This is a genomic window from Acholeplasma equifetale ATCC 29724 (assembly GCF_000687735.1).
GTDB lineage: Bacteria > Bacillota_I > Bacilli_A > Acholeplasmatales > Acholeplasmataceae > Acholeplasma > Acholeplasma equifetale.
The window spans coordinates 1-57,671 of sequence record NZ_JHXL01000002.1 but is presented as its reverse complement, the minus strand read 5'-3'; the positions used below and the strand labels follow the sequence as shown (position 1 = coordinate 57,671).

The 57,671-nt window shown below is 31.5% G+C and carries 52 protein-coding genes, 1 riboswitch and 1 other annotated feature (1 of these 54 running past the window's edge); of the genes, 6 read left to right on the top strand and 46 right to left on the bottom strand.

Annotation, left to right across the window (positions count from 1 at the left end):
• Window positions 1-236, bottom strand: partial view of a 3-deoxy-7-phosphoheptulonate synthase gene (gene aroF / locus T434_RS0101925; RefSeq protein ID WP_162150617.1) — the 5' end (the start) only. 787 nt of this gene lie to the left of the window's left edge; 236 of the gene's 1,023 nt are visible here — the first part of the coding sequence; it begins with the start codon at window positions 234-236; its stop codon lies off the left edge, out of view.
• Window positions 237-582: 346 nt separating this feature from the next.
• Between aroF and T434_RS0101920 the strand changes: the two genes are divergently transcribed.
• A complete protein-coding gene (locus tag T434_RS0101920) occupies window positions 583-1,239 on the top strand; it encodes a hypothetical protein (RefSeq protein WP_026399667.1) in 657 nt (218 codons plus the stop codon).
• 22 nt (window positions 1,240-1,261) lie between these two features.
• Here T434_RS0101920 and mscL read toward each other — a convergent pair whose 3' ends face one another.
• From mscL to T434_RS06520, 4 genes are read right to left on the bottom strand one after another with little or no spacing between them, the layout of a single operon-like run.
• Complete coding sequence (gene mscL / locus T434_RS0101915) at window positions 1,262-1,804, bottom strand: large conductance mechanosensitive channel protein MscL (RefSeq protein ID WP_245588314.1); 543 nt, start codon at window positions 1,802-1,804, stop codon at window positions 1,262-1,264.
• A complete protein-coding gene (locus T434_RS06530; RefSeq protein ID WP_051614315.1) occupies window positions 1,789-2,430 on the bottom strand; it encodes an HAD family hydrolase in 642 nt (213 codons plus the stop codon). Before T434_RS06530 ends, mscL begins: the two co-directional genes overlap by 16 nt.
• Window positions 2,431-2,438: 8 nt before the next feature.
• Window positions 2,439-2,882, bottom strand: a complete 444-nt coding sequence (locus T434_RS06525) for a 23S rRNA (pseudouridine(1915)-N(3))-methyltransferase RlmH (protein ID WP_035358093.1) — start codon at window positions 2,880-2,882, stop codon at window positions 2,439-2,441.
• Window positions 2,879-3,646: an MBL fold metallo-hydrolase gene (locus T434_RS06520; RefSeq protein ID WP_162150616.1), complete on the bottom strand. Its 768-nt coding sequence runs from the start codon at window positions 3,644-3,646 to the stop codon at window positions 2,879-2,881. The genes T434_RS06525 and T434_RS06520 overlap by 4 nt, the downstream gene beginning before the upstream one ends.
• Before the next feature lie 174 nt (window positions 3,647-3,820).
• On the opposite strand from T434_RS06520, the gene T434_RS0101895 reads away from it, so the two are divergent.
• Window positions 3,821-7,096, top strand: a complete 3,276-nt coding sequence (locus T434_RS0101895; RefSeq protein WP_026399665.1) for a hypothetical protein — start codon at window positions 3,821-3,823, stop codon at window positions 7,094-7,096.
• 98 nt (window positions 7,097-7,194) lie between these two features.
• Here T434_RS0101895 and T434_RS0101890 read toward each other — a convergent pair whose 3' ends face one another.
• Genes T434_RS0101890 through T434_RS0101880 form a run of 3 tightly spaced genes read right to left on the bottom strand, consistent with a single transcriptional unit; the run spans window position 7,195 to window position 10,113 of the window.
• On the bottom strand, window positions 7,195-8,094 hold the full coding sequence (locus T434_RS0101890) for an HD domain-containing protein (RefSeq protein ID WP_051614312.1): 900 nt from the start codon (window positions 8,092-8,094) through the stop codon (window positions 7,195-7,197).
• 2 nt (window positions 8,095-8,096) lie between these two features.
• Entirely contained in the window at window positions 8,097-9,251 is a 1,155-nt protein-coding gene (locus T434_RS0101885) for a CCA tRNA nucleotidyltransferase (protein ID WP_026399663.1), read from the bottom strand.
• Window positions 9,252-9,261: 10 nt separating this feature from the next.
• Window positions 9,262-10,113, bottom strand: coding sequence for a DegV family protein (locus T434_RS0101880; RefSeq protein ID WP_026399662.1), 852 nt, complete (start codon window positions 10,111-10,113; stop codon window positions 9,262-9,264).
• Window positions 10,114-10,226: 113 nt separating this feature from the next.
• On the opposite strand from T434_RS0101880, the gene T434_RS07390 reads away from it, so the two are divergent.
• Window positions 10,227-10,835, top strand: a complete 609-nt coding sequence (locus T434_RS07390; RefSeq protein ID WP_051614311.1) for an IMPACT family protein — start codon at window positions 10,227-10,229, stop codon at window positions 10,833-10,835.
• Here T434_RS07390 and T434_RS07635 read toward each other — a convergent pair.
• The 34 genes from T434_RS07635 to rplK all read right to left on the bottom strand — a co-directional run bounded on the left by T434_RS07635 (window position 10,800) and on the right by rplK (window position 49,018).
• A complete protein-coding gene (locus T434_RS07635; RefSeq protein ID WP_026399661.1) occupies window positions 10,800-11,015 on the bottom strand; it encodes a DUF1146 family protein in 216 nt (71 codons plus the stop codon). The two genes, T434_RS07390 and T434_RS07635, sit on opposite strands and share 36 nt — an antisense overlap.
• On the bottom strand, window positions 11,015-11,641 hold the full coding sequence (gene upp / locus T434_RS0101865) for a uracil phosphoribosyltransferase (protein WP_026399660.1): 627 nt from the start codon (window positions 11,639-11,641) through the stop codon (window positions 11,015-11,017). The genes T434_RS07635 and upp overlap by 1 nt, the downstream gene beginning before the upstream one ends.
• Window positions 11,641-12,084 (bottom strand): ribose 5-phosphate isomerase B, encoded by a 444-nt coding sequence (gene rpiB, locus T434_RS0101860; RefSeq protein WP_026399659.1) that lies wholly within the window; start codon window positions 12,082-12,084, stop codon window positions 11,641-11,643. Before rpiB ends, upp begins: the two co-directional genes overlap by 1 nt.
• A 49-nt stretch (window positions 12,085-12,133) precedes the next feature.
• Window positions 12,134-13,942, bottom strand: a complete 1,809-nt coding sequence (gene typA, locus T434_RS0101855) for a translational GTPase TypA (RefSeq protein ID WP_026399658.1) — start codon at window positions 13,940-13,942, stop codon at window positions 12,134-12,136.
• A gap of 68 nt (window positions 13,943-14,010) precedes the next feature.
• On the bottom strand, window positions 14,011-14,565 hold the full coding sequence (locus T434_RS06510; protein WP_162150615.1) for an L-threonylcarbamoyladenylate synthase: 555 nt from the start codon (window positions 14,563-14,565) through the stop codon (window positions 14,011-14,013).
• Entirely contained in the window at window positions 14,552-15,406 is an 855-nt protein-coding gene (prmC, locus tag T434_RS0101845) for a peptide chain release factor N(5)-glutamine methyltransferase (RefSeq protein WP_051614309.1), read from the bottom strand. The genes T434_RS06510 and prmC overlap by 14 nt, the downstream gene beginning before the upstream one ends.
• On the bottom strand, window positions 15,403-16,467 hold the full coding sequence (gene prfA, locus T434_RS0101840; protein ID WP_162150614.1) for a peptide chain release factor 1: 1,065 nt from the start codon (window positions 16,465-16,467) through the stop codon (window positions 15,403-15,405). Before prfA ends, prmC begins: the two co-directional genes overlap by 4 nt.
• Before the next feature lie 11 nt (window positions 16,468-16,478).
• Window positions 16,479-18,194: an ABC transporter ATP-binding protein gene (locus T434_RS0101835; protein ID WP_026399655.1), complete on the bottom strand. Its 1,716-nt coding sequence runs from the start codon at window positions 18,192-18,194 to the stop codon at window positions 16,479-16,481.
• Window positions 18,187-19,890, bottom strand: coding sequence for an ABC transporter ATP-binding protein (locus T434_RS0101830; RefSeq protein WP_026399654.1), 1,704 nt, complete (start codon window positions 19,888-19,890; stop codon window positions 18,187-18,189). Before T434_RS0101830 ends, T434_RS0101835 begins: the two co-directional genes overlap by 8 nt.
• A 131-nt stretch (window positions 19,891-20,021) precedes the next feature.
• Window positions 20,022-21,353, bottom strand: a complete 1,332-nt coding sequence (dnaB, locus tag T434_RS0101825; protein ID WP_026399653.1) for a replicative DNA helicase — start codon at window positions 21,351-21,353, stop codon at window positions 20,022-20,024.
• Window positions 21,354-21,355: 2 nt separating this feature from the next.
• A complete protein-coding gene (gene rplI / locus T434_RS06505; RefSeq protein WP_051614308.1) occupies window positions 21,356-23,812 on the bottom strand; it encodes a 50S ribosomal protein L9 in 2,457 nt (818 codons plus the stop codon).
• Window positions 23,813-23,895: 83 nt separating this feature from the next.
• On the bottom strand, window positions 23,896-24,135 hold the full coding sequence (rpsR, locus tag T434_RS0101815) for a 30S ribosomal protein S18 (protein ID WP_026399652.1): 240 nt from the start codon (window positions 24,133-24,135) through the stop codon (window positions 23,896-23,898).
• Between the two features lie 15 nt (window positions 24,136-24,150).
• Window positions 24,151-24,573 (bottom strand): single-stranded DNA-binding protein, encoded by a 423-nt coding sequence (gene ssb, locus T434_RS0101810; protein WP_026399651.1) that lies wholly within the window; start codon window positions 24,571-24,573, stop codon window positions 24,151-24,153.
• Window position 24,574: 1 nt separating this feature from the next.
• Entirely contained in the window at window positions 24,575-24,862 is a 288-nt protein-coding gene (gene rpsF / locus T434_RS0101805) for a 30S ribosomal protein S6 (RefSeq protein WP_026399650.1), read from the bottom strand.
• Window positions 24,863-24,959: 97 nt separating this feature from the next.
• Window positions 24,960-25,406, bottom strand: a complete 447-nt coding sequence (locus tag T434_RS06500; RefSeq protein ID WP_051614307.1) for a CinA family protein — start codon at window positions 25,404-25,406, stop codon at window positions 24,960-24,962.
• Complete coding sequence (locus T434_RS0101795; RefSeq protein WP_162150613.1) at window positions 25,403-26,485, bottom strand: S1C family serine protease; 1,083 nt, start codon at window positions 26,483-26,485, stop codon at window positions 25,403-25,405. The genes T434_RS06500 and T434_RS0101795 overlap by 4 nt, the downstream gene beginning before the upstream one ends.
• 1 nt (window position 26,486) lies before the next feature.
• The gene (locus tag T434_RS0101790; protein ID WP_026399648.1) at window positions 26,487-27,245 is read right to left on the bottom strand and encodes a S1 family peptidase; all 759 of its coding nucleotides are present in this window, start codon (window positions 27,243-27,245) and stop codon (window positions 26,487-26,489) included.
• 2 nt (window positions 27,246-27,247) lie between these two features.
• A complete protein-coding gene (locus T434_RS0101785) occupies window positions 27,248-28,006 on the bottom strand; it encodes a TatD family hydrolase (protein WP_026399647.1) in 759 nt (252 codons plus the stop codon).
• Window positions 28,007-28,080: 74 nt separating this feature from the next.
• Window positions 28,081-29,040: an ABC transporter permease gene (locus tag T434_RS0101780; RefSeq protein WP_026399646.1), complete on the bottom strand. Its 960-nt coding sequence runs from the start codon at window positions 29,038-29,040 to the stop codon at window positions 28,081-28,083.
• On the bottom strand, window positions 29,037-30,161 hold the full coding sequence (locus tag T434_RS06495; RefSeq protein WP_162150612.1) for an ABC transporter permease: 1,125 nt from the start codon (window positions 30,159-30,161) through the stop codon (window positions 29,037-29,039). The genes T434_RS0101780 and T434_RS06495 overlap by 4 nt, the downstream gene beginning before the upstream one ends.
• Window positions 30,162-30,163: 2 nt before the next feature.
• The gene (locus T434_RS0101770) at window positions 30,164-31,687 is read right to left on the bottom strand and encodes an ABC transporter ATP-binding protein (protein WP_026399645.1); all 1,524 of its coding nucleotides are present in this window, start codon (window positions 31,685-31,687) and stop codon (window positions 30,164-30,166) included.
• Window positions 31,688-31,754: 67 nt separating this feature from the next.
• On the bottom strand, window positions 31,755-32,861 hold the full coding sequence (locus T434_RS06490; protein WP_035358062.1) for a BMP family lipoprotein: 1,107 nt from the start codon (window positions 32,859-32,861) through the stop codon (window positions 31,755-31,757).
• 193 nt (window positions 32,862-33,054) lie between these two features.
• Window positions 33,055-34,239: an elongation factor Tu gene (tuf, locus tag T434_RS0101760; protein WP_026399644.1), complete on the bottom strand. Its 1,185-nt coding sequence runs from the start codon at window positions 34,237-34,239 to the stop codon at window positions 33,055-33,057.
• 90 nt (window positions 34,240-34,329) lie between these two features.
• The gene (fusA, locus tag T434_RS0101755) at window positions 34,330-36,402 is read right to left on the bottom strand and encodes an elongation factor G (RefSeq protein ID WP_026399643.1); all 2,073 of its coding nucleotides are present in this window, start codon (window positions 36,400-36,402) and stop codon (window positions 34,330-34,332) included.
• Window positions 36,403-36,420: 18 nt separating this feature from the next.
• Window positions 36,421-36,891, bottom strand: a complete 471-nt coding sequence (gene rpsG / locus T434_RS0101750; protein ID WP_026399642.1) for a 30S ribosomal protein S7 — start codon at window positions 36,889-36,891, stop codon at window positions 36,421-36,423.
• Between the two features lie 63 nt (window positions 36,892-36,954).
• A complete protein-coding gene (gene rpsL, locus T434_RS0101745) occupies window positions 36,955-37,386 on the bottom strand; it encodes a 30S ribosomal protein S12 (protein WP_026399641.1) in 432 nt (143 codons plus the stop codon).
• Between the two features lie 232 nt (window positions 37,387-37,618).
• Entirely contained in the window at window positions 37,619-37,888 is a 270-nt protein-coding gene (locus tag T434_RS0101740) for a GNAT family N-acetyltransferase (protein ID WP_026399640.1), read from the bottom strand.
• A 90-nt stretch (window positions 37,889-37,978) separates the two neighbouring features.
• A complete protein-coding gene (gene rpoC, locus T434_RS0101735) occupies window positions 37,979-42,082 on the bottom strand; it encodes a DNA-directed RNA polymerase subunit beta' (RefSeq protein ID WP_026399639.1) in 4,104 nt (1,367 codons plus the stop codon).
• Window positions 42,082-45,954, bottom strand: a complete 3,873-nt coding sequence (gene rpoB / locus T434_RS0101730; RefSeq protein WP_026399638.1) for a DNA-directed RNA polymerase subunit beta — start codon at window positions 45,952-45,954, stop codon at window positions 42,082-42,084. The genes rpoC and rpoB overlap by 1 nt, the downstream gene beginning before the upstream one ends.
• Before the next feature lie 142 nt (window positions 45,955-46,096).
• Window positions 46,097-46,684: a class I SAM-dependent methyltransferase gene (locus tag T434_RS0101725; protein WP_026399637.1), complete on the bottom strand. Its 588-nt coding sequence runs from the start codon at window positions 46,682-46,684 to the stop codon at window positions 46,097-46,099.
• A gap of 71 nt (window positions 46,685-46,755) precedes the next feature.
• Window positions 46,756-47,130, bottom strand: coding sequence for a 50S ribosomal protein L7/L12 (gene rplL / locus T434_RS0101720; protein ID WP_026399636.1), 375 nt, complete (start codon window positions 47,128-47,130; stop codon window positions 46,756-46,758).
• A 20-nt stretch (window positions 47,131-47,150) separates the two neighbouring features.
• Window positions 47,151-47,645, bottom strand: a complete 495-nt coding sequence (gene rplJ, locus T434_RS0101715; RefSeq protein WP_026399635.1) for a 50S ribosomal protein L10 — start codon at window positions 47,643-47,645, stop codon at window positions 47,151-47,153.
• Window positions 47,646-47,684: 39 nt separating this feature from the next.
• Window positions 47,685-47,817, bottom strand: a sequence feature (ribosomal protein L10 leader region).
• 15 nt (window positions 47,818-47,832) lie between these two features.
• Window positions 47,833-48,528 (bottom strand): 50S ribosomal protein L1, encoded by a 696-nt coding sequence (gene rplA / locus T434_RS0101710; protein ID WP_026399634.1) that lies wholly within the window; start codon window positions 48,526-48,528, stop codon window positions 47,833-47,835.
• 64 nt (window positions 48,529-48,592) lie between these two features.
• Window positions 48,593-49,018: a 50S ribosomal protein L11 gene (gene rplK / locus T434_RS0101705; protein WP_026399633.1), complete on the bottom strand. Its 426-nt coding sequence runs from the start codon at window positions 49,016-49,018 to the stop codon at window positions 48,593-48,595.
• Window positions 49,019-49,254: 236 nt separating this feature from the next.
• On the opposite strand from rplK, the gene T434_RS06485 reads away from it, so the two are divergent.
• From T434_RS06485 to T434_RS07385, 3 genes are all read left to right on the top strand, one after another.
• Window positions 49,255-50,097: a VOC family protein gene (locus T434_RS06485; protein ID WP_084301024.1), complete on the top strand. Its 843-nt coding sequence runs from the start codon at window positions 49,255-49,257 to the stop codon at window positions 50,095-50,097.
• A 34-nt stretch (window positions 50,098-50,131) separates the two neighbouring features.
• Window positions 50,132-50,265, top strand: a riboswitch (cyclic di-AMP (ydaO/yuaA leader).
• Between the two features lie 59 nt (window positions 50,266-50,324).
• Complete coding sequence (locus tag T434_RS0101695) at window positions 50,325-51,650, top strand: cation:proton antiporter (RefSeq protein ID WP_026399632.1); 1,326 nt, start codon at window positions 50,325-50,327, stop codon at window positions 51,648-51,650.
• Window positions 51,651-51,670: 20 nt separating this feature from the next.
• Window positions 51,671-52,021, top strand: a complete 351-nt coding sequence (locus tag T434_RS07385) for a hypothetical protein (protein WP_051614304.1) — start codon at window positions 51,671-51,673, stop codon at window positions 52,019-52,021.
• A 25-nt stretch (window positions 52,022-52,046) separates the two neighbouring features.
• Here T434_RS07385 and T434_RS0101685 read toward each other — a convergent pair whose 3' ends face one another.
• The 4 genes from T434_RS0101685 to T434_RS06470 all read right to left on the bottom strand — a co-directional run.
• Window positions 52,047-53,150 (bottom strand): hypothetical protein, encoded by a 1,104-nt coding sequence (locus T434_RS0101685; RefSeq protein ID WP_162150611.1) that lies wholly within the window; start codon window positions 53,148-53,150, stop codon window positions 52,047-52,049.
• A gap of 124 nt (window positions 53,151-53,274) precedes the next feature.
• Window positions 53,275-54,369, bottom strand: a complete 1,095-nt coding sequence (locus tag T434_RS0101680) for a hypothetical protein (RefSeq protein WP_026399630.1) — start codon at window positions 54,367-54,369, stop codon at window positions 53,275-53,277.
• 65 nt (window positions 54,370-54,434) lie between these two features.
• Window positions 54,435-55,304, bottom strand: a complete 870-nt coding sequence (locus T434_RS07380; protein WP_162150610.1) for an endonuclease I family protein — start codon at window positions 55,302-55,304, stop codon at window positions 54,435-54,437.
• 155 nt (window positions 55,305-55,459) lie between these two features.
• On the bottom strand, window positions 55,460-57,671 hold a 2,212-nt coding region (locus tag T434_RS06470; protein ID WP_035358059.1), incomplete at its 5' end, for an InlB B-repeat-containing protein.

Here is a 57,671-nt window from a genome sequence, read left to right as displayed (position 1 = left end):
TTTTGTTTGAAAGCTTTACTTGCAAGTTTGTATGGACTTGAGATTCTTGCGACATTTGCTACCCCTGGAAATACGGATAATTGATCTTGATCTAAAGTTTTAACATCACCCAATACACCAAATACAGTAACTTCATCGCTTGAAGCATCTTTAATTCCAAAGCCTTTTTCTTTTAAAAACTCTTGTAGTTTTACAACATCCTCTTTTGTTGCATCTTTTTTCATTTGTATTATCATAGTTTTTCTCTCCTTTGTATAAAATAAAACTCCTTAAGGTAATGTGCCCTTAAGGAGTCGTTTTAATTGACTATGTTTGGGTAACATTCCTTATTACTTTTTTAACGCTAAAAAGGAATGCATCAACTGCAAATCCTTTATCTTGTATAAAAGTAATAATAAGATACAAAAAAATTTTTCATAGCAAGCTACCCACTTTCCTATGTTGTAGATATATTATCATAGAAAAAAATAAAAAACAATTAAATTTTATCAATTTCGTAAGTTTTTAGTGTCATTCAAACAAATAATTATAAGATGGTATAATAGGTTTAAACATAAATCAACCCTCAATAGGAGAATAATAATGCCCTATAAAAGATTACTCATGATTTTCTTTTCTCTTGTTTCATATATTTTAATTTCTATTGGAATTCATTTTGGGTATCATTTACCGGAAACGTATTTGGGATTTTTATTTGGTATTATTTTATTTGTAATTGCTATACCTTTACATATATTCGGTAATAAAAATACACTTTTTTATGCGTTTTCTATTCTACTAACAAGTTTCGGTGTTGGTTTAATTCTAACTTCTTATTACAGTACTGTTGAGAATCAACTTAAATTGGTTGATTATGTTGTAGCAATTACTATATCAATTACGACACTTACTATATTTTCTTTTATTACTTCTTTTACAGTTATTAAGAAATATTCTAAAATCATTCTAATTTTTACAATTCCTATATTATTTATAATTACTTTAATCGTTTGGTTAAACAGTGATATTTTTACTGGTTTAACATTTTACTTTTTTAACATCATATATTTTCATATGATTTGTGTTGTTACAGCAAGTGAAGATATTAAAGATTTATTACGCGAAATGTCTTTATCTATGTTTGGTTCGTTTATATTAATTAGTATTATTGTTATCATTATTCTCTCAGAAGGTGAAGCTTTAGAAGGTATTGGTAATTCAATTGATATTCCAATTTCTAGAAAGAAAAAGAGAAAATAAAAATCTCCGCATGGAGATTTTTTTATTCGTCTTTTTTATTTTTTAAAAGATCTCTAATTTCAGTTAATAATTGGATATCTTCTGGAATAATCGGTGTTTCAACCACTACTTCGTTTAGTTCTTCTTGAGCTTTTTGCTTAGCTAGTTCTTCTTCAATTAATTGTTCTTCCATTTGTCTTCTGCGAATAATAAAGAACAATGCAGCATAAATAACTAATGCAATGATTAAAAACTCTAAAACGATTTGAATGAATTGGCCATAACGAATGTATACATCACTAAATTGTTGAACGCCATCTACTACTAACGGTTCACCAGCATCCGTTAATAGAGGAGTTCTATGAATTAACACTTTAAGATCATTAAAATGTACACCACCTAAAAGTACACCAATAGGTGGTAAGATAATATCGTTAACTAAACTTGTAACGATTTTACCAAAAGCACCACCAATGATAACACCAATAGCCATATCAACAACATTACCTTTAGTTATGAATGATTTAAATCCTTCAATAAAGCCCATAAGTTTTCTTCTTTTAGAAACTTTTACCTTTTTTCCCATATATTTAATATCTCCTTTTTTAAGTTTTTAAATGAATGAATTATATAGGGGTGATCCCAACGATTATGATTTTGATGCCCTTTACTATAAAGAATAGCCTCAGCACCAATAGATTTTGCTACTTCTAAATCATGATCGGTATCACCTATCATTATAATATGATTTATATCTAAATTGTTTAATTTAACGTAGTTTTTTGCAATATCGACTTTGCTTTTAGCATGAACATCTGAAGTACCTAATATATCATCAAATAAATGTTCAATTTTGTAGTTTTTAAGTTGCTCTTTTAAGTTATTGATTTCAGATGCTGAAAGACATACAATTTTAAAACCACTTTGTCTTAAATCCATAATTGACTCAACCAAATAGTCATGTAATTTCAAATGCATGCTTCTTGGTTGATATTCTTCAATAAATCGCTTTGCTAAAACATCAAAAGGCTTTTTATTAAAGTCAAAACCTGCTTTAATATAATAATCTTTTATTGGGAAACCAAAAATATCTAAATATCTTTCTTTTGTTACAGTTGGTAATCCTTCTTCTTGTAACATCTTATTTAAAATTTCAAATGTTAAATCTAAATCATCTAATATTGTTCCATTAAAATCAAAAAATATTGTCATTGTTTTACTCACTTATGATATGGATGTTTTTTTAATATTTGTTGTGCTCTATAAATTTGCTCAATTAAGATTAATCTCATTAATTGATGAGGGAAAGTCATTTTTGAAAAACTTAAAAGTAATTGTGATCTTTTTTTAACTTCATCACTTAAACCGTATGATCCTCCAATAATAAATGTGATTCTAGATGTTTGATGTGTATTTACTTTATCTAAATATTGACTAAATTCAATACTATCCATCGTCTTACCTTCAATAGCAAGCGATACAACGTGTTCATCCTTTTGAATTTTAGATAATATTTGTTTACCTTCTTTTTCTATACCGTTTGAATCATCAATATCTGGAATTTCAATAATTTCAACTTGACCCATTTGTTTTGTATAATTTTCAATCAAATTAACAAGAGATTTTTCTTTAATTTTGCCAACTGTAATTACTTTTATTCTCATATTTTTATACCTGGTAAAGCTTCTTGTGAAGCGTAATAAACATCTAATAATAACGGATTATAAAATTTATCAACTATCATTTTTTCAACTTCTAAAATGGTATTACAATCCTCACTCATATGAGCAACTACCCATACTGTTTTCTTTGTTACGATTTTATTTAAAACTTTAATTGCATCTTCATTTGATAAATGTCCTTTTTCACCTAAAATACGATGTTTTAAAGAAAAAGGTCGTTTGGAAGTTAACAACATGTGAGGATCGTGATTTGATTCAAGAATATATAAATCCGCCCCCTTAAGTACTTCAATATATGATTCGTCAACATATCCAGTATCGGTTAACAAAACTATTTTTTTATGATTTTCTTCAAATATGAAACCGGTTGGTTCATTTGCATCATGACTTAATAAAATTGGTGTAACTTTTAATCCGAAAAATAAAAATGGTTGATCTGGTTCAATAATCGTCTTTTCAATGATGAGTTCTTTAATCTCGTCATTTAATGCATCGTAAGTACCTTTAGAAAGAATAACTTGTCTGATAATACCTAATTTTAACAGCGATTTAAGTCCAGATATATGGTCTAAATGTTCATGTGTAAGAAACAATGTATCTACTTCTCTAACATTTTCTCCATAAGCATTCATTTTAGAAATCATGTTTTTTATACTTATTCCAGCATCTATAAAAAATCGCTTATTTTGAGTTTTAATATAAGTCATGTTTCCTTTTGATCCAGATGCCAGTACAAATGTCTCCATAAAATCACCTATAGTTATTGTAACACAATATATTTTACTTGTAACTTTTTTTCAACCTATGATATTTATATCATTATATATTCATAAAGTGGTGAAAGTTATTGCATTAAATAGTAAAAAATGCTATATTATATATGCTGTATTTTAAACACATTTAAGGAGTGAACGCAGACTATGAATATATTAAAAACATTTTTATCCGCTAAAAAAATCGCTATTTTTTTATTAGCATTTATTTTTGCGGTAACACTTGTTGCATGTGGTGAACAATCTGGTACACCTTACGGCTCAATAAGTGCAGAAAAAACATACTTAAAAATTGGTGATTATGAAGTTTCCCAAAAAAGATTATACGACCAATTGAGAACATCTTCTGTAGCAAGATTAAACAGCTACATTGAAGAGTTAGTTTTCAGTGACGTTGATATTAATGCCGCTGGAGAAGACTTCAAGATTGAAGCATATGAACAAGAATTAAGTACAGCATTATTCAGTTCATCAATCACCCCATCTACTATTGGCAGTATGTCATCACGTACAATTGCCCAAAGCATATTATCTTATGCTGATTCATTTGCAATTACAAATCCTGGAGTCAACCAAACATTACTTGTTGAATTTCTAGAAAAAGTTATTGATGACGTTATTGCTAGAGTCAATGCTGTTGATTTTGATGAAAAAGATGATTTCAGATATGGATTCTTTGATAAAGAAGCATATCCAGCTTATACATCAATCATTGAAGCATTAGAAAAACAATATAAACTTGCTGTATTAAAGAAAGTTTATGCTGTTACTGAAAGAGGAGATTATGTTAATGGAGAATTCACAGGCGATTTAGCTAACGAGGATTCATCAATCTACGTAAAAGAATCTGATATCGTAACATATTATCAAAATAATGTTGCTGGACGTTATGATGTTACAGCGTTAATCATCCCATTCACTTCTGTTAGAGAACATGAATTAGCAAGATATAAATACGCTATTAAATCTAACTCACGTGGCGAATGGTTTGAAATTCCTAACATTTCAAAACAATCTGTTATTGATGAAATTAAAGCAGGTAACTATTTAGATACTGATCCATTAGGAAAAGCTAAGAAAATCTTAACTTCACCTGTTGGAACAAGTGCTGATAGTGGTTTAGGTTATACATTAGACAACTTAAAACCAATTGATTATAGATCTGAAGAATTTGCTACTTACTATTCTAAATATACAATCAACTCAACAGTTGATAAATCATTAGATGATTCAGCAGAAAACAACCTTGTATTATTCTACTTCTTAAGTATCTATGATGATTTAAATGGTACAAATTATGCACCAGAATCTCTAGATAACATTAATGAATTAGCAGTTGGTGAATCAAGAAGAACATTAATCGAAGAAGCTTTCAAGTTATCTTATGATTCAAACATCTTCAAAAACAACGCTGAATTACGTAGTTATGTATATGGATTAGATAAAGAATCATTATACTACTCAACAAAAAATGAACCAAATGAAGATGGTGTTACATTTGGTAAACCATATTCAAGACAAGTTCAAACATTTAATTCTGTTCAATATTTAGTTTACTTATTAGATGATAATCGCGAAGCTGATGACGATGTTTTAGATGAATCAGATCCATTAGAAATCGTATTCGCTGAAAACGATCATGCTCAAGAAGTTCGTTTAGAAACTATTAAAAAATTAGTTGATTCTAAATTAACTGCTTCTTACATTTCTTCTAAAGCAAGCGATAAAAAAGATAATACAGAAATTAACATCTATGACCCAATCATTCGTGACATTTATGCTAACTCATATACTTATAAAGGTTCATATGGTTTCTTAAATAATGATGTTCTTGCTAAAGTTGGCGACAAAGAAATTACAGTTGATGAATTCTTTGAAAGAATTGAACCAACATTAGGATTATCTTCTGCTCTTGATCTAATCTTCATGGATAAATTACGTGAAATGTACAAAGATGAAATCAATGATGCTAAGATGGCTGAATTCAGAGAACAATTTGAAAACCAATATGTTAACCCATTCTTAGCAAATGGTTATGAAACTGCTGGATTCCCAGCAAGTATGGGATTAGAAAAGTTCTTATTATTAGGCTTTGGAGCTTGGGCTCGAGATGGTAAGAGTTCAACTTACGATGCTATTGATAAGATTTATGTTCAAACTGAATTAAGAACATTATTTGAAGAAGATTTAACTAAACACTTCCCAAATAATACTGCTGACAACAACATTTACAAGAAGTTAGCTGAATTAGCTAATAAACAAACTGTAAATGAAATTGGTGTTACAGCTTCTCACTTATTAATCTATGTTGACTTTAATAATGATGGTTCACCTGATAAACCAACTGATGCATTAATTGCTGAACAAAACTTCGAGGGTATTTCAACACTTGAAGATTTTGAAAAAGAAGTTCAAAAATTAGTTAATATCATTGTTAACCGTGTGAAGAGTTCACAAAACAAGATTGATTCAACATTATCAACTCTTGCCAATAACTACACAAGTTCATCACGTTACACAGAAACACCTAACGATTTCCCTCAATTTGCTGATGAACAAGAAATCTTAGACTACATTGCTACATTAACACCTGAACAAGTATTAGAATTCATTCGTGTTTATAATAAGAATGACGAGTTTGTTCCATTCAAACGCTTAGGTATTAAAGTAATGTATGAATCATTAGGTGAAATCACAAATCAAAGAAACTTCCCATCTAATACAACTTCTTCTTCATTAGATGAAAAGTTCTTAGATTATGCATTAAAACTTGGTTCATACTTAAAAGATATGATCGAAGAAAATAATATCGACAATAAGAATGAAGTTCTTCCTGTATTCGCTCCATTATTAACAATTGCTGATGGTGAAGATGTTGCATTCTCATTAGAAAAATCTCGTACAGCATTTGGATGGCATTTAATCTTAGTAACTGATGTTACATTAAATGTATCTGCTGAAGTATTAGATAATGCCGAAGAAGGTAAATATGATTCTAAAATTGAAAACCCATATGCTGAAGGTCAATTCTTAACAGCATTAAATGATTCTAAATACTTATCATGGGAACAAATCTTAATTCATATTGAAGAATCTAAGACTGAAGAAGGCGTTGTAACATTACCTACTGATGTTAAAACAGCTATCAGCAAGTACTTCACTCCAGTTCAAACTGCTTATAACAGTTCATACTCACAATTAGAAATTGCTTTCAGACTTGTATTTGGTGACAACGTTCAAATTACAAATGATGCAACTCTAAATGAAAGATTACAAATCTTAAGAAATGCAAACTTCAATCAATTCTTTGGATATTCATACTTCGATGGATATACAGGAAATGGATCAACCATTTATGACAGAGCATTTAATCATGAATATGCTGCTGTATATGGTGATTGGTTTGATATCTTAAACGGTTAATTATCAACAAATAAACCCTATATCTTACGGTATAGGGTTTTTATTTTTGTAAAAATCTAATAAATAAAAAATCAGAACCTTGGGTTCTGATTATATTTTTATAATTTCGGCTTATAAAACTTCATTTTATCTAGAACTGCTATAGCTTGTGTGAATTCGCCTGGTTCTATTTTTTCTAATTCATCTCCAAGTTCTCGGAATTTAGAATCCATTGTGTCAACGAACCACAATAATAGTGCTTCAGCAGTTTGAGGTTTTTTAGGAGATCCAAATGTTAATTGCCCATGGTGAGAAAGAATTAAATGTTTTAATAATAAAACTTCTTCTGTATCTTGATATCCTAATTTTAAAGCTGACATTTCGACCTCAATTGATCCCATAACTAAATGACCGATGAGTACACCTTCTTTTGTATATTCACCATCAACACCTGTCATTTCATCAATTTTGCTGATATCATGAAGAATTGTTGCTGCATAAAGTAAATCTTTATTTAAATATGTATACACATTTAACATTGGTTCAATAAGTTTTAACATCGTTAAAGTATGATAACTTAATCCACCAACATATGCATGATGAAATTTTGTCGCAGCTGGGTGTAAATAATATTTATCTTCAAACTTTTGATAAATGTCTTTTGTAATGTCTTTTAAAACTTTGTTATCAATGCGATTTAAATATGATTCAATACCTTTTTTTATTTCACTAATTGGAATTGGTGCATAATCATAAAAACTATTCCAAAACTCCGTTAATTTTTCTTTGGAAAAGCCTGCATCTTCAACTGTCATATATTTAAGTGCACGATAGTTTAACACATCTTCTCTATAAAACTCTTCCACATCAAATACATATACTTTACCAATTTGAAGATCTTTTTCATCTACCAAATCAAGTTTAATATTTGCACGTGTTTTATCTTCTAAAATGATTGTTGTATTTGAAAAGTGTGCACCTTTATTAATAGATTCAATTTTACCAATTATTTTCATCATAATTATACTTCCATACTTTCCAAATGTTTAAGCAATGCTGCTTTTTCATTTTTAACTTTTTTAGAAAGAACATCATTAACTAATGCTTTTTTAAGTTTCCCCAACCAAAGTCCTGGCTTTTTATTGTAATAAGTCATAATTTCTTGACTAGTTAATGCCAAATCAAGTTCTGATTTGATTGGTAATTTTTGATAAGCATTTTCAATATCATTTTCTGTATATCTACTTTTACCTAAGAACGTATTCGCTTTATTGGCTAAGATAGATATTTCTAAACCATATTCATATAAATCATGTGGCGTGATGAAATCTTTAGTCTTCATTGAAAGAATAACGGCCTTCTGATACATATTTTTATGATAATTAGAAAAAGGCCAATATTCAGGAACAATACCTTGATTAAGAATAAATGATACAACAAAAAACGGGTCAACAAACGGTAGTTTATCTAATTTTGATATGTAGTTAATACCATTTTTTAATCCTGGTAATACTTCATCAATTTGAGTTTCAATCATTGTTTCTAATGCTAATTTTAAATATGGTCCTTTTAATGTTTTAATAAGTTCATTAAATACACGTTCTCTTGATATTTCTTTAATTAAAAATCTAGAGTCTTTCATTGCTTGTTTTGTTTCTTCATCAATTCTAAATCCTAATTTAGATTGAAAGTATAACGCTCTTAATATTCGTAATGCGTCTTCATTAAAACGATCATATGGATTTCCAATCGTGCGTATCACTTCATGTTTGATATCTTCTAATCCACCAACATGATCATAGATTCGTTCGTTTTCATCCATTAATAATCCGTTGATTGTAAAATCACGACGTAATACATCATCTTTAACATTATCCGAATATATGACTGAATCTGGATGTCTAAAATCTTTTGTTGGTCCATCTAGTCTAAATGTTGTAATTTCAAATTGACTATCTTCAAACTCAACTGTAACTGTACCATATTTTAATCCAGTTGGTACGCTATTAAAATGTCTCATAACATCTGTTGGTTTTGCTTTTGTGGTGATATCAATATCGATTGGTTCTTTTTTCATTATAAAATCTCGAACCGCTCCACCAACAATGTATGATTCATATCCTTTTTTCTTTAATGCTTTAATTAAATTTTTAGCTTTTTGAAAGCTCAAAGCCATCAACTCATTTCTATTCTTGTAAAAATACACCAATACCTACAACATCAGGTCCAATGTGAGCACCAATGACTGGTGTTGATGGTGCTTTATATAAATTTTTTAATCCTAATTCAAATTCTAATATGTTTTCAAAATATCCTAATAACTCAGGATTTCCAGCATATACGATATGTGCATAGAACTTTTTATCTTTAGTAAAATGTTTGATATAATCCGCAATGCTTTTTAATGCTACTTTAATGTTTCTTGTCTTATCTATAGATACAATCTTACCTTCTTCATTAACCTGTAAAATTGGTTTAACTTTTAAGAGTTTTCCAAAAAAAGCTTTAGCACCTGTTAAACGACCGTTATTAACTAATTGAGTTAAGTCATCAACAGCAAAGAAAATTGTATTATGATCTCTTAAAAAATTTAATCGTTCTAAAACTTCTTCTAAGGATTTACCTTCTTTAAACATCTTATCAGCTTCTAATGCAAAATACCCCTCAGAAAAACATACCGTTTTTGTATCAAAAACAGTAACCTTTAGTTTATCTTCAATGAGTTGTGCAGCTTGAAGCGCTGAATTATATGTTCCAGATAATTCTTTTGATAATGTTGTAATAAATGCTTGTTCATAACCTTGTTCAACAAGTGATTCAAAATAAGTTAATATTTCACCTACCGAAGGTTGACTTGTTTTTGGAACCCAAGATGGATTTTCTCTTAATTTTTGATAGAACACATCAGCAGTAATATCTTTACCATCCAAGAGTTCTTTATCTCCATCAAGTAACTTGATGCGGATGATATCAATATCATGATTTTCCTGATAATAATCAAGACATGATGTTGATGTAGAAGCAACCTTTACTTTCATGTTTTCTCTTTCTCCTTATTGATATATATGACATCACTATAATATTATATCAAATTTCATGTTATTTTATATCTCATAATGTAATTATGATATACTAATTTTAGGTGAATTTTATGATATATTTAAATGAGACTGTTGAAAATGAGATTGTTATAGAGCGTTCAGAATTTATTACCATATTAACACCTATCAATTCTCTTGATGAAATGTCTGAAATCTTAAAACAAATAAAAAAGCGATATCCAAAAGCAACCCATTATTGTACTGCATATGTATTTAAAGATACTCAAGGTTCAAATGATGATGGTGAACCTTCTGGTACTGCAGGTGTCCCAATTTTAGAAATGTTAAATCAATTTCAAGTGAAAAATGTATTTGCAGTTGTTGTTAGATATTTTGGTGGCATTAAACTTGGTGCTGGTGGTTTAATACGTGCATATGCAAAATCTGCCAAAGAAGCTTTAAAACTTGGAAAATATTCTATTTTAAAAAAAGCTCATTTATATCAAGTTAAATTTACTTATGACAAAATACATGATATTGATACATTCTTTAATGACTACATTATTCAAAAAGAATTCTTAGAAGATGTTATCTATGATTTAAGATTTTTCGATGATGAGTCTATGCTTGATAAATATCGATATTTATTCAAAGACATAAAAGAAAATGGAACTAAAGAAATATTAGTTCCATGGGAAAATATGAATCACATCGATTAAGAATTTAGCGAGTAAATACCCAACTAAAATACTTATGATTAGATATGCCGCCTTAATTTCAAATAGGCGGTATTTTTTAAATATACGTTCAATTTCGATTGATTGTAAGATTCTAAATGTTACAACAAAACCTGCTGCAAATACTGTCCAAAATACTACGTAAATAAATATATCAAACATTATTTAGTACCAAATAATCGATCGCCACAGTCGCCCAATCCAGGAACAATGTAGCCATCCTCATTAAGTTTTTCATCCATTGCAGCAAGATATATTGGTACATCAGGATGTTCATGTTGAAGACGATTAACACCTTCAGGACATCCAACTAAACCTACGAAACGAACGTCTGTTGCACCTTTTTCTTTTAATACTTTAATAGCGTAACTTGCAGAACCTCCTGTAGCTAACATCGGGTCAACAACAATAACAACGCCACTTTTTATTTCGTTAGGAAACTTTGCATAGTATGCAATAGGTTCTAACGTATTCTCGTCTCGATAAACACCAATATGACCTATTTTAGCTGATGGTATAATATTATGAATACTTTCTACCATCCCTAATCCAGCTCTAAGAATTGGAATAATAACCACATCTTTTTTTAATTGATAAGCTGTCATTTTTGTTAGAGGTGTTTCTATTTCTTTTGGAACCAACTCTAAATCTTTTGTCATTTCATAAGTGATTAATGCACCAACTTCACCAACACTTTCTCTAAATGTTTTTGTTGGTGTATTTTTATCACGAATAATTGACATTTTGTGATCAATTAAAGGATGTTTCAAGACTACAAGTTTTTTCATTAGTTTTTTACCTTTTCAATCTCAGCAATTTTTTCTATACGCGTTTCATGACGAGACTCACGATGTGCTTTAATGAATGTATCAACAATTAATTTAGCTTCTTCTAATGGTGTTGTACGTTCACCAATACAAATAATATTTGCATGGTTATGCTCTTTAGCAAGTCTTGCAGTTAATTCATCATAAACTAAAGCAGCACGAATACCTCTTACCTTATTTGCTGCAATACTCATACCAATACCTGTACCACAAATTAAAATACCAAATTCAACATCTTGTTTCACGACATGTTTTGATACGATTAATGCATAATCAGGATAATCAACTCGATCAACTGAAAAAGTACCATAATCAACAACTTCATGTCCTTTTTCAGTTAAAAATCCTATTAGAGATTTCTTTAAATTGAAACCTGCGTGATCAGATCCTATACCTATTTTCATCTTTTATCCGCCTTTCTTTTATTTATTATATCATAAATAAAGTTAATTCTTATTCAGCCATTGAATCTATTTTATTTTGTCTTTTTCGATCAATTGCTTTTAAATAAATTTTACGAAGACGTATGCTTTTTGGCGTTACTTCAACATACTCATCATCATCAATAAAATCTAAGCAGGCTTCTAAACTCATTTCAATAGGACGCTTTAAAACAACTGTTTGGTCTTTAGTTGCAGAACGCATATTCGTTAACTTTTTCTCTTGAACAACATTAACAACCATATCAGTTTCTTTATTGTTAATACCAACAATCATACCTTCATAAACGTGTTCTCTAGGTTCAACAAAGAAATCTCCACGATCTTCTAAATGAAATAATGCATATGCTGTTGTATAACCTTCAGACATTGAAATCATTGCACCACGTTTACGACTTAAACTTAAATCTTGAATATAAGGTTCATAACCTAAAAAGATATGAGATAATACACCAAATCCTTTAGTGACTGTTAAAAAGTCAGTCATAAAACCTATTAATCCACGGCTTGGCATATGATAGACTAATCTTGTTTCATTCATGCCATTTTCGATTTTAATTAATCTACCCTTTTTGCTACCTAATAGTTCCATCGCACTTCCTACATGCTCATTTGGAACATCTGCTGTAACTTCTTCATATGGCTCTGATAAAACACCATCATTTTCTTTTAAAATAACTTTAGGACGTGAAACTAAAAACTCAAATCCTTCACGGCGCATTGTTTCGATTAAAATACTTAAGTGTAATTCACCACGACCTGAAACTAACCATGCTTCTTCACCTTGTTTACGAACAACTTTTAAAGAAACGTCTTTTAATGTTTCTTTCATTAAGCGTTCTTCAAGTTTCGTAGGTGTGACAAACTTACCTTCTTTACCAGCAAATGGTGAATTATTCGTTAAAAACATCATTTGAACGGTAGGTTCATCAACATGAATTAACGGTAACGTTTCAGTTGAATTAATTTCAGTAATTGTATCACCAACATGAATATCTGATAATCCCGCTAAGGCAACAATATCGCCTGAATGTGCTTCGCTAATTTCTTCTTTAGAAAATCCATTATATCTATATAATTTTTGAATTCTAAAGTTTTCAGTAGATCCATCTGAACGAATAACTTTCGCCATATCATTCACATGAATTGTTCCACGAAATACTTTACCGATACCCATACGACCAACAAAGTCGTTATAATCAATAAGTGATGGTTGGAATAATAAGATACCATCTTCTATTTTAGGACCTGGTATATAGTTTACGATTGTATCCAATAAAGCTTTCATATCTGAAACTTCACTAATGTCTTCTGTAAGTGATGCTAATCCTGATAAACCTGATGCATAAATAATTGGGAATTCTAATTGTTCTTCACTAGCGCCTAAATCAATAAATAAATCAAAGACTTGGTTTACAACACGTCTTGGATCAGCAAACGGTCTATCCATTTTATTAATAACAACAATTGGTTTTAGATCTGCTTCTAAAGCTTTTCTTAAAACAAATTTTGTTTGAGGCATAACACCATCTTTAGCATCAACTAATAAAATGACACCATCCACTAAACGCATAATACGCTCTACTTCGCCACCAAAGTCAGCATGACCTGGAGTATCTAAAATATTAATTCGATAATCACCATATGTGACAGATGTAGCTTTTGCAAGAATCGTGATACCACGTTCTTGTTCAATTTCATTTGAGTCCATAGAACTAATTTTCACATTATCTTTAATTTTTGATTGACGAATAATTTGGTCAACCAATGTAGTCTTTCCATGGTCTACGTGTGCAATAATTGCAACATTTCTTATTTTCATTTTTTTACCTTCTTTTTTTAAAGCCTTAATTATTTTATCATATCCATGATAATATGCATAAAAAAAACTCATTTGGATAGAGTTTTTTTTATGTCTTCAACGGAAATGTTGCCAATTCTTATAATTTCATACGGATTTTTGGCAAGATTTATCACGGTTGATGATACTTCGCTCATCGGTTCTTCATTAGTATAGATTTCATCAACTAAATGATGATACTTATCATAAATAGCTTGATAATCATTCATTGGTGGTTCACCACTTTGATTGACAGAAGTTGTCTTCATTGGGCCATATTGATTAAGTATTTGGATTGCTTTTGGGTGATTTGGCATACGAAGTCCAATTGTTTTATCACCTGTTAACTGATAAAACTTTTCATTAGCTGAAACGATAATTGTTAAAGCACCAGGCCAATAAGCTTGCGCAAGTTTATATGCTTCTTCACTTAATTCAACAAAGTCTTTCACTTGGTCTAAACTACTTACTAAAATTTGAAGTGGTTTATTAAAATCTCTGCCTTTAATTTCATATATTTTTTTTACACCTTCGTGATTTAAAAAGTGTGTACCAATACCATAAACGGTATCGGTTGGGAAAATGAGTATTTTATTTTTGTCCATTTTTGCTACCGACAACAACAAAGGTCATACGATCTTTTTGTTGCATATCCTTCTTTTGAATAATCTTTGCATCATTAAAATACTTTAATGCGATATGCTTTATAGCCTCACTTTGCTGATACCCATGCTCAAATGCAATAATTGAGAAATCTTTCATATATTCTTTTGCTGAACTTAATATAATTTCGTATGGTTCAACACCTGTTTTTCCACCATATAAGGCGATATTTGGTTCTTTTTGAACAGTAATCCCAACTTCTTCGCTTTCTGGGATATATGGAGGATTTGCAACGATAATATCAAACTTACCCTCAATTTGTTTAAACCAATCCGATTGAATAAATTTGACATTTGCTTCTAATACTAAACTATTTTCCTTAGCTACTTTTAATGCATCTAGTGATATATCTGATGCAACAACATTCATGTTTGGCTCTTCTTTGGCTAGTGTGATTGCAATTGCACCACTACCTGTACCTAAATCTAGTACATCAATCTTTTTTTCACTAAAATATTCATCATATAGATATAAAACTTCTTCAGTTAATTCCTCAGTTTCTCTTCTTGGGATTAAAACATCATCATTTACGATAAACTTATATCCAAAAAAGTATGAGAAACCTAAAATATGTTGAATTGGAATTTGTTTATATATATATAATTCTAATTTTTCTTTAATTTCTTCTAATTTTTTAGATTCAATTGTTGTCTTTTGGTTTAGATAAAATTCTGTGTTAGTCAAATCTGATAATTCTAAGACTAACCATTTTACGGCTTCATCTTCCAATCCATTTTCTATAGCAAGTTTACTATAGGTTTTAATTAATTCTTGGTATGTCAAGATTCTTCTCCTTGTAAGAGTTGTTTTTGAAACTCATTAATTAGTGGATCAATAATTAGATCAATGCGCCCTTCCATAATGGCATCTAATCTATTGAGTGTCAATCCAATTCGATGATCTGTAACACGATTCTGTGGATAGTTATATGTTCGTATTTTTTCACTTCTTTCACCACGCCCAGCCAATGCTTTACGGTTAGCACCTTCTTTTTCTAGTTGCTCTTGTAAAAGTTTATCATAAATTCTTGTGACTAATAATTTATAGGCGCGCTCTTTATTTTCATGTTGACTTCGTTCTTCTTGAGATTGAACAACTATACCTGTTGGGATATGTGTTAAACGAACTGCACTATATGTTGTATTGACACTTTGTCCACCTGCACCTGATGAGTTAAATGTGTCAAAACGAATATCTTCCCATTTAACATCATATTCAATTTCGTCTTGTTCAGGTAATACTAAGACAACTGCTGTTGATGTATGAACTCTACCTTGAGATTCTGTTGCTGGTACTCTTTGTACACGATGTACCCCAGATTCATATTTTAAGTATGAATAAACATTTTTACCTGAAATTTGGAATTCAATGGATGTAAAGCCACCTTGTGTTCCAGCAGATGCATTAATTAATGAAATCTTCCAACCTTTAGCTTCTGCAAGTTTTGAATACATTCTAAATAAATCACCTGCAAATATGTTTGCTTCATCGCCACCTGCAGCACCTTTAATTTCCATAATGACGTCTTTTTCATCATTTGGATCTTTTGGTAATAATAATATTTTGATACGCTCTTCTAAATCACTTAACTTATGTTCTAATGTTTTATATTCTTCTTTTAAAACATCAAGCATTGAATTATCTTCTTCTAATTCCATAAGTTCTTCAACATCTTTTAATTCTTTGGTAAGTTTTTGATGTTCAACATACGCTTCAGCTTGATCTTCTAAAGAGCTAGCTTCTTTCATAAGTTTGGTATATTCTTTAACTTCTAATTCACCAGAAGATAATTTTTCTTGAATTTTATCATATCGTTCTTTAATTAATTTTAATCGATCTAACATATATATTCTCCTTAAACCTGAGCATCGAATAATGTTTTATAATATCCATTTAATTGGATAAGTTCATCATGTGTACCAATCTCTTTAATTTTACCATCGTCCATAACAATGATACAATCAGCATCCATGACAGTTTTTAAACGGTGTGCAATCATAAATGTTGTCTTATTTTTCATGACAACCTTAAATGCATCTGAAATTTCTTTCTCCATTAATGAGTCAACATAACTTGTTGCCTCATCAATAATTATAATTTTTGGGTTTAAAAGTATTGCACGTGCAATTGTGATTAATTGTTTTTGTCCTTGACTCATTAATCCATCGTTATCATCATAAACTGTGTCATACCCGTCTTTAAAATTTTTAATAAAGTCATGACATCCAGCTAATTTTGATGCTTCAATGACTTGATCTAATGTCGCATTCGGAACACCATATGAGATATTATCAAATATTGTACCTCTAAATAACCAAGGTTTTTGAAGGATAAGTCCAATTTGATGGCGAATTATCTCATTTTTATATTCATTGATATTGATATTATCTAAAAGTATTTCACCACTTTGAACTTTATAAAATCTTAATAAGAGATTAGCAATTGTTGTTTTACCAGCACCAGTTTTACCAACAATTCCTATTTTTGAACCCTTTCTCACTTTTAAATTAAAGTTTGAAATGAGTGGCTCTGTTTCTTTATAACTAAAGTTAACTTTTTTAAATTCTACCTTACCTTCAATATCTTTTTCAAAAGTACCATCACTCTCTTTAACTAATGTATATAGTAAATCATTAATATTTTTATATGCTGTTGATGCTAATAAAAATTGTGATGTGAAGTTACTTAATTCATTAATTGGTCTAAAAAACATTGTTCCATAAACTAAGATTGTAGTAAAAGTACCTACTTTAACTTCAATATTATTTAAATTTAATATTGCAAATAAAACACCTAGTAATAAATAACTTATATTTGAAATTAATCTAAAACTTGGGTTATTTAAACTTGATAAAAAATAACTTTTTTCGTTAGCTTTAAAACGTAACACTTCATAGTTTTTAAAATTTTGATAAGCATGGTTTTCATATTGATATGCTTTATAAAGTTCATATTGACTAAAACCTTCTTCGGCAATATCTGAAAGTTTTCCTTGAAGACGTTGAGTTTCCATGAAATATTTCGTTACATTTTGAGTTGATTTACGAGTATAAAATATAAGTATTGGCACCATTAAAAATACAGTGAGTGCAAATAAATAATTTAATGATAATAACATAATCACTGTAAAAATTAATGTTGTAACACCTGGTATAAAGTGCACTAAAAAGTATTTAAATGCTTCATAAACCATATCCATTTGTAGACTTAACTTCATCATGACATCGCCTGATGATAACGGATATAATCCCTTGTATTCGCTTTCTAAAATCTCTTTATAAATAAATTCTTTATAATTTGATGTGACTTGAATGGCATAAAACTCTGCAAATAAATTAGATAACCATAAAAGCAATGATCCTATGGCATATAAGAGGCCCGATAACATTAAATATTTTGTTACAACTTCAAAGTTAACATTATTTTTACCGATCATCGCTTCAACAGCATACCCAATAAATAATGGTGATAACAATGTTGAAACATTTCCAATCAAAGCTGTAATCATATTTAGGATCATATATTTTTTTGATCCTTTATTCGTTTGAGCGATTGCTAAAAACCTAAACATGGCTAACCTCCTCTAACTCATGTTGAGTTATTGAAAGTTTTTGAACTAGTGGTGAAGTTTTCAAAACTTCATCTTTTTTTCCAACTGTTTCAATTTCACTTTGTGAAATCACTATCCATTCATCAACAAAGTCAATATGACTTAATTTAGATGAACTCATCATTAAAATCCAACTATCTTTATGTTTTAATAAATTATTTTTTAAGTTTAAAATCGTTTGATTATCTAAACTACTTAAGGCATCATCTAACAATAAAATACTTGGTTTTTTTGTTAAGGCTCTTGCAATATTAAGACGTTGGCGTTGTCCACCTGAAAAATTCAAGCCCATTTTTTTAACTTCATTTTGTATTTGACCTTGATTCATTGGATATTCAGAATCATATAGCGCTTGAATGATTGATTCATCTTCATAATTAAAACCCATACTCAAATTATCTTTAACGGTTCCTTGAAATAAATAATTTTCTTGACTAACATAGCCAACTAAACGTCTTATATCATTTAAACTGTAAGTACTCATTGGTCGATTATTAATTAAAATCTCACCTTCTGTAGGTTTTAAAAATCCAACAAGCATTTTTAAAATCGTAGATTTACCACTACCTGTTAAACCAATCATACCGTATGATTGACCTTTAGTAAGTTTGAAATTAATGTTTTTTAAAAATTCTTTTTGACCTTTATAAGCAAATGATACATTTTTAAACTCGATTGTTTCAATATCATCTAAATTTTCAGTTTTAACTAAAGTATTTTCATTTTCATAGTTTAAAATTTCTTTAATACGCTCGTTTGAAGTAAATGCCTTAGCATATAAAATAATTAAATTTAAAATACCTAGCATAGATAAAATAAGTTGTGTTGTATAATTAATCATCGATAAAACTTGGCCTTGCGTCATTGAGCCTAAATTAATATCGATTGCAGAAATATAAATCATAAATACTAATGCTAAATTTAAAACTAAAGATACAACCGGTGAACCAAGTGTTGAAATATAACCTAGCATACGTTGTAAATTTACAATCAGTTGATTCTGATTTTTAAAGTTTTTATAAGTAGGTTCTTCTTTATGAAATGACTTTATAACTTGTATGCCATCTAATGTTTCTTTAACTAAACTACTTGAACGATCCATTTCTTTTTGTAAACGTTGATTAAAACGTAATAACATTAAAACAAGTATTAAAACAAATACAAATGTCAATGGTAAAACAATCATTGAAACATAAGATACATTAGGTGATGTTATATATAAGGCAACAATACTTCCAATCATTAAAAATGGCGCTCTTGATAAAATACGCATCGTCATTGCAAGCGCATTTGATGTTTGTAATGTATCGTTGTTGAGTCGATTTAATAAGCTTGATGTTGAGTATTTTTTACGATCTTCATATTTCATGTTTAATACTTTTTCATATAAAGCTAATCTTAGATTATGATGATAATTTTGTGATACCTTAGCTGTTAAAAAGTGTGCAAATACAGTTGTTAAATAACCAAGTGTTGCAAATAAAAGAATTAAAAATAACATTAAATACACAGTTTGAGTATTATTCTTTTTAATACCTTCATCAATCATTAACCCCATAAATATAGGTAAAAAAAGCTCCAAAACAACTTCAATTAATTTGGAGAATGTCCCTAAAAATAATAAAAATTTATGGTTGATAAACTTACTTAACTTCATATAGACACCTACTTGCCTTATTTATTTTATCATAAATGATAAAAGTTATTTAAAGATATGGTGATATATCCAAAAAATGATAGTTTTTACATAAAAAAACGTATATAGATAAACACTATATACGTTTTAAATTATTCTTCTCTATCTGAACGTTCTAAGAAGCGTGAGTAGTTTGCACTAAAGATGAAGTGAATTGTTCCTGTACGACCTTGACGGTTTTTAGCAACAATAATTTCTGTATCTCCAGCATCTGATTTTTCTCTTTCATAATATTCATCACGGTGAATAAACATAACGATATCAGCATCTTGTTCGATAGAACCAGATTCACGTAAGTGTGATAGTAATGGACGTTTATCGCTTGAACGTTCAACATCACGGCTTAACTGAGAAAGTGCGATAACTGGTACACTTAATTCACGTGCTAATTGTTTTAAAGAGCGAGAAATTCTTGAAACTTCTTCTTGTCTACTTTGTGTTCTTGCATCAATATGAATAAGTTGTAAGTAGTCAATAACAATTAAATCTAATTTACCCTCTTGAGCAAGTTTACGACACTTTGCACGAATATCAGAAAGGTTTGATGAAGCAGAATCATCAAAGAATATATTTAAACGATTTAAACGTTCTGAATATGCTTCAAATTGCTTCCATTCTTGGCTTGTTAAAAAGCCTGTTCTAAGTTTTGAATTTTCAATATTCGCCATATTAGAAATCATACGTGTAACTAATTGTTCGTTACTCATTTCAAGAGAGAAAAAGGCTACTCCAGCTTTTCCATCTTTATTTTTCATAGCAGCATTTAATGCTAATTGAATTGCAAAGGCACTCTTACCAACAGATGGTCGTGCTGCAAGAATAATAAATTCTTCTTTTTGTAATCCATTAATATATTGATCAAGTTTTAAAAAGCCTGTTGTTAAACCAGTAATACCACCTTTATGACTCTGTAAGAAGGTTAACTTTTCTTGAATAGCTTGAACAACTTCTTTAAGTGGCTTAAAATCCCCTGCTTTACGCTTTTTAGACAATTCAAAAATTAATCTTTCAGCTTCTTCTAAATATTCATCTGTTTCAATATCTGTTGTCAATCCTTGCGTTGCAATATTTTGTGTTACTTTAATGACTTCACGTTTTAAACTAAAACTTCGAACTAAATCAATATAAGTTTCTAAATGGTCTAATGCAACTGTATAGTTTGATAACTCAATTAATGTTTGGATACCGCCAACTTCTTCAAGCTTACCCATTTGGTCTAATTTGCCTGAAACAGATGAGTAATCAATTGCTTTTTTCTCTTTATTTAAAGCATCAATAGCTTCAAAAATATAACCATGTATTGGATCGAAAAAGTCAACAGCACGTAATTCGTCTGTTAGTGCATTTGCTAAAGCAGGATTAAGGAAAACCGCACCTAATACAGAGCGTTCAGCATCTAGTGAGTGTGGTAAATTTTTAGCCATAACTAATCTCTCTTTTCAACGATATGTACTTCAAATGAAGCTTTGATTCCTTTATCTAAATTCACAGTAATTGGATAAATTCCAGCTGATGTGATTTCACCATGGATTTCAATTTTTTTCTTATCAATCATAATTTGATATTTTTCTTCAAAAGCTTCAGCGATTTGTTTAGATGTAATACTTCCAAAACGTTTACCATCTTTACCAACTTGTAAAGTTAATGTAATATTTTTACCTTCAATACTTTCAGCAATTTTCTTTAATGTGTTTAAGTATTGAATTTCTTGTTGTTTCAATCTTTCTTTTTCTTGTGCTAATTTTTCAAGGTTTTCATCTGTTGCAGCTACTGCAAGCTTTGAAGTAATTAAGTAATTTGCATAGCCTCCAGCGACTTCAATGATTTGATCTTTTTTACCTTTTCCTTTAACATCTTCTAATAAAATGACTTTCATAGGTTCACTACTTCCTCCGTATTCAATATCTAGTATGTGTTTAAGTTGTGCATAACAATCATCGACTGATAATCCTTGGACTTGAGTTGCAGCACTGTGTAAGTGACCACCACCACCCATTTCTTCCATAATGACTTGAACATTTACCGCACCAAATGAACGTGCTGAAATACCAACCGTATCTGGAGAAATTTTGACAATAGTGAATGCCGCATCAATATCTTTAATATTGAGTAAGAATTCAGAAATTTGTGCAATAAATGTTCTATTTTCAATTAGAGTATCTTTTTTAATAATTGCGAAACGTCCTAAATAAATTTCGACTTCGCCAAGTAACTGATTGATTTCTAATGTTTTTTCTAAATCGTTTCTTAACCATGTACGAACCATAATGGTATCAGCACCATAGTCTTTTAGTTTAGATGCCACATCAAATGTTCTTGCATTCGTTCTAAATGTAAACATATTTGTATCAACAACTAATCCACCATACATGATTGATGCTTCTAACCCATCAATTTTAACTTCTCGGTTATAAAACTCAATTAATTCCATAATTAACTCAATTGCAGACGAAGCACCTGCATCAATGTAACTAAAATCACCTTCAATTGATGATTCATTACCACGGTGGTGATCAATAACAAGTGTCTTTAAATTTAGACTTAATAATTCTTTTGAATGAACAATTTGTGGATTTTGTGTATCAACAATTAATAATAATGTATCTTTTGTTGCTTTTCTTAAGGATTCTTCTGTTGTTAAAACATGATGGATCACTTGGTGATCGTTATGTTTTAATAATTGATAAACATTATATGTTGTAGGATCTAACTTATCTTCATCAACAATAATGTAAGGTGCCAAATCAGGCGATGCTAACGCCATTTTTAACGCTGCAATCATGGAGCCTAATGAATCTAAATCTGTTTGATTATGACCCATAATAAAGACTTGATCAGCTTTATCAAATAATTCCATAAGTTGGCTAGCACTTTGACGAGCACTAACTCTTGATAGTTTTGTTTTAGATTCTAATTTCGCACCAAAGTATTTAATCTTTTCTCCTTGAATATTTACTACAACTTGGTCTCCGCCTCGTTTTTCTGCAAGCTCAATCGCATTTTGTGCGTAGTCTGATAAATCATCATACTCTAAATCCCATGATGCAATACCAATAGAAATTGTAACTCTTAATTGATATTTAACTGAGATATCACGAATACGTTCTAAGATATCAAATTTATTTTGTATCATACGGTCAAGATGTTTTCGTTTAATCATTAAAACCAATCGATTATCACCGTATGGTTTTAAGTACCCATTAAATTCTTCAACCCAATCAGCAATTGCAGATAAATATTCACCCTTAATACTTGATTGTTCAGAAATATCGAAAGATTGTATATTTTCTTCAAAGTTATCAAGGTTAATAATACCTAATGCAGGTAAATTTTGAATATATTCTTCTTTAACGTTTTCTCTTGATGTTACATTAAATAGGTATAAAACTTGATAATTTGATTTATACATAACTTCATATTTTTCGTTAAATACACGAATAACGATTGGTGTTTCTTCTTTTTTATCAACATGATCCGCTAATGGTGCTGAAATATCGGATAATAAACGATCAACTAACTTATCTTTGAAAATCGTAATTGCGTAAGGATTAACCCATTTAATTTCTTTTGCTTCTTCATCTAATACGATGATACCAATAGGTAATTCGTGGAATGCATTATCACCAATTTGATTAACGCGCGGTGAAAGCTTACTCCAACGTGCTAAACGCATTTGTAAATTTTTAATATGTTGGCGATATTTATAACTCATGAAATAAAGTGAATAACCTATCAATAATCCATTCACAAGAATCATGATAATGTATATCCAGGTGTCATTAAATACGTTATTAAGGGCATCTGTAAATATAAAAATCGTATACAAAACATACGATGCTATTGCTAAGACCCCTGTTAATACTAATAGTAAGATTCTTTTCAAAATGTCCACCTCACTTATACAAATTATATCATATATTAATGATATCTATATAAAAAAATTATCCCCAAGTGGGGATAATTGTCTTATTCTTTAACGAATGGTAATAATGCCATATGACGTGCTCTCTTAATTGCAACAGCTAATTCTCTTTGCCATTTAGCTGAAGTACCAGTTACACGTCTTGGAAGAATCTTACCACGTTCAGTGATAAATTTCTTTAACAATTCAACATCTTTAAAATCGATGTAAGTGAACTTATTTTGAGTGAAGTAACAAACTTTCTTACGTCTCTTAAAGCCACCCTTTTTTTGTTTATCTTGCATACTTTCTAATCCTTTCTAGAATGGTAAATCATCGTCTGCAACAAGTTGCTTGCTAGTTTCATAGAAGTCATCTTGTGCATCGTCATCTTTGAAATTATCATAAGAAGCATTGTTGTTATCATTACGTTCTAACAATTGAACAGAGTCGCATACGACTTCTGTCACATAACGCATTTGACCTGATTGGTCTTCATAGTTACGTGTTTGAATACTACCCTCTACTGCTAATAAATTACCTTTTCTAACAAAACGGCTCATAAATTCAGCAGTACCTCGCCATGCAACGCATGAGATAAAGTCTGCTGGTTTCTCACCATTTTGTGAAGTATAATTTCTATTTACAGCTAAAGTAAAAGATGTTACCGGGATTTGAGATGATGTCATCTTCAAATCAACTTCTTTAGTTATTCTACCAATTAGAACTACACGATTAACCATATTATGCTCCTACATTGACTTCAATGTTACGAATAACATTTTCAGTAATTCTGATAACACGTTTGAATTCAGCAATACCATCATTTGATAATTCTGCTAAAATCCATACGTAGTATCCTTTTTTGAACTTATTGATCTCATACGCTAAATCTTTAAGACCCATTTCTTTGAATTCAATGATGTTGCCACCTTGAGATGTGATCACATTATTTAAATCATTGATTTGATTCTTTAATGCTTCTGGATCTAACGTAGGTTTCAAAATGTACATAAGTTCGTACTTTTTCATATCTAGTCTGGACCTCCTTCTGGACTCCGGGCATCTCTGCCAAGGATAAATTTTTATTCGAGTTATTATAACATTTATGTATATAAAATACAACTATTTAAACAATAATTTCTGGTAATAATGTGATAATATATTGAACCAATTCTTCGATGTTTTGTTCACGTGATTGATTCTCATTAAAATCTTTATGATACAAGAATATTTCACCTTGATAATAAATACCAACATATGCATGATGTGGAAAGTTTCCTGATGCATACCCTGTTGTTGAAATTGCGATATCTGCATGTGTTTTTTCATGAAGGTTTTTAGCCATAAATCGTGCAACTTCCCTTGAAACAACACCATTTTTTTCAATGACTTCTAATGGAATATTTAATATTTCATGTTTTGCTTCATCACTATACACAACAAAACTTTCTTTAATCACTTGAGAAGCATTAGGTATTTTTATAAGTGTACCAATTAAGTTACCACCCGTAATACTTTCTGCACATGAAAGTGTTAATTTTTTTTCAATTAAAATTTCAACAATGTTTTTCATGAAATCACCACTTTTATTTCTAATAATTCAAAATTTTTTATTGAATCATTATAACGATATACTTCAAATGAATATGTATTTCCAACTTTAATCTCACCAACCGCTTTGGTTAAGTCTTCACCCTTATAAATTCTTACACCATTGATTGATACGATTAAATCATATCGCTCTAATAAGCCATATGATGGTCTTGTACTATTAACATCCATAATAACAACACCAGTGATTGCTGGTATTTTTTTATTTGGATCAAATCCTATTGCCTGCTCACCAAAGCTTTTAACGTAATTTGTAGATAAAAATGCTTCAGAATCTAAAATATGAATACCAAGTTTAGGTTTAATAGCATTTAATCTTGTACGTATCATACGTGCAACCTGATTAGCATGAATTGCATCCCCAATAGAATCGATTTTATGACCATTAACAATTTCTAATCTTTGTGTATTAATACCAATAAATGTCCCATCATATGAGAATAAAGGCCCTCCAGAATTACCAGGATTGATATTTGAACTATGTGTGATCATCTGACCTGATACTTCATAAATAATTCCCATATCTGTAACGATATTATGATATACCGTATCAAGTGGTGTCCCTATGCCAAAAACAGTTTGTCCAACTGTCACTTGGATTTGTTTACTTGAATCTTCATAAGGAATAATAGGTATCACAGGATAATCAAAATCGCTTATAAATCGCACAATAGCGATATCTTCTGAGTTTACACCATCACCAAATGCATAAATATCTCCAAGTTCAACTCTTCCATAAGATGTAACAACATCAACATGAGACATATCTTCAACGACATGTTGATTTGTTACAACATAATAATAATATTCATGACTATTATTCGTTGGTTCTTTTTTAAATATCATACCACTACCTAAACTTACTTCAAATTCCATGATGTAACCAACTAAAGATACGGTACTATTTTGTAATTTACGAATTAACTTTTGAGTTTCTTCAATTGTTCTTTCTTCTATAATTGGATGCTCAACATAATGTGCATCACATGAAACTAAAAATGTTAGAAAAATTGCGAGTAAAATAATATATATTTTTCTCATTTTACTTTTCCTCTAATAGCTCAATAATGCGATTCACATGTAATGCGATTGTCATTGAATTAATTGGTCGATCATTTGATGTGTTTGTTAATATTTCAATGTTCATACCGACAAATTGACCATTAGATTTTAAAAATACAGGAGATCCTAATTGACCATATGACAATGGTGAAGCATGCACAAATAATGGATAAATTACACCTGAAACAATCGCAGGTCTTGTTGGATAATTAAAGTAAGCTGTTGAAATTGGAGTCCCAATACTAAAGACTTCATCAAACTCAATACTTTTTTCATCAACTAATTCTAATTCAACAGGTAATAAATTTTGATCTGTTTGAATCGTTATTAATGCCATATTATTAGATTCTTCTAAATTGTCAGTGAAAAGATGGTTTACTGTTCCAGTTACATATCTTGATTGACTTATATAAACTAATACAGATGCTGCATTTTCAACAACCCATTCTGTTGTAAGAATTGTATATGTGTGTGTTAATAATCCACTTACCTTTTTGATAACTGTCCCACTACCACGACGCATACTTATATTACTTACATCATCAGTTGCATAATTATTCACAATAGCAACCACACTTTGTTTTCTTAAATCAATAAATTCCATCAATGATTTTTCGTTTTCTGTTATAGCTGGTGCTACCGCTGTTGGACGTAAGCTATTTAAGTCCTCTTTAAAACTTTGGCAGGAAACTAAGAAAAACATCAATATAAAACTAACCAAAATCCATATTTTTCTCATGACTAAATCTCCAATCTAAATAATGTCTTTGCATTATTTGATGTTATTTTTGCTACTTCATCACTTGATATATTTTTAATTTTTGCAATCTCTTCTACAACATAATATGTATATGCTGGTTCATTGCGTTTACCCCGATAAGGCACTGGTGCAAGCCATGGACTATCTGTTTCAACAAGCATATGTTTTAAATCAATTTCTTTAACGATTTCGTGAAGTTCTAAAGCTTTTTTAAATGTTACAACACCACTAATACCTATATAAAAACCTAATTCAATTGCACGCTTTGCATCTTCAATGTTAGATGAAAAAGAATGGAATACACCTCTTACCTTTCCTTTATACGGTAATACACATTCATATGCTTCTTTAAATGATTCTCTTGTATGAATGATTATTGGTAAATCATGTTGAATAGCTAGTTCAATTTGTTGGATAAATATTTTTTTCTGATCTTCTAAATTATCTTTTTTCCAATATAAATCAATACCAATTTCACCTAATGCAACAACTTTTTTTTCCTTTAATAAAGGGATTAAGTCTTCAATCTTTTCATTTTTGATATCACAAGGATGAATACCAACTGTTGCATATAATTCTTTATGTTGGAAAGCTAATTTTATCGCACGTAGATTTGCTTCATGATTCATACCAACAACAATAACATAATCCACATGATGTTCTTTAAGTAATTTCAGTGAATCATCAATTTTAGATTTGAACTCATCTGTATTTAAATGTGCATGTGTATCGATTATCATTTTCATCACCTTTTATGTCCTTAATTATATCATAAAAAAACTCCCATTATTATATATATGGGAGTTTTGATAAATTAACGTTGACCCTGATCAAATGGTTGTCCAATAGCTTTTGGTGCTAAAGATCGTTTTGATGTAAATGCTAATGCAACCAATGTCACAATATAAGGTAACATTTGGAAAAATTCATCGGGAACTTTAGCATCTGCTAACCAAGGAATAACTGCTGTTGCATTTACGAATGTTCTAAAGAATCCAAAGAACAATGCTGCAAAGATAATAGTTTGTGGTTTCCAGTTGCCAAAAATTAATACAGCAATCGATAAGAAACCTAGTCCCGCTACTGTTGCATCAAACCCTTCTGATGTTGTTGCAACAAAGACAACCCCACCTAAACCAGCTAAAAATCCACTTGATAAAACGCTAAAATAACGAATGCGTTTAACGTGAATACCTAAGGATTGTGCTGCATGTGGGTTTTCTCCAACAGCACGAATTCTTAAACCTAATCTTGTCTTATACATTAAGACTAATACAATAACGAATATTAATAATCCTAAGTAAAAACTTAAATATGTTTTTTGGAATAAAATATCACCAATAAATGGTATATCACCTAATAGAGGTACTTTTTGAATTAGAAAATTACCTGTAAATTTAACTTGCTGACCACCCATAATTGAACGTGCTGTAAATATTGCAAATGCTGGTGCAAAAAGGTTTAAAGCCGTTGCAGAAATTGTTTGATCGGCATTCATATGGATAGATGCAAACGCATGAATTGCTGAAAAGATTAATCCAACAACACCACCAACAATCATTCCAATTAAGTAAATTAATTGAGGATTTAATCCAGTTGTTTCTTGTAGGATTTTAATCATCCATATACCAATGAAAGCACCCATTAACATGATACCTTCTAATGCAATGTTTGTAACACCCGATTTCTCACTCATTAAACCACCAAGTGCAACAATTAAAATAGGAATGAAACTAATAAATGTATATTGTAATAAGGTTATGACGATATTCATTCACCATCACCTACCTTTTGTTGATTGATTTGTTTTTTTGCTTTTCTTCTTCTTAAGTATAATGAAATACCTGCACTAATCGATGTTGTATAAACAATGATTGCTACAATAATTTCAATAATTTGAGGTGGAAATCCATGGACTTGCATATAGAAACCACCCAATCGAATATGACTTAAGAATATTCCTGCAATAACAGCTCCAATTGGCTCTAATTGGCCTAATAAAGCAACCGATATTCCATCAAATCCTCCAGGTAATAATGTATGTGTAATACCGAGGTTTGTTCCAACAACTAAGAATTGAATAGCGCCAGCTAATCCTGCTAAACTACCAGATAATATAAATGAAACAACAATATTACGTTTTGAATTCATTCCAACATATCTACTAGCTTCAGGATTAAAACCAGTTGCTTTTAATTCATAACCAAGTACTGTATATTTGAAAATAAAGTGAATAATGATTGCTACAAATATTGCAATAAATATACCAATATTGGCTTTAGATGATCCAAATAAAAAACTTAATAACGGTAGTTCTGCTGTTTGTAAAATATCTTGTGATTTTGCATATGATGCATTATAAATATTTGTTTTAACTAAATAAATCACTAAGAACATACCAATATAGTTCAACATAATACTTGATACGACTTCGTTCACATTACGGAATGCTTTAAGTAATCCTGGTATTGCACCCCAAACTGCTCCAGCTAATGTACCCAGTATTAAAGCAACAATCCAATGTAGTCCAGAAGGTAAGTGCCATAATACACCAATGTATGTTGCAACATACGCTCCTACAATCATTTGACCTGATGCACCAATATTAAATAATCCTGATTTGAATGTAATAACTAAAGCAGTACCTGTAAGAATAATTGGTGCTGCTTGAAGTAACATATCACCAATACCTTTATTACCAATCGTAAGCCCACCTGCAAACATTTTAATTAATCCAGGAAATGCACCTTGAGGATTAAATATGAGCATTACGATAAATCCAATCAATATACCAATAAGTACTGAATAGACACTAGCCATGAATCGAGGAAATTTTTTAGGTAAATTTTTAATTAGATTCCAAAATTGAGTTAATCCATTAAGAACTTTTTGCATGATTATTCAACCTCTTTTCTAGTGCCAGACATATAAAGACCGATTGTTTCTTCATCCACTTGACCTCTTAAAAATTCACCAACAATTTGTCCTTCAAATATGACAAGTATTCTATCAGATAAACTGAATATTTCTTCTAATTCAAATGAAACAAGTAATACTGCTTTATCGTTATTACGCTCTTTAATCATTTGCTGGTGAATATTGTTAATTGCGCCAACGTCTAAACCTCTTGTAGGTTGGAATGCAATTAAAAGATCGTGTGGCTTTTCAATTTCTCTTGCAATAATAGCTTTTTGTTGGTTACCACCGCTCATGCTTCGAGCAGACGAATTAATTCCTGCCGCACTTCTAATATCATATTTTTGTACTAAATCTTTCGCGTATTCATTAATTAAATTGTGATTTAATATGGAATATTTTTGGAATTTATCTGTGTGATATTCTTGAAGTACTAAATTATACGCTAAATTAAAATCTAATACTAAACCATGTTTTTGTCTATCTTCAGGAATATGTGATATACCTGACATGATTCGTCTTCTAATTGATGTATAAGATATATCTACTCCATTTAAAATGATCTCGCCTGATGTATGACGCATCATACCTGTAATAACTTGAACTAACTCTGTTTGTCCATTACCGTCGATACCAGCAATACCAAGTATTTCTCCTTTATGTACATCAAATGAAATATCTTTTAGTATATCTTTACTTTTTCCGTTAAGTGTTATATTTTTAAGAGATAACACTTTTTCTTTTGGTTGGTATTCATTAAATTCATATTTTTGATTTAATACACGCCCCACCATCATTTCAGCTAATTGATTTTTTGTAACGCTCTTAACATCTACAGTATCAATGACTTTACCACGTCTTAATATTGTACATTTATTAGCTGCACGCTTAATTTCTTCAAGTTTATGCGTGATTAAAATAACGGTTTTACCTTCTTTTGCAAAACCCTTCATGATTTCAATTAATTCATCAATTTCTTGAGGTGTTAAAACTGCAGTCGGTTCATCAAAGATTAAAATATCACTATTACGATATAACATCTTCAAAATTTCAACTTTTTGTTGTTCACCAACAGTTAAATTTTTAACATACTCATCTAAATCTACATGTAAATTATATTGATTCATAATTTCAGTAATTTTTTGACGTGCTTTATCTTTTGTTATGAATCCATATTTTAAATCTTCTAAACCTAAAATAATATTATCTAAAACTGTAAACACTTCAACAAGTTTGAAGTGTTGATGCACCATACCAATATTATATTTTGTTGCATCATTAGGGTCTTTAATCTTTACGACTTCACCATTGATTAATATTTCACCTTCATCTGGTTCATACAAACCAAATAAAATTGACATTAATGTGGTTTTCCCTGCTCCGTTTTCACCAAGTAAAGCATGTATCTCACCTGGTAGGGCTTTAAATGATATATGATCATTCGCAACTAAACTACCAAAACGCTTGGTGATATTACGCATTTCTATCATTATGAATTCCCCCATTAAAAGTAGGGGGAACAAAACAATTGCTCCCCCACACCTCATTTTTTAATTGTTTATGTCAATTATTTTATTGTCCGCCACCTGCGATAGCAGTCTTAAGCGCATTAACTTCTTGTTCAGTTAATGTAAATCCTAACTCAGCAATAAATTCAACTAAGTCATCTGCTGTAGCAGGAACAACGATTTCATCAGTCTTAATCTTAGCGACTAATGCATCATGTAATGCTTTAGTAAATGAAGCGAAACGTCCACGTTCAAGTGCTGGGATACCTGCTGCATTTTCTTTAACACCTAAAGTGATTGATTTTCCACCTTCGAATTTATCATTGAAGAATGCATCTAAAGCTTCATAAGCAGCTTCACCAACACCTTCAACTGCTGAAGTTAAAACTGTGCTAGAAGCATCACGTTGGTCTGAGTCAACACCGATAACATATTTGTTTTGTCTATCGCCTGCAGCAGCCATAACTGATAAACCAGCTCCACCTGCAGCAGCATGAATAGCTTCAACACCTGCATCATACCAAGCACCTGCTTGAGTCTTATAAGTATCACTTGGACCAAAAGTACCTAAATATGTATAATATGTTGGATTGAATTTATAACTAGTATCGCCAGCTTCTTTAGCAGCATAATAAGCACCTGCTACCCAACCAATTCCAAATCTTTGAACTGCTGGAACAGCGATACCACCCATGTAACCTAAGTTTTTCTTACCATCACGATAAGTTGCGTATGCAGCGATGAATGCAGCTTGTTCTTCTTGGAAGTAAACTGCTAATGTGTTAGATTTAATATCTGAATCGCCATCTGCATTTCTAGGCTCACCATCGATTAAAACAAACTTCACATCAGGATATTTAATTTGAGCTTCATAAACTGGTCTTTCAAAATAGAAACCTGGAGTAATAACAATCTTAGCTCCACCAGATACTGCTAAATCAATTGCAGCTAGATATTGTTCATCTGATTCACCAGCTGGTTTGTAATATTGATAACTTTTACCCTTTTCTTCAGCGTAACGTTTGATACCTTCCCAAGTTCCTTGGTTGAAGGACCCGTCATCAATATCTCCTGTATCAGTGATCATAGCGATTTCATATGTTACTGAATCACATGCTACAAGCAAAACAGAAAAAACTATTGTAAACAATAATGCTAAAACTCTTTTCATTTGTCTTTCTCCTTTTTATTTTTTTGATTCAATCTTTATTTTTAATATAACACATCGAAACTTTTTTTACAATTAAAATCTATTAAAAAATGTAAGCGTTTTACTTTTTTAAATACTTTAAGTTTTTAATTCAAAAAATTAAAAAAAGTCTACGAATCCAATATTTCAGGATCCTATAGACTTTTTAATTTAATTATTCAACGATTTTAACAACTGAACCAGATGCAACTGTTCTTCCACCTTCGCGGATAGAGAATTTAGTACCTTCTTCTAATGCGATTGGGTGAATTAATTCAACTGAAATTTCAGCGTTGTCGCCAGGCATAACCATTTCTGTACCTTCAGCTAATGTAATAACACCAGTGATGTCAGTAGTACGGAAATAGAATTGTGGGCGGTAGTTTGAGAAGAACGCAGTATGACGTCCACCTTCTTCTTTACTTAATACGTAGATTTGAGCAGTGAATTTTGAATGTGGTTTAACAGTACCAGGTTTAGCTAATACTTGTCCACGTTCGATATCTTTACGATCGATACCACGTAATAATGTACCAATGTTGTCACCAGCTTCAGCTTGGTCTAATAATTTTCTGAACATTTCAACACCAGTTACAGTTGTTGTAAGAGTGTCTTTTAAACCAACGATTTCAACTTGGTCACCAACTTTGATTACACCACGGTCAACACGTCCAGTAGCAACTGTACCACGACCTGTAATTGTGAATACGTCTTCAACTGGCATTAAGAATGGTTTGTCAACAGCACGAACTGGAGTGTCGATATATGAGTCAACAGCAGCCATTAATTCTTTGATTTTTTCTACCCATTGTGGTTCACCGTTTAATGCTCCTAAAGCTGAACCGCGGATAACAGGAATTTCATCTCCTGGGAAGTCATATTCTGATAATAATTCACGAACTTCCATTTCAACTAAATCTAATAATTCATCATCGCCTACTAAGTCAGCTTTGTTTAAGAATACGACTAACTTAGGAACACCAACTTGGCGTGATAATAAGATGTGTTCACGAGTTTGTGGCATTGGACCATCTGCAGCAGAAACTACTAAGATAGCTCCGTCCATTTGAGCAGCACCAGTGATCATGTTTTTAACATAGTCAGCGTGGCCTGGGCAGTCTACGTGTGCGTAGTGTCTGTTTAGTGTTTCATATTCAACGTGTGAAGCGTTGATTGTAATACCACGTTCTTTTTCTTCTGGAGCAGCATCGATTTGATTGTAATCTCTCTTTTCTGCTAATCCTTCGCTAGCTAATACATTTGTAATAGCAGCAGTTAATGTTGTTTTACCATGGTCAACGTGTCCGATTGTACCAACGTTAACGTGTGGTTTAGTTCTAACGAATTTTTGTTTTGCCATGACGCAAAATTCCTCCTATATTAATTATTGGAAATAATAATATTTTAACAACTATTATTTTATCATATTACTAATTTTTTGTTAAGTGGATTAGTTTGAACCACGTTTTTTCATAATTTCTTCTTGAATGCTCTTAGGAACACGTTCATAATGATGGAATTGCATTATGAATGTAGCGCGTCCTTGAGTGTTTGAACGTAAAGCAGTTGCATATCCAAACATTTCTGATAATGGAACGTATGCACGGATTGCAATAGCATTTCCTCGTCCTTCTTGACTTTCTAAGCGTCCACGACGGCTTGTTAAATCACCGATAACATTACCTACATAATCATTTGGTGTAACAACTTCAACGTCCATAATAGGTTCTAAGATGCAAGCTTCTGCTTTAGTCTTAGTTTCTTTTAATGCCATAGAAGCGGCAACTTTGAACGCCATTTCTGATGAGTCGACTTCGTGGTATGAACCGAATACTAATGATGCTTTAACGTCAACCATTGGGAATCCAGCTAAAACCCCTGATTCTAATGCTTCTTCTAAACCTTTTTGAACTGAAGGAATGTATTCACGAGGAATAACCCCACCAACGATCTTATCAACAAATTCAAATCCTTTACCTGGATTTGGTTCGAATTGGATAACAACGTGACCGTATTGACCACGTCCACCAGATTGACGAACAAACTTAGCTTCAATTTCAGCTGGTTTTGTAATTGTTTCACGGTAAGAAACTTGAGGTTCAGCAACGTTTGCATCAACCTTGAATTCGCGTTTCATACGGTCAACAATAATATCTAAGTGTAATTCACCCATACCAGCGATAATTGTTTGTCCTGTTTCTTTGTTTGTATAAGTTCTAAATGTTGGGTCTTCTTCAGCAAGTTTAGATAAAGCTTGGCTCATTTTATCTTGGTCATTCTTTGTCTTAGGTTCAACTGCAACTTCGATAACTGGGTCAGGGAAGTTCATTGATTCTAAAATAATGTCATCGCCTTCTAATACTAAAGTATTACCAGTTGTAGTTAATTTTAAACCAACAGCTGCAGCGATGTCTCCTGCATACACTTCATCAATTTCTTGACGATGGTTAGCATGCATTTGTAAGATACGTCCGAGTCTTTCTCTTTCACCTTTAGTTGAGTTATATACATAAGAACCTGAAGTAATTTTACCTGAATAAACACGGAAGAATGTAATCTTACCAACAAATGGGTCAGTAGCAACCTTAAATGCTAACGCTGTGAATGGTTCATCATCTGAAGCATGACGTAATACTTCGTTACCATATGAATCGTGACCGATAACAGCTTCGATATCAAGTGGTGAAGGTAAGTAGTCAACAACAGCATCTAAGACTTTCTTAACACCTTTGTTTTTAAATGATGATCCGCAAAGTACTGGGAAGAAGTTAACACTTAATACCCCTTTACGAATTGCTCTTTTTAATAAGTCAACTGAAACTTCTTCTCCTTCGAGATAAGTCATCATTAACTCATCATCAAATTCAGCAACTGCCTCGATTAATTCAGCTCTTAATGCTTTCGCATCATCTAGTAAATAATCAGGAATTGGAATTTGCTTTGTTGTTTCATTTGCATCACCTTCATAATGGAATGCTTCCATTGTGACTAAATCGATGATACCATTGAAATCATTTTCAGAACCGATTGGCATTTGAATAGCATTTGCTTTAACACCTAAACGGTTATGGATAGTCTTGATCGCATTTTTGAAATCTGCGCCAATTTTATCCATTTTATTAACATATACGATTCTTGGAACTTTGTATTCTGTAGCTTGTCTCCAAACAGTTTCTGTTTGAGGTTCAACACCGGCTTGAGCATCGATAACTGTTACAGCACCGTCTAAGACTCTTAATGATCTTGAAACTTCTACTGTGAAGTCAACGTGACCTGGGGTGTCAATAACGTTGATGCGATGTTCTTTCCATACTGCAGTTGTAGCAGCAGATGTAATGGTGATTCCACGTTCTTGTTCTTGTTCCATCCAGTCCATTTGTGAAGCACCATCGTGTGTTTCACCCATCTTATGGATTTTACCTGTGTGGTAAAGAATACGTTCTGTTGTAGTCGTTTTACCAGCATCGATGTGAGCCATGATACCGATATTACGAGTTTTTGCTAATGAATATTGACGTGGCATAATAATTGTCTCCTTCTATTACCAGCGATAATGAGCGAAAGCCTTATTCGCCTCAGCCATTCTGTGGGTTTCTTCACGCTTTTTCACTGAAGCCCCTTGGCCTTGTGATGCGTCGATGATTTCTCTAGCTAATCTTTCTTCCATAGTTTTTTCATGGCGAGCTCTAGAGTATTGTACTAACCATCTTAAAGCTAACGCTTGACGTCTTTCAGGTCTAACTTCAACTGGTACTTGATAGTTTTGACCACCAATACGACGTGCTCTAACTTCTAAGATTGGAGCAATGTTGTTCATTGCTTCGTTAAAGACATCTAAAGGTTCTCTTCCAGTTTCTTCTTTAACAATATTTAATGCACCATATAAGATGCTTTGTGCAGTTCCTTTTTTACCATCTTCCATAATTGTATTTACAACACGTGTAATCAATTTAGAACCATAAATAGGATCTGGTAATACATCACGTTTAACGACATGTCCTTTACGTGGCATATTGTTCACCTTCTTCCTTTCTTATCATTATTCGAAAAATTTTAAATTTAAATGAATTATTTATTACTTCTTAGCTGCTTGTCCAGCCTTAGGACGTTTAGCACCATATTTAGAACGAGCTTGTTTACGGTTAGCAACACCAGTAGCGTCTAATGCACCACGAACGATATGGTATCTAACCCCTGGTAAGTCTTTAACACGTCCACCACGAATTAAAACAACTGAGTGTTCTTGTAATGAATGTCCTTCTCCAGGAATGTATGCTGTAACTTCTGTTCCGTTTGATAATCTAACACGGGCATATTTACGTAATGCTGAGTTAGGTTTCTTAGGAGTCATGGTTGAGACACGTGTACATACCCCACGTTTTTGTGGAGATGAGTAATCAGAATCTTGTTTCTTTAAAGTGTTAAAACCATATTGTAACGCTGGAGATTTACTTTTGTATTGTTTATCTTCGCGTGGTTTTGAAATAAGTTGAGCGATTGTAGGCATTTTGTCTTCCTTTCTTGAAACACACGACCAGGTGTTTCATATTTTACTTTTTGGCTTTACAAAGCCGTTAATTAAATCAATATAAAATGATTTATTTTCAACCTTCTTTATTATATATTTTTGTATACTTTTTGTCAATCATTTCGTAAATAAAATACATAAGTTTCACATGAATTTTAATTATCTATCCATTAAAAAAGCATATCAACAACGGATATGCTTATTTTAATTTTTAGTCTTTTTTAAGTAAGGTTTCAAATTCTTTATGTTCATTAAAGTAGGCTACTGTATATGGGCAAATCGGTACGATTTTGTAATTCATTTGTTGAGCAAACTTAATTGATTCTTCGACTAATTTTCTGGCAATCCCTTGTCCTCTTAAAGAAGGATCAACAAATACTGAATGCAGATACATGACATGGCTTTTTACTTCATAATCTAATCTTGCAACAATTAATTGTCCCTCTTTGATATAAAATTGATTTTCGCGATGTTCAATCATCTTAACCACTTCCCTTTAGTTATATCTTAACACTAAATACAACTTTTACCTAATAAAAAACCCTACAGGCTATGTAGGGTTTCATTTGAATTATAATGTATCGTCTAAATCATCTTCAAATTTAGAATCAGGTCTTTCATAATGGAAATAACTTTCTCTTAAAATACCTGTTCCGGCTGGGATTAAACCACCGATGATGACGTTTTCTTTTAGACCGTGTAAGAAGTCTTTCTTACCTTTAATTGCCGCATCTGTTAAAATACGAGTTGTTTCTTGGAATGATGCAGCTGATAAGAATGAATCACTTCTTAATGAAGCTCTTGTGATACCTAAAAGGATTGGACGACCTACAGCAGGACGTTTTCTTTGTTTGATTGCTTCAAGGTTTGCACGTTTAAATTCAGCGATTGAAACTTCAACACCTGGTAAGAGGTCAGTTTCACCTTCAATTAAAACGTTAATTCTTCTTAACATTTGACGAATAATAACTTCGATATGTTTGTCAGAAATTTCTACCCCTTGAGCACGGTAAACTTTTTGAACTTCTTCTAAGATGTACTTAGATGTTGTTTCAACATCTGTAACTCTTAATAATTCTTTTGGATGGATAGAACCGCGACTTAAGCGTTCTCCTGATTTAATTGTTTGATTTTTCTTAACGATAGTTTCAACGTTTGGATCAAGGGTATATTTAACTTCGCCCTCTTTAGCTTCAGGAGATTCAATTGTAATAATTGTTGAACCACCACGACGTGTAATATCCTTAACTTTACCGTTAACTTCAGAAATAGTTGCTTTACCTTTTGGATTACGTGCTTCAAATAATTCTTGAATACGTGGTAAACCTTGTGTGATATCAGATGCAGACGCAACCCCACCGGTGTGGAATGTACGCATGGTTAACTGTGTACCAGGTTCACCAATTGATTGTGCTGCGACAACCCCTACAGCTTCACCAACTTCAACTAACTTGTTAGTTGCTAGGTTAATACCATAGTCTTTAACGCAAATACCATGTTCTGATGTACATGATAGAATACTACGAATTTCAACTTCTTTAATTTCTGCTTTATCAATATCATGAGCAATTTCTGCAGTAATTAATTCATTTCGAGCAACTAACACTTCACCAGTTTTTGGATTAATAACATCTTTAGCCGCATAACGACCTAAGATTCTATCATATAGAGGAACAACTAATTTACCGTTTTCATCAATAATTGAACTTACAACAGTACCATGTGTTGATCCACAATCTTCTTCAACAATAATAACATCTTGTGAAACGTCAACTAAACGACGAGTTAAATAACCAGATTCAGCAGTTTTTAACGCTGTATCGGTTGAACCTTTACGCGCACCGTGTGTTGAAATGAAGAATTCAGACGCAGTTAACCCTTCACGGAATGATGATGTAACTGGGACTTCGATTGTTTCTCCTTTAGGGTTATTCATGAGTCCACGCATACCCATGAGCTGAGTAAAGTTAGAAACGTTACCACGAGCACCTGAGTCAGCCATCATAAAGATATGGTTATCTTTATCAAATGTACCCATTAAGTCTGTTTGGATCTTAGAACCAACTTCAGTCCACTTATCAATAATAAGTTTCTTTCTTTCTGAAGCTGTTAGTAATCCATCTTCATACATTTCTTCAATTTCAAAGATTTCTTGTTGTGTATTTTCAATTTTTTCTTTCTTACCTGGATATACGTTAATATCAGCAAATGAAATTGTAAATCCAGCAATTGTAGAATATTTGAAACCTAAGTCTTTGAGTTTATCAAGCATCTTAGATGTTTCAGAAATATGGAATTGTTTAAATACTTGAGCAATAATCATTGATAAGAATTTTTTCTTGAATGGCTCTGGGCTTTCAACAGCATGCAAGAATTCTTTTGGATTTGTACCTGGAGCTAAGAAATACTTATCTGGTGTTTCATGTTCAAGGTTATAACTTGATGGCTCGTTAATGTATGGGAATGATGGTGGTAAGATTTCGTTAAAAATAATCTTACCTAATGTAGTTACAAGGTATTTACCTTGTTGTTCAGCTGTAAATGTACCACGAACTGAAGATGGTTTTACAAAGATTCTTGTATGTAGATTTATTTCACCATTTTCATAAGCAAGTTTAGCTTCTTCAACAGATGAATAGAATTTACCTTCATTACGATTCTTGTATTGATATTCTTCTTTTTGTTTTTCAGTTCTAAATACTTCACGATCTAATCTTTCTTCAATTGTTAAGTAGTAGTTACCTAAAACCATGTCTTGTGATGGTGTAACAACTGGTTTACCATCTTTAGGGTTTAAGATGTTGTTTGAGGCAAGCATTAATAATCTTGCTTCAGCAATAGCTTCCGGAGAAAGTGGAACGTGAACCGCCATTTGGTCACCGTCAAAGTCAGCATTGAAGGCTGGTGTAACGAGTGGATGAAGACGGATAGCTTTACCATCAATTAATTTAGGTTCAAATGCTTGAATACCTAGTCTATGAAGTGTTGGAGCACGGTTTAATAGAACTGGATGTTCTCTAACAACCTTTTCTAATGCCTTCCAAGTATCTTCATCACGACGTTCATATTTTGTATTCGCATTACGTTTTTCATTACCTAATTTTTGTAATTCTCTTAAGATAAATGGCTTAAAGAGAATAATTGCCATTTCACGTGGAATACCACATTGGTACATTTGTAAATCTGGACCAACGATAATAACAGAACGACCTGAGAAGTCAACACGTTTACCAAGTAGGTTTTGACGGAAGCGTCCTTGTTTACCACGTAATAAGTCAGATAATGATTTTAAGTGACGATTTCTTTCAGTAGCAGCTTTTTTACCGCGTTTGGCATTATCAAATAATGCGTCAACTGCTTCTTGTAACATACGTTTTTCATTTTTAGTAATTAAACGAGGAGCATTTTGTTCTTTTTGCTTCTTTAAACGGTTGTTACGGTTAAGAATTCTACGATATAAATCGTTAAGATCTGTTGTTGCAAATCTTCCACCGTCTAACGGAACCATTGGACGTAAATCCGGTGGAATGACTGGAATAACATCCATAACCATCCATTCAGGTTTGTTATCTGAATTTTTGAATGCTTCAACAACTTCTAATCTCTTAATGATTCTTTCACGTTTTTGTTTAGGTGCTTTCTTTAAGCGACGACGTAAAGCCGCAGCTTCTTTTTCTAAGTCTAAATCTTGTAGTAATTTTTTAACTGCTTCAGCACCAGTTAAAGCTTGGAATCTATTTCCAAATTCTTCAACTAATCGTGAATGATCTTGTTCAGAAAGAATACTTTTCTTTGCTAATGGTGTGTTACCTGGATCAGTTACGATGTATGCTGCATGATATACAACTTCTTCTAAAGTTTTTGCTTTAATACCTAATAATAATGCAAGTTTAGAAGGTGAATTTTTTAAGTACCATGTATGAACAACAGGAGCTTCTAAATTAATATGTCCCATACGTTCACGACGTACTTTAGATTCAGTAATTTCAATACCACATTTTGGACAAATTTGGCCTTTATTTACCGTTTGTTTCTTACCACAAGCACATTGATAATCTCTTGTTGGACCAAAGATTCTTTCGTCAAATAAACCACCAATTTCTGGTTTATTTGTACGATAGTTAATAGTTTCATGGTTGACAACTTCACCATAACTCCAAGCACGAATTTCTTGTGGAGAAGCTAAACGAACTTTGAAATGTGAATAAGCTCTTGAACCATAACCTTTTCGGACTGATTCATTTTTAACTTGATCGTCCATACCAATTGGTTCAATTGCATCATCATCACTTGGTTCTAATGGTTGTTCATTATATAAAGCAAGTAAGTCGTTAATTTCTTTTAGATAAAATTCGTCATCTTTGAAGATATGATAAAGTGCTTGTTTATCATAACTTAATAATTGTGCTAATTCTTTGATGCCTGATGTTTCTAATACTTGTGTAACTTCATCGGATAAGGAAAGGTCTTTTACTTTAGTTGGCAACTTATAGAAAATTAAGTTAGGCATTACTTCATCAAAATTTTCTTGAAGTAATGTTTTTAATTCCTTTAAGTTATATGTATTGAAGTCTTCTAACTTATCTATACCAGAAAGTTTTAGTTTACCAAGTGCTTCTACGGAAAGTTTTAAACTTTCAACAGGAAGTGATAAAACATCTTTTGGATTTGCCATTATCTATACCCTCCTTTGGATTTTGATCCATCCACTAAACTCTTGATCGCTTCGTTTTCACCGGTTTCTGCATCAATGAGTTCAACATAAAGTCCTAATGCTTGAAGTTCTCTTGTTAATACTCTAAATGATTCTGGAATGGAGGCTCTTGGTATTTCTTGACCATGTGTAATGGCAGAATATACTTTGTTACGTCCTAACATATCGTCTGACTTCACAGTTAACATTTCTTGTAATGTGTGAGCAGCACCATATGCATATAATGCCCAAACTTCCATTTCCCCGAAACGTTGACCACCGTTTTGAGCTTTACCACCCATTGGTTGTTGTGTAACAAGTGTATATGGACCAACGTTACGAGCGTGTAATTTATCATCAACCATGTGTGAAAGTTTTAACATATACATCACACCGACTGAGATACGGTTTTGGAACGGTTCTCCAGTTCTTCCATCATATAAGACAGTCTTACCATCTGGTTCCATACCAGCTTCAGCCATAATGTTTCTTAAGTCTTCATCAGATACCCCATCAAATACAGGTGTAGCAATTTTAATACCTAATTTCTTAGCTGAAATACCTAAATGGATTTCTAGAATTTGTCCAATATTCATACGAGATGGAACTCCTAATGGGTTTAACATGATGTCAACTGGTGTACCATCTGCTAAATATGGCATATCTTCTCTTGGTAAGATTCTTGAGATAACCCCTTTATTACCGTGACGACCAGCCATTTTGTCCCCTTCAGTAATCTTACGTTTCTTAGCGATGAACACACGAATTTGCTCGTTAACACCTGGCATGAGTTGATCGCCATTTTTCTTACTGAAATATTGAACAGACTGAACAACACCACCACCTCCATGAGGTACACGTAGTGATGAATCACGATATTCTTTTGCTTTATCTCCAATAACTGCATGAATTAATTTTTCAGCAGGTGTCGGTTCAAATACACCTTTTGGTGTAATTTTACCAACTAAGATGTCGCCTTCTTTAACTTCAGAACCTGGAATAATAATTCCACGTTCATCTAAGAATTTAACGGCATCTGGGCCAACGTTTGGAATTTCTCTTGTGATTTCTTCTTTACCGTTAGCTTGTTTTAAATCTCTTGTTTCGATTTCGTATTCATCAATGTGAATAGAAGTATAAACGTCATTCTTAACTAAGTCTTCACACATGATGATCGCATCTTCGTAGTTATAACCTTCCCATGTCATGAATGCGACAGTGACGTTTCTACCTAATGCTAATTCGCCTTTGCTTGTTGAAGGACCGTCAGCAATGACATCACCTTTTTCAACATATTCACCTTGAACAACGATTGGTTTTTGTAAGATTAATGTATCTTGGTTTGAACGATTAAATTGAATAAGTTCGAATACTTTTGGTTCAACAATCTTTAAATCGTATAATCTCTTAGCAATTCCATAATTGAAATCTCCGCCAACTTTATAAAGTGTTTCACCACGAATGATGATATCTTCAGTTGGTTCTTCTAAGATTAAGATCTTTCTTGCATCAACATAAACAACATAACCTGTAACATTTGATACAACAACAGCTCCTGAGTCTTTTGCAGCACGGTGTTCAATACCAGTACCAACAATTGGAGATTCTGTTTGTAATAGTGGAACAGCTTGACGTTGCATGTTCGCACCCATTAAGGCACGAGAAGCGTCATCGTGTTCTAGGAATGGAATACATGATGTCGCAACAGATACTAACTGTTTAGGTGATACGTCGATATATGTCACATCATTTGCTTCAAAGATCGCAGTTTCACCGTTAGATCTTGCAATAACTCGTGATTCCATGAAGTAACCTTCATCATTTACAGGAGATGCAGCTGATGCGATAACTTCGTTTATTTCTTGATCTGCTGTTAAATATACTGTTTCATTAATAACTCTTGGTTTACCTTCTTCATCTTTAACAACCTTTAAGAATGGTGTCATAATGAATCCATATTCATCAACTTTTGCATATGTTGCTAAACTTGAGATTAATCCGATAGATGGACCTTCTGGTGTTTCAATTGGACATAATCTACCATAGTGAGAGTTGTGGACGTCACGTACTTCAACCCCTGCACGGTCACGTGCAATACCACCAGTACCTAACGCAGATACTCTACGTTTTTGAGTTAATTCAGCAAGTGGATTAATTTGGTCCATGAATTGTGATAATTGTGATGAACCAAAGAATGATTTAATAGCACCTGCTAATGGTGTCATGTTTATAATTTGAGCAGGTGAAATAGATTCATTAAAGTTTGTTGTTGACATCTTATCTTTAATGTTCTTCTCAGCTCTTGCTAAACCGATTCTGAATTGATTCTTTAATAATTCACCAATTAAACGTAAACGACGGTTACCTAAATGGTCAATATCATCAGTTGAACCTAACCCATCGTAAAGGTTTAAGTAGTAAGAAATTGAAGCAATAATGTCTGATAAGACAATATGTTCTTTAGTAACTCTTTGGTCGTTACCAACAACTCGGATGAGTTGAGATTTGTTTGTGTTATCGTCATAACGAATAACATCTAACATTTCAACAATAACGCCTTGTCTTTCGGCTTCTTTTTCAAAAATATTTTCATTTGATAAGAAATATTTAGCAACTTTTTCATCCAAGTTTGCGCGATTCTTACGTAATAAGCCAAGTACTTCATCAGTGATTTCTTCATTTTTCTTAACTAAAATTTCACCAGTCTTAACGTTTTCAATGTTCTTCTTAGCAAATAGTTTATCGCCACCTTCAGGAAGACGAGTTGCAAAAATTTCTTCTTCTGGTTCGTTATGTAAACTTTTTTCTTTTGAAACAACTTCTTTTCTTAATAAATCACGGTTATCTTTTAAAATTTCAATAACTTCTTTAGTAATTTCAGTATCTTTTGGTAAGATAACTTTACCATCTCTTACTAAGTCGTTTGCTAAAAATGTACCTTCAACACGACTTAACACGTCTAATTTTTTATTAAACTTATAACGACCAACTGATGCTAGATCATAACGTCTACGATCGAATAATCTTGAACGAATATGTTCTCTTGCTTCATTAATAGGTGCTTTTTCACCTTGACGAAGTTTAGAATATAATTCGATGACAGCTTGGTCTGAAATAGATAATTTTTCGTTTGAAATTTCGTCTTCAACAACATCTTTAAGTTCATCTTTATCGAAAGTTGATGCTAATAGTGGATTTTTTCCAAACACTGCATCTATTTCTTTTTTAGATTCAAAACCTAATGCTTTGATAAAAGTCGTTAATGGGATTTTCTTAGAACGGTCAACTTTTGCATAAAAAATTTCTTTTGATCCTTGTTCGTATTCAATCCAAGCACCACGTGTTGGAATGATTTGAGCAGAGTATTTGATAGTATTGGTCTTTTTATCTAACTCTGAAGTGTAGTAAGCACCACTTGAACGAACAATTTGTGAAACGACAACTCTTTCAGCACCATTGATAACAAATGTACCAGTTGGAGTCATCATAGGTAAATCTGCCATTAAAACATTGGATTCTTTTATTTCCCCTGTTACAGCATTTTCAAGTTTCACTTTACAAAATAATTGTCTTGAATAGTTAAAATCACGGAGCTTTGCTTCTCCGATTGAATATTTTGGTTCAGCTAAATAGCTTGATTCAAAATATAGTTTTAAATCCCCATTGTGACCTTCAATTGGGGAAATATCTAATAATAACTCGTCAATACCCGTTTTAATAAATTCATCAAACGACGAAGTCTGTATTTCAATTAGGTTAGGTAAGTCTACCTCGTGTAACATTTTAGAATAATTTTGACGTACAGCTTTCTTTCCGTACTTCACTGTTTTTCCAAATTCTTTTTTATCTCCCATGAATCCACACTCCTATCGTTTTTTGGGATATTTGAAGCTTCATTTTATATATATGAATATATAAAAAGTCCATTTCTATGCATTTTATTATTTTACCATTTTTTTAACAAATATGTCAACTAAACAGATTTTTTACATAATTTTATTTTGAAGCTTTAATAATATAAAAACCTTTGCTTTTTTCAACAACAATTACGGTATTAAATATGGTTTTTAGATATTCTACCGTTGATTTTGCACCTTGTTGAACGCGTACTACAATCCATAAAGAACCCTTTTCATTTAGATGAAGAAAAGCTTCTTTATACAGTGTATAAATCACTTTTTTCCCGGTACGGATTGGCGGATTTGAAATAATCAAATCAAATTTTTTATCGATATTAGAATACAAATCCGATTCAAAAATTTCTACATCCACATTGTTTAATTTCGCATTTTTATTTGCTAAATTTAACGCTCTTAAATTCACATCAGTCATTGTGACTTCCAATGTTGGATATTTCTTTTTTAAAGCTATACCAATCACACCAATTCCTGTTCCTATATCTAGGAGTGTTTGTTCTTGATTGATTGTAACGGTTTCGATTAATAGTTTTGATCCATAATCTAATTCACCATAACTAAAGGTGCCTTTATCTGAAAAAAATTTAAATTGCATATTAAAAAGGGAGGCAGTAAACATGACTTCTTTACTATCTAATTTTTCATCATTTTGAAAATAATGACTCATTTTTATACCTCCCTTTTTAACGACAAAAACCCGAAGGTAATCCCTCAGGTTTTAAATATTTTTTTGTAAAATTAAACGATTTCGACTTTAGCGCCTGCAGCTTCGAAGTCAGCTTTAATTTTGTCAGCTTCTTCTTTCTTAACTTTTTCTTTGATCTTAGCATCAGCTGTTTCAACTAATGTCTTAGCTTCAACTAATCCTAAACCAGTAACTGCACGAGCAACTTTAATTACTTCGATTTTCTTATCGCCAATAGCTTTTAAGATAACATCGAATTCTGTCTTTTCTTCAGCAGCAGCAGCTGGAGCAGCAGCTGGACCTGCAACTGCAACAGCAGTTGGATCGATACCGAATTCTTCTTTTAATCCATCAACTAATTCTTTAATTTCTAATAAAGTCATTTCTTTTAAAGCTTCAACGAAAGCTTCTTTTGTTAATTTAGCCATTTTTCTAAATCTCCTTCTAATTAATTATTTTCTTTTTCAGTAAGCATATGTAAACCTACTGCAACTTGTTGTACTGGCATTAATAAACCAGCAGCTAATTGTGTTAATAAAGTTTCTCTTGATGGTAAGCTTGCTAATGAAATGATAGCACTCTTGTCAACAACTTTACCTTCAATAACACCGGATTTAATCACAACCGTTTTGTTTTCTTTAGCGAATTCGAAAACATGTTTAGCAGGTGCAACGACGTCATCATATGAAATTGCAATTGCGATTGGACCAACAAGTCCGCCTACTAAATCATCGAACCCAACTACTTGAGCAGCACGTCTTGTGATATTGTTTTTGTAGACTTTAACTTCTACATTTTCTTTTCTTAAAGTGTTTCGTAATTTTGTGAAGTCTGAAACTGATAAACCTTTGTATTCAAAAGCAACAATAGTCTTAGAGTTCTTAAACTTTTCAGCTAATGTTTCAACTTCTTGAATCTTACGAAGAATAGCTTCTTTTTGCATGTCTGCCTCCTTTTGGGTGTTTCTGTTTCGATTTTATTTCTCAAAAAAATAAAATCTCTCTTCAAATCCATAAGACAAAAAGAGAGAAAAATTTATTCCAGATGATTTTTCCTCGGTAGCAAATTAAGATCCATTGATCAGCTACTGTCTTAGGTATTTATCTTTATAATGATTTAATTATTGATTATTACTTTTTGATTAATGTTTCATCAACATGGATACCAGGACCCATTGTTGTTGAAACGGAAATGTTTTGAATGTATGTACCTTTTACTGTTGCTGGTTTGATACGAATTAATTGATTGTAGATTGCAAGTAAGTTTTCATGTAATTTGTTAGCTTCAAATGAAACCTTACCGATTGGAACATGGATGTTACCAACTTTATCAGTACGGTATTCAATTTTACCTGCTTTAATTTCTTTAACTGCTTTTGCAACGTCTACAGTAACAGTTCCAGTTTTAGGGTTTGGCATTAATCCTTTAGGACCTAATACTCTACCTAATTTACCGAGTTGAGCCATCATGTCTGGTGTTGCAACCATAACATCAAACTCAAACCAACCGCCACTGATTTTTTCAATTAATTCTACATCTCCTGCTGCATCAGCACCAGCTGCTAAAGCTTCTTTAGCTTTGTCAGCTTTTGCTACAACGATAACACGAACGTCTTTACCAGTTCCATGAGGTAAGCTAATAGCACCTCTTAAACTTTGGTCAGCTTTTCTTGGGTCAACGTTTAAACGGAATGCAGCTTCAACTGTAGCATCAAACTTAGTAACAGAGGTTTTTTTAGCTAGATCAACAGCTTCTAAGCCAGAATATTTCTTAGTCTTATCAACTAGTTTGATCGCTTCTAAGTACTTCTTTCCTCGTTTCATGATATTCCTCCTAAATGTGGTATAACGGGATTTCCTCCCACAATTTAGAAACGTTTAATTTTCTAAATTATTCAGTAATTGTGATGCCCATCTGTCTAGCAGTACCCGCAATGATGTTTGCTGCTGCTTCAACAGTGTGTGCGTTTAAATCTGGCATCTTAGTTTTTGCGATTTCTTCCAACTGTGCTCTAGTGATTGTAGCAACTTTATCTTTCTTAGGGTTTTTAGCACCTTTTTCGATTTTAGCTGCTTTCTTGAGTAGGTCAGAAGCTGGTGGTGTCTTAGTAACAATATCAAATGTTCTATCATCGTAGACATTGATAATTACCGGTACAATGTAACCAATCATATTTTGAGTCATATCGTTAAATTGCTTAACGAATTGTGGAATGTTAACTTGAGCTTGACCAAGTGCTGGACCAACTGGTGGTGCTGGAGTTGCTTTTCCTGCAGGGATTTGCAATTTAACTTGTTTAACGACTTTCTTTGCCATAACACGACCTCCTTCTTTATCTATAAGTATGTGGTACGAAATTCTTTCTTCCACTATGGTGTGTCTACACGCGTTACTATTCTATCATTATTGATAGGTGATGTCAACAACTTTTTATTTTAAATAAATACTCTTATTTTTATCGATGTTTTTACATATTTTATACGCTCTAAAAATGCCTTTTTTCCAATAAAAAACACCCCTTATTTTATAATTGAAATTAGAAAGGGGTTTTTATGATGGAAAACTTTCATACCCAAAATATCAAACATGTAAAAAATGTAAGTTTGATCGTTAAAAATATTGATGCCATGCTAAATTTTTATGAGAAAGCAATTGGCCTTAAATTGATCTCAAAAGAAGACAATATTTATAAACTTGGTACATATCAAAACGTACATTTATTAACATTAATTCATGAACCAAATGCTTTAGAAAAAAGACGTTCAACAGGGCTTTATCATTTTGCATTACTGTTACCAAATAGAAATTATTTAGGACAATTCATTAAACATGTTATCCTAAATCGAATTCCTGCTGTAGGAGGTTCCGATCACGGTATTAGTGAAGCATTTTATTTAGATGATCCAGAAGGTAACGGTATAGAAATTTATGCCGATAAACCAAAAGAAAAATGGCCTCCATTTGACCAAGCAGAAAACCTTATGTTAGACTATGAAGATTTAATTAAAAGTGCCGCAAATGAGCCCTTTACTAAAATCCCTGATGGTACAATTATGGGACATATTCATCTTTATGTTTCAAGTATCGAAAAAGGTAAAAAATTCTTTTTAGATGTATTAGGTTTAAAACCAACCATGGAATATGGTCCAAAAGCTTTCTTTGTTTCTGATCACGGGTATCATCACCATGTTGGATTTAACACTTGGCAAGGTACTGGAATACCTAATAAATTAGATTTGGAAGTTGGTTTAACTGAATATGAATTTCATATTCCAAAAAATGAAGTTACTAACCTTATTGAGTCTTTAAAAAACAACAACATACCATACACAATTAACTACAATTACATATACTTTAAAGATATGAATAATACGAATGTAAAAGCGATGATATAATTTCATTGCTTTTTCATTCAAAAAATGTATAATTATAGTGTCAACTCCGAGTCAACAAAATACTTTGAGTGGGGGAACCATTTATTGGGGTGAATCAATATTTTATTGTAAGGATACTTAATGTCCTGAATCCGTCAGCTAACCTCATAGGAGTCATTAAGCGTATAAAACATTTATGTTTGTACGTTTTTTTTCATGTCTAAAGTTGTAAAAAGGAGGATAATTGCATGGAAACGTATTTACTTATATTTAAATTATCAATTGTTTTAGCTGTTGGTTTTATTGGTGCCATCATCGCTAGAAAATTTAAGTTACCAAATGTTAGTGGTTACTTAGTATTAGGTCTTTTACTTGGACCAAGCTGGGGGTTACTATTTCCAGGGTTCGAAGGTATTATCACACCAAAAGATAATGAAAACTTAAAGTTTTTAAGTGAAATTGCATTAGCATTTATCGCATTTTCTATTGGTAGTGAATTCGCAATAAAATCCATCAAAAAGATGGGGAAATCAGTTATTATTCTAACAACATTTGAAGTATTAGGTGCTGTAGCATTAGTATTTATTGCTATGCTTCTTGTACCAAAACCAGAAATTATTCAACCTGGTTATCAAATTTTAGGAAATAATAACATAGCCTTTGCAATGATTCTTGCAAGTATGAGTGCTGCTACTGCTCCCGCTGCAACATTACTTGTTATTCGTCAATACCGTGCATATGGTCCAGTGACTAAAAACATTTTACCTATTACAGCTTTAGATGATATTTATGGTATTGTTGTCTTCGGATTCTTTATTTCAATTGCACAAATTCTTGCGGGACATTCAACAATTACAAACCCGGCATTAATGTTTTCAAAACCATTTATTGAAGTATTTGGTTCTATCATCCTTGGTATGGTCATTGGATTTATCTTATCTAAAATTTCTAACCTTTTCAAATCCATTAGAGACGATATCCAAGTATTAAGTATTACTGCTATTTTATTTACTATCGGATCTATTTATTTACTAAACCATTATCTAGAAGATTTTGGTTTAGAATTTAGTCAATTACTAGCAAACATCATGGTTGGTTCAATGGTCGCTAATATTGCTAAAAAACCTGAATCAAACTTCAACTCAATTAACGATCTAGCTACACCATTCTTTGTTATCTTCTTCGTATTAGCAGGTGCAAGTTTAGATTTAGGTGTAATTCGTTCAGATATTTTAGTTTTAGGTATTAGTGTCGTTTATATTATCGCTCGTGGTAGTGGTAAAATTCTTGGTATTGCGATTGGTGCTAAAATTGTTAAAAGCGAACCTACAGTTAAAAAATACTTAGGTATTGCACTTTTACCACAAGGTGGGGTTTCAATTGGTCTTTTAGTTGTGGTATACTCACAAATGAGATCATTCTATCCTGTAATTTCAACAATTATCATGTTATCAATTTTAGTTTATGAAACAATGGGTCCAATTTTTGCTAAGTACTCACTTACAAAATCTGGAGAACTATACGCACTTGATCGTTTAAACCAACCATCTGAATTAGATGATTCACATATATAATCTTAAAGGAGGATACATAGGTGGAAGTTTTATTTATCGTTGTTAACGACTTATCCTATATGGATAAAATTTTAGGGAAAATGTTAGAACTTAAAGTACGTGGTGCTACTATTCTTGATTCTGAAGGTATGGCTCGTGCAATTATGCGTGAGGAAGGATTTAATTTCTTATTATCAGGTCCATTCCAACAATCTGCTTCTACTAAAGGTTCAAAAACAATTTTCACAGTTATTAGTGATTTAAGTAAAAAAGATTTAATCATTGAATCAATTCATGATATTTTAAGTGAATCAGACATCCAAGGTGCTGGATTCATGTTCTCAATTCCAGTATCTGGTATTTATCCAATCAAACCAAAACAAGCAAAATAAAAGGTAGGATTATTTCCTACCTTTTTTATCTTCTAATGCTTAAATTAAATGAAACATTTGATGTTTTATCTTTATTAATAAATTCAACTTTAAAGTTTAATTCTTTAACACCTGGATTTTCTTTAAAATAATTCGTAATAAAATCAATATTTACCCTTAATATACCCTCTTCAAATGTAAATTGATCTTTAACTTCAAAAGTATTTGATGTAATTTTATCTAATGTATAATCAAACACATCGAAGATAAATTTAACATCGTGTTTAAAATCAGATGTAACAATACTTTCGCTCATCAAGTAAACCGTATCTTTTTGATTGAATTTTATCGTTATATCGTGTTGTCCAAGATTTGTTGTTAGGCGTATTGTATATGTATTATCATAAGACGCTTTCGTTGTTTGAGGTAAATTAATTAAGAATTTACTATTTATATAAAAAGCATCATTTTTTATATAAACTTCATCTTTAATATTTGAAACTACTGTTTCTAAAGTTTGTGACATGTGATATGTAATCAAACTTACATCATATCTTAAAATTATTTCATTTTCTTCATAATCATATATCAATAAATCCGATGTTGATTTTAAACTATATGTATATTCATTTGAAGTAATTTTCTTTTGGTGTTCAAGTATATCAATTGTTACAACCGGAGAAAAATCACTATCTACATATTGATCAGAAATCGCTTGAATGCGGACTTGATATGTACCAACTTCTAATGATGGAACAATATCTAATATAGAATTATATACAACGCCATTAATTTCAATATTATAACTATCTGCACCTTCTACAGGTTCAAAAACAATTCTATTATTAACTGCTTGGATGTCTTTAGGGTAATCTAAAAATATCATATTAAATTCAAGAACTTGAGAATAAAGCGAATCTAAAAAACCTTCTGCAATAGCTTTAACTTTAACTCTATATTCGCCTTCTTCTAAAAATGTATAGGTTGTTTCAGTAATCTCAATCATTTCACCGTTAATATTTAAAATATAACTTGTTGCTTTATCGACTGGATCAAACGTTAATACATCTTTATGAATTTCTAAATTTCTTGGTGTGTTAAGTCTTTCAATAGGTTTTTCATTTGATGAACAACCTATTAAGATAAACAATGAAAAAAATAAAATGATGCCCCTTTTAACCATCTCTATCGCCCCTTTAAAACAATTATATCATAAAATAATCGCGTATATTTAAATACTAAACATGAAGAAAGCCTATATTTTCATAGGCTTTTTATCTTTTTATAACTAAGATAATTACAATCGAATTACCATTTTCATGTTTTAATATTAAGTTTAATACTAATTCAGTTTTAGATTCATTTTTAGTAAAATATTCTTTTATATATTCTTGTTTGATTAATAAAATATTATTTTGATATGTATATTTTTCTATTGTTTGATCAGAAACCTTAATTTCTTTTAATTCATACCCAAAATTTTCAATTCTAAAGATAACATCATGATAATAATCATTTTGAACTCTTAAATCACTATATACATATGGTAATTCTCTTTCATTGATAATCAGTTCAATTTCATGTTCGCCAAGATTTGTACGTAAAACGAAATTCTGTGTATTTTTATCAAGTGATTTAATATAATCGTTTTTTAAATAAACAATTTGATCTTTAACATAAGTGTTTGATTTATCAATTTGTAATTCTTTATTATCCTTTACTAAATATAATTCATAAACTAAATTATTAACTGATTTTAAATAGTGATAAAGTGGTAAATCAAATTCAGATTTAAAACTATATCGATATTGATGTTTTGTATGTAAATATTCATCTCCTGATATCACAATTGATAAAATAGGTGAATATTTGCTATCTACAAATGTTTTAGATACACTTTGGATTTGAATTTTGTATTCTCCTTCTTCTAAATAAGGAATAATATCTTTAGCAGTATTATATATAGTATCATTAATCTTAATATTATAACTGTCAGCACCTATAACTAAATCATAAACAATACGGTTATTCTCAATTCTTATATTATCCGGATAATTTAAAAATTTGACAGTAACAAAAATATCTTCAGTTAATAAAGAGTCTAAATAACCTTCTGCAGAAGCTTTAATTCTTACTGTGAATTCACCTTCTTCATTAATAGTAAATTCATTCGTATTTATAGTATGGTTAACACCATTTAAATTAATAATATATTTTTCTGCATATTGAACTTTATCAAAAGTTATATGATTTTTATCAACTACTATATTTTTAGGTGTATCTAAGCGCGTTAAAACTGTATTATTGTTACACGCAAATAATACCAATAAAAATATATTTAAGATAAAAATTAAACTGATTTTCTTCATTTTTATGGCCCCTTCGATTTGAAAAAACCTCCAAAGCTAATTCAACCTTGGAGGTTTATATTCTATTAATTACCGTAAATCATATCAACTAACTCAGGATGATCGATAAAAGGATTTCGATTATGTTGATACTCATATATCTTATTATTTCGATAGATTTCAAATTCATCGACTGGATCAGCTTTATGCCATTCGATAAATGTTTGAAGATCACCAATCTTTGAAATGTTGGTTAATGACCCCCATCTTATATCCATATAGAAAATGATTCTAGCGACATCACCTCTATGATGATCACCCGGATACCATTTACCACTATAGTTACCAAATCCTTGAGCAACATATACTTGGTTGATAAATAAATTATTACCTCTTGTTGAGTTAACGTTTGTATCAGCTGCACGAAGATTGTGCAAATCGGCATCTATACCACGTGTATTATCACTTGGATCATAGCTTCCTGTTCCAAAAAGTGACTTAGCCCAAACGTGTTCTCTATTCCAAGTGGATTGTGTTCCATCGTTATTGGCATTCCATATTGGTGATGCGTATCCATCAAATTGAAATCCACTATCTTTAGATGTACGCAAAGTATCTGTATATATTAAGTATAAGTAATCTGAATCATATGTAACCCATCGATCAGTTTCTCCAAGATAATATCTTGCCTGGCCATAAGTAGTTGTTTCATATTGCCCAGTATCATTAAGGATTCTATATAGTTCATCAACTAAAGCTTGTCCACTTAAACCACTTAATGATGCATAATAACCTTCAAATTCTCCACTTGAAGATTCACTTACTACAATTGTTAATACAAGTGTAGTTATATTCCCAGCTTCATCTGAAACACTATATATAATTTCATAATCCCCGATTAATGAAAACACATATTTACCTAATGTACTGTTATAGAATGGTTGAATTAAACTCAAATCTACTTCTACTAAGTGACTTATATTTCCATCAACATTATCTATAGCAGTTACAATAGGTAGGTTCCACTCATCCCCTACAGATAGCTTAACTTGATTGTTAGTATATGCTGGGTTAAGTGTTATCTGTGGCTCTTCATTATCTTCTGTAGGGGTTAATTCGATAAATATTTTACTTTTATACTATAAATATAGATTGAGTTTGTTGTTGTTGTAACTTCAATTTTGATATTACCACTTAATCCGTCCACTTCTACTATTCCTGCAGATCTATTGGTAATTCCACCTGATGTTGTTACAGTAAAGTTTTGTACTTCAACCCCACCAATTAATGTCTTAATTTTACCAGCCCCACTTGATGCATTGGTTGAATATGTAATTTCAATTGACACAACATTTGTAAATTCAATCGATGATGTTCCGTTTGCTCCAGAAGCACCGGAAGTAACCTGAACTCCTCTCCCACTTTGATATTGGTTTCCATCTTTACCACTAGTCCAATTCTCAGTACCAATTTTTATTCCATCAACATATTTATCAGCACGCCAGTCTTTGGATGTGAAAATATATTCAACTACTGTTGGTTCTAGTAAAATCCATTTAGAATAAAGAGTAATATCAGCTATAACAATGTTTTCTTCAAAATCCCATTCATTTTCAAATGTATTATCGTCTATAAACCATCCCGCAAATATAAATCCTTCTTTTGTTGGATCTGCTGGTTTTGTTACTTTGTTACCAACAATTACGGTTTGTGAAGAAACTTCACTACCACCATTTGAATTGAATGTTACTTTATATTCTGTAGTTGCTGAAACCCATTTTGCATATAGTATAATATCCGAATCTACCTGGGTATTTTCAAAATCCCATTCAATTAAGAATGTCTCATTATCTACAAACCATCCCGCAAATATAAATCCCTCTTTTGTTGGATCTGCTGGTTTTGTTACTAAATCACCAAGGAATAATTCTTGATCACTGTAATCATCATCACCAGTCCCTCCATTTAAGTTAAATGAAACTGTATATTGAGGTAATGCTTCAAATTTAGCAGTTAAAGTCATATGTCTTGTGATTGGTGTATCAAAATTAAATTCAACATCGTTTTCATCAAACCAACCAATAAATTCATAACCTACTTTTGTAGGATTACTTGGTTTATCTAATTTATCGTGTCTAATAATAGCTTGAGTAAAATGAATTGAATCATCAACTTTAAAGTCTACATTATATGCTTTGGAATCAGCACTACTTGAAATCATTAAATTGTCAACTAGAACTCTCGCATTGTTACTACCAGAATTTTCTGACTCAGCGTAAAATCTAATCTTAGTAGAACCAATGCTTAGTGAAATATTCTTTATTGTAGTACCACTCAATTCTGGTAATAAATCTTTAAGTGTAATCCATTCATTGTTATTCCATGTCTGAACTTCGAATACAGTGAATAATGAAGTAGCAGTAGCATTCCAATAGCCAATTTCGAAAGTTAACTCACCATCAACTCGATGAGCAAAGTCAAATTCAGCATAAGACTCTCCACCACCTTGATCTACTCTTGGTGATATAACCAGTGCATCAGAGTTAAAATTCCCTCCTTTATTCTTTGCTACTCTTTTGAAACTTATTATAAAATCACTGCTATCAACCAAATTTTTATATGAATAACTTGACACATATCCATTATCTTCAGAACCATAATTATTTGGTTGTTCGCTTACATTAAAATCAAAATGATATGCTAAAGCGCTGTTTTTTACAAAATTATTCTCACTATAAACAGTAACTAATCCATCTGTACCTTTAAAGATTGCATAACCTCTAAATGATTTATATGTACCTTCATTTAAAGAACGTAAGAATTCATGTGCTGGTGACATAGCACTAGATACTAATTTTGTAGCATTTTCAAATGTTAATACCTTAACATCAGTACTTACTAATAAACCGTATTCAACTAATTCATAACCATCTACTAAATTAACATGTCCTAAAAAACTTTGTTTGCCTTCGAAAATACCTGATACATTAAAGAGATATACAGAAGGTTTTGCTACAAAGTCTTCATCATACACAGCTTCTAAAGTAACTGGTTTTAATGCTGAAATAACATAGTTTGGATTTGTTGAAACAACTTGTCCATCTTCATCTGCCCAATAACTAAATTGTTCAGGGTTAGTTGGTGTTAATTCAACTAAATCATTATAAAGTGGTGCTTCAGGACTAATTGTTCCACCAATAACTGTAATTTCAATAACATCTTCTTTGTTTTCACGATCATATTGTGCTACTAAAACTTTTGGTGAATCTTTATGTTCTGCAAAACTATGGAATACTAATCCTGGTTTAGCAGGTTTATTTACG

Bases quoted from the DNA above. Each gene is read 5' to 3' on its own strand.
- T434_RS0101795 (WP_162150613.1), bottom strand. From the start codon at position 26,485: ATGAGAAAAATATATATTATTTTACTCGCAATTTTTCTAACATTTTTA.
- T434_RS06495 (WP_162150612.1), bottom strand. From the start codon at position 30,161: ATGCAAAAAGTTCTTAATGGATTAACTCAATTTTGGAATCTAATTAAA.
- T434_RS0101680 (WP_026399630.1), bottom strand. From the start codon at position 54,369: ATGAAGAAAATCAGTTTAATTTTTATCTTAAATATATTTTTATTGGTA.
- upp (WP_026399660.1), bottom strand. From the start codon at position 11,641: ATGAAAAAACTTGTAGTCTTGAAACATCCTTTAATTGATCACAAAATG.
- T434_RS0101880 (WP_026399662.1), bottom strand. From the start codon at position 10,113: ATGAAAGTAAAGGTTGCTTCTACATCAACATCATGTCTTGATTATTAT.
- T434_RS06500 (WP_051614307.1), bottom strand. From the start codon at position 25,406: ATGAAAAACATTGTTGAAATTTTAATTGAAAAAAAATTAACACTTTCA.
- T434_RS0101830 (WP_026399654.1), bottom strand. From the start codon at position 19,890: ATGAAGTTAAGTAAGTTTATCAACCATAAATTTTTATTATTTTTAGGG.
- T434_RS06530 (WP_051614315.1), bottom strand. From the start codon at position 2,430: ATGACAATATTTTTTGATTTTAATGGAACAATATTAGATGATTTAGAT.
- T434_RS0101790 (WP_026399648.1), bottom strand. From the start codon at position 27,245: ATGAGAAAAATATGGATTTTGGTTAGTTTTATATTGATGTTTTTCTTA.
- T434_RS07635 (WP_026399661.1), bottom strand. From the start codon at position 11,015: ATGTTTGATATATTTATTTACGTAGTATTTTGGACAGTATTTGCAGCA.
- T434_RS0101920 (WP_026399667.1), top strand. From the start codon at position 583: ATGCCCTATAAAAGATTACTCATGATTTTCTTTTCTCTTGTTTCATAT.
- T434_RS0101885 (WP_026399663.1), bottom strand. From the start codon at position 9,251: ATGGCTTTGAGCTTTCAAAAAGCTAAAAATTTAATTAAAGCATTAAAG.
- rplL (WP_026399636.1), bottom strand. From the start codon at position 47,130: ATGGCTAAATTAACAAAAGAAGCTTTCGTTGAAGCTTTAAAAGAAATG.
- rpoB (WP_026399638.1), bottom strand. From the start codon at position 45,954: ATGGGAGATAAAAAAGAATTTGGAAAAACAGTGAAGTACGGAAAGAAA.
- T434_RS0101740 (WP_026399640.1), bottom strand. From the start codon at position 37,888: ATGATTGAACATCGCGAAAATCAATTTTATATCAAAGAGGGACAATTA.
- T434_RS0101785 (WP_026399647.1), bottom strand. From the start codon at position 28,006: ATGATAATCGATACACATGCACATTTAAATACAGATGAGTTCAAATCT.
- rpoC (WP_026399639.1), bottom strand. From the start codon at position 42,082: ATGGCAAATCCAAAAGATGTTTTATCACTTCCTGTTGAAAGTTTAAAA.
- T434_RS0101695 (WP_026399632.1), top strand. From the start codon at position 50,325: ATGGAAACGTATTTACTTATATTTAAATTATCAATTGTTTTAGCTGTT.
- T434_RS06485 (WP_084301024.1), top strand. From the start codon at position 49,255: ATGATGGAAAACTTTCATACCCAAAATATCAAACATGTAAAAAATGTA.
- T434_RS06520 (WP_162150616.1), bottom strand. From the start codon at position 3,646: ATGGAGACATTTGTACTGGCATCTGGATCAAAAGGAAACATGACTTAT.
- T434_RS0101890 (WP_051614312.1), bottom strand. From the start codon at position 8,094: ATGATGAAAATAATTGGTAAAATTGAATCTATTAATAAAGGTGCACAC.
- typA (WP_026399658.1), bottom strand. From the start codon at position 13,942: ATGAAAATAAGAAATGTTGCAATTATTGCACACGTAGACCATGGAAAG.
- rpsF (WP_026399650.1), bottom strand. From the start codon at position 24,862: ATGAAAAAGTACGAACTTATGTACATTTTGAAACCTACGTTAGATCCA.
- T434_RS0101835 (WP_026399655.1), bottom strand. From the start codon at position 18,194: ATGTTTAGGTTTTTAGCAATCGCTCAAACGAATAAAGGATCAAAAAAA.
- ssb (WP_026399651.1), bottom strand. From the start codon at position 24,573: ATGGTTAATCGTGTAGTTCTAATTGGTAGAATAACTAAAGAAGTTGAT.
- prfA (WP_162150614.1), bottom strand. From the start codon at position 16,467: ATGTTAGATCGATTAAAATTAATTAAAGAACGATATGATAAAATTCAA.
- T434_RS06525 (WP_035358093.1), bottom strand. From the start codon at position 2,882: ATGAGAATAAAAGTAATTACAGTTGGCAAAATTAAAGAAAAATCTCTT.
- rpsL (WP_026399641.1), bottom strand. From the start codon at position 37,386: ATGCCTACAATCGCTCAACTTATTTCAAAACCACGCGAAGATAAACAA.
- rpsR (WP_026399652.1), bottom strand. From the start codon at position 24,135: ATGCAAGATAAACAAAAAAAGGGTGGCTTTAAGAGACGTAAGAAAGTT.
- mscL (WP_245588314.1), bottom strand. From the start codon at position 1,804: ATGGGAAAAAAGGTAAAAGTTTCTAAAAGAAGAAAACTTATGGGCTTT.
- rplK (WP_026399633.1), bottom strand. From the start codon at position 49,018: ATGGCAAAGAAAGTCGTTAAACAAGTTAAATTGCAAATCCCTGCAGGA.
- rpiB (WP_026399659.1), bottom strand. From the start codon at position 12,084: ATGAAAATAGGTATAGGATCTGATCACGCAGGTTTCAATTTAAAGAAA.
- T434_RS07390 (WP_051614311.1), top strand. From the start codon at position 10,227: ATGATATATTTAAATGAGACTGTTGAAAATGAGATTGTTATAGAGCGT.
- fusA (WP_026399643.1), bottom strand. From the start codon at position 36,402: ATGCCACGTCAATATTCATTAGCAAAAACTCGTAATATCGGTATCATG.
- dnaB (WP_026399653.1), bottom strand. From the start codon at position 21,353: ATGGCTAAAAATTTACCACACTCACTAGATGCTGAACGCTCTGTATTA.
- tuf (WP_026399644.1), bottom strand. From the start codon at position 34,239: ATGGCAAAACAAAAATTCGTTAGAACTAAACCACACGTTAACGTTGGT.
- rpsG (WP_026399642.1), bottom strand. From the start codon at position 36,891: ATGCCACGTAAAGGACATGTCGTTAAACGTGATGTATTACCAGATCCT.
- T434_RS0101895 (WP_026399665.1), top strand. From the start codon at position 3,821: ATGAATATATTAAAAACATTTTTATCCGCTAAAAAAATCGCTATTTTT.
- T434_RS0101725 (WP_026399637.1), bottom strand. From the start codon at position 46,684: ATGAGTCATTATTTTCAAAATGATGAAAAATTAGATAGTAAAGAAGTC.
- rplJ (WP_026399635.1), bottom strand. From the start codon at position 47,645: ATGCAAAAAGAAGCTATTCTTCGTAAGATTCAAGAAGTTGAAACATTA.
- T434_RS06490 (WP_035358062.1), bottom strand. From the start codon at position 32,861: ATGAAAAGAGTTTTAGCATTATTGTTTACAATAGTTTTTTCTGTTTTG.
- T434_RS0101770 (WP_026399645.1), bottom strand. From the start codon at position 31,687: ATGGGGGAATTCATAATGATAGAAATGCGTAATATCACCAAGCGTTTT.
- T434_RS06510 (WP_162150615.1), bottom strand. From the start codon at position 14,565: ATGGACAAAAATAAAATACTCATTTTCCCAACCGATACCGTTTATGGT.
- T434_RS0101780 (WP_026399646.1), bottom strand. From the start codon at position 29,040: ATGAATATCGTCATAACCTTATTACAATATACATTTATTAGTTTCATT.